Annotated in this window: 54 protein-coding genes (2 of these 54 running past the window's edge); 21 read left to right on the top strand and 33 right to left on the bottom strand. The window is 67.9% G+C overall.

Features of this window, described 5'->3' with window-relative positions:
* On the top strand, positions 1-1,447 hold the 3' portion of the coding sequence (locus BLS50_RS24770) for an SMP-30/gluconolactonase/LRE family protein (RefSeq protein WP_074804786.1). It extends 488 nt beyond the left edge of the window; 1,447 of the gene's 1,935 nt are visible here — the last part of the coding sequence; its start codon lies beyond the left edge, outside the window; it ends in the stop codon at positions 1,445-1,447.
* 283 nt (positions 1,448-1,730) lie between these two features.
* Positions 1,731-2,552: a peptidylprolyl isomerase gene (locus BLS50_RS24765; RefSeq protein WP_074804782.1), complete on the top strand. Its 822-nt coding sequence runs from the start codon at positions 1,731-1,733 to the stop codon at positions 2,550-2,552.
* A gap of 31 nt (positions 2,553-2,583) precedes the next feature.
* Here the strand turns inward: BLS50_RS24765 and BLS50_RS24760 are convergent, their stop codons facing one another.
* Positions 2,584-3,021, bottom strand: coding sequence for a GNAT family N-acetyltransferase (locus tag BLS50_RS24760; protein ID WP_074804779.1), 438 nt, complete (start codon positions 3,019-3,021; stop codon positions 2,584-2,586).
* 42 nt (positions 3,022-3,063) lie between these two features.
* On the bottom strand, positions 3,064-4,020 hold the full coding sequence (locus BLS50_RS24755) for a hypothetical protein (RefSeq protein ID WP_080486922.1): 957 nt from the start codon (positions 4,018-4,020) through the stop codon (positions 3,064-3,066).
* A 305-nt stretch (positions 4,021-4,325) separates the two neighbouring features.
* Here BLS50_RS24755 and BLS50_RS24750 point away from each other — a divergent pair, with 305 nt between their 5' ends.
* The gene (locus BLS50_RS24750; RefSeq protein ID WP_074804775.1) at positions 4,326-5,618 is read left to right on the top strand and encodes an MASE1 domain-containing protein; all 1,293 of its coding nucleotides are present in this window, start codon (positions 4,326-4,328) and stop codon (positions 5,616-5,618) included.
* Between the two features lie 13 nt (positions 5,619-5,631).
* Positions 5,632-6,447 carry an alpha/beta hydrolase gene (locus BLS50_RS24745; protein ID WP_074804773.1) on the top strand — a complete coding sequence of 272 codons (816 nt, stop codon included), beginning with the start codon at positions 5,632-5,634 and terminating at the stop codon, positions 6,445-6,447.
* Between the two features lie 7 nt (positions 6,448-6,454).
* Here BLS50_RS24745 and BLS50_RS24740 read toward each other — a convergent pair whose 3' ends face one another.
* The 14 genes from BLS50_RS24740 to BLS50_RS24675 form a co-directional block, all read right to left on the bottom strand.
* Positions 6,455-7,477 (bottom strand): MerR family transcriptional regulator, encoded by a 1,023-nt coding sequence (locus BLS50_RS24740; protein WP_074804769.1) that lies wholly within the window; start codon positions 7,475-7,477, stop codon positions 6,455-6,457.
* An 88-nt stretch (positions 7,478-7,565) separates the two neighbouring features.
* On the bottom strand, positions 7,566-9,032 hold the full coding sequence (xylB, locus tag BLS50_RS24735) for a xylulokinase (RefSeq protein WP_074804766.1): 1,467 nt from the start codon (positions 9,030-9,032) through the stop codon (positions 7,566-7,568).
* Entirely contained in the window at positions 9,029-9,967 is a 939-nt protein-coding gene (locus BLS50_RS24730) for an AraC family transcriptional regulator (RefSeq protein WP_074804763.1), read from the bottom strand. Before BLS50_RS24730 ends, xylB begins: the two co-directional genes overlap by 4 nt.
* 29 nt (positions 9,968-9,996) lie before the next feature.
* Positions 9,997-11,190 carry an ABC transporter ATP-binding protein gene (locus tag BLS50_RS24725; RefSeq protein WP_074804760.1) on the bottom strand — a complete coding sequence of 398 codons (1,194 nt, stop codon included), beginning with the start codon at positions 11,188-11,190 and terminating at the stop codon, positions 9,997-9,999.
* A gap of 3 nt (positions 11,191-11,193) precedes the next feature.
* Entirely contained in the window at positions 11,194-12,228 is a 1,035-nt protein-coding gene (locus BLS50_RS24720) for an NAD(P)-dependent alcohol dehydrogenase (RefSeq protein WP_006494552.1), read from the bottom strand.
* Positions 12,229-12,238: 10 nt separating this feature from the next.
* Entirely contained in the window at positions 12,239-13,066 is an 828-nt protein-coding gene (locus BLS50_RS24715) for a carbohydrate ABC transporter permease (protein ID WP_074804757.1), read from the bottom strand.
* On the bottom strand, positions 13,054-14,013 hold the full coding sequence (locus BLS50_RS24710) for a carbohydrate ABC transporter permease (protein ID WP_256334141.1): 960 nt from the start codon (positions 14,011-14,013) through the stop codon (positions 13,054-13,056). Before BLS50_RS24710 ends, BLS50_RS24715 begins: the two co-directional genes overlap by 13 nt.
* Positions 13,997-15,262: an ABC transporter substrate-binding protein gene (locus BLS50_RS24705; protein WP_412668073.1), complete on the bottom strand. Its 1,266-nt coding sequence runs from the start codon at positions 15,260-15,262 to the stop codon at positions 13,997-13,999. Before BLS50_RS24705 ends, BLS50_RS24710 begins: the two co-directional genes overlap by 17 nt.
* 209 nt (positions 15,263-15,471) lie before the next feature.
* A complete protein-coding gene (locus tag BLS50_RS24700) occupies positions 15,472-16,431 on the bottom strand; it encodes an amidohydrolase family protein (protein ID WP_074804751.1) in 960 nt (319 codons plus the stop codon).
* Position 16,432: 1 nt separating this feature from the next.
* Complete coding sequence (locus BLS50_RS24695; protein ID WP_027809531.1) at positions 16,433-17,380, bottom strand: YncE family protein; 948 nt, start codon at positions 17,378-17,380, stop codon at positions 16,433-16,435.
* Between the two features lie 41 nt (positions 17,381-17,421).
* Positions 17,422-18,714: an MFS transporter gene (locus BLS50_RS24690; RefSeq protein ID WP_074804748.1), complete on the bottom strand. Its 1,293-nt coding sequence runs from the start codon at positions 18,712-18,714 to the stop codon at positions 17,422-17,424.
* A 100-nt stretch (positions 18,715-18,814) separates the two neighbouring features.
* The gene (locus BLS50_RS24685) at positions 18,815-19,732 is read right to left on the bottom strand and encodes a dihydrodipicolinate synthase family protein (RefSeq protein WP_074804745.1); all 918 of its coding nucleotides are present in this window, start codon (positions 19,730-19,732) and stop codon (positions 18,815-18,817) included.
* Between the two features lie 8 nt (positions 19,733-19,740).
* Complete coding sequence (locus BLS50_RS24680; protein ID WP_006480062.1) at positions 19,741-20,913, bottom strand: L-rhamnonate dehydratase; 1,173 nt, start codon at positions 20,911-20,913, stop codon at positions 19,741-19,743.
* A 49-nt stretch (positions 20,914-20,962) separates the two neighbouring features.
* Positions 20,963-22,018 (bottom strand): 4-hydroxythreonine-4-phosphate dehydrogenase PdxA, encoded by a 1,056-nt coding sequence (locus BLS50_RS24675; protein ID WP_027809528.1) that lies wholly within the window; start codon positions 22,016-22,018, stop codon positions 20,963-20,965.
* Positions 22,019-22,132: 114 nt separating this feature from the next.
* On the opposite strand from BLS50_RS24675, the gene BLS50_RS24670 reads away from it, so the two are divergent.
* Positions 22,133-23,080, top strand: a complete 948-nt coding sequence (locus BLS50_RS24670; protein WP_011548656.1) for a LysR family transcriptional regulator — start codon at positions 22,133-22,135, stop codon at positions 23,078-23,080.
* Positions 23,080-23,331: a hypothetical protein gene (locus tag BLS50_RS36065; RefSeq protein ID WP_256334140.1), complete on the top strand. Its 252-nt coding sequence runs from the start codon at positions 23,080-23,082 to the stop codon at positions 23,329-23,331. Before BLS50_RS24670 ends, BLS50_RS36065 begins: the two co-directional genes overlap by 1 nt.
* Before the next feature lie 50 nt (positions 23,332-23,381).
* Here BLS50_RS36065 and BLS50_RS24665 read toward each other — a convergent pair whose 3' ends face one another.
* On the bottom strand, positions 23,382-24,653 hold the full coding sequence (locus BLS50_RS24665) for an MFS transporter (RefSeq protein WP_069230451.1): 1,272 nt from the start codon (positions 24,651-24,653) through the stop codon (positions 23,382-23,384).
* A gap of 181 nt (positions 24,654-24,834) precedes the next feature.
* Between BLS50_RS24665 and BLS50_RS24660 the strand changes: the two genes are divergently transcribed.
* Positions 24,835-25,521: a hypothetical protein gene (locus BLS50_RS24660; RefSeq protein WP_074804743.1), complete on the top strand. Its 687-nt coding sequence runs from the start codon at positions 24,835-24,837 to the stop codon at positions 25,519-25,521.
* 34 nt (positions 25,522-25,555) lie between these two features.
* Here the strand turns inward: BLS50_RS24660 and BLS50_RS24655 are convergent, their stop codons facing one another.
* The 3 genes from BLS50_RS24655 to hchA all read right to left on the bottom strand — a co-directional run bounded on the left by BLS50_RS24655 (position 25,556) and on the right by hchA (position 28,379).
* Positions 25,556-26,641, bottom strand: coding sequence for an ATP-binding protein (locus BLS50_RS24655; RefSeq protein ID WP_012338978.1), 1,086 nt, complete (start codon positions 26,639-26,641; stop codon positions 25,556-25,558).
* Positions 26,638-27,375, bottom strand: a complete 738-nt coding sequence (locus BLS50_RS24650; RefSeq protein WP_011694919.1) for a response regulator — start codon at positions 27,373-27,375, stop codon at positions 26,638-26,640. Before BLS50_RS24650 ends, BLS50_RS24655 begins: the two co-directional genes overlap by 4 nt.
* Before the next feature lie 122 nt (positions 27,376-27,497).
* Positions 27,498-28,379 carry a glyoxalase III HchA gene (gene hchA / locus BLS50_RS24645; protein ID WP_074804740.1) on the bottom strand — a complete coding sequence of 294 codons (882 nt, stop codon included), beginning with the start codon at positions 28,377-28,379 and terminating at the stop codon, positions 27,498-27,500.
* A gap of 360 nt (positions 28,380-28,739) precedes the next feature.
* Between hchA and BLS50_RS24640 the strand changes: the two genes are divergently transcribed.
* Together BLS50_RS24640 and BLS50_RS24630 are read left to right on the top strand one after the other, a co-directional pair.
* The gene (locus BLS50_RS24640) at positions 28,740-30,407 is read left to right on the top strand and encodes a fatty acid--CoA ligase (protein WP_176934295.1); all 1,668 of its coding nucleotides are present in this window, start codon (positions 28,740-28,742) and stop codon (positions 30,405-30,407) included.
* Between the two features lie 293 nt (positions 30,408-30,700).
* Complete coding sequence (locus BLS50_RS24630; RefSeq protein ID WP_074804734.1) at positions 30,701-33,466, top strand: LuxR C-terminal-related transcriptional regulator; 2,766 nt, start codon at positions 30,701-30,703, stop codon at positions 33,464-33,466.
* Between the two features lie 24 nt (positions 33,467-33,490).
* Here the strand turns inward: BLS50_RS24630 and BLS50_RS24625 are convergent, their stop codons facing one another.
* Positions 33,491-34,363: a LysR family transcriptional regulator gene (locus tag BLS50_RS24625; RefSeq protein ID WP_074806680.1), complete on the bottom strand. Its 873-nt coding sequence runs from the start codon at positions 34,361-34,363 to the stop codon at positions 33,491-33,493.
* 194 nt (positions 34,364-34,557) lie between these two features.
* Between BLS50_RS24625 and BLS50_RS24620 the strand changes: the two genes are divergently transcribed.
* The 3 genes from BLS50_RS24620 to BLS50_RS24610 all read left to right on the top strand — a co-directional run bounded on the left by BLS50_RS24620 (position 34,558) and on the right by BLS50_RS24610 (position 37,151).
* Entirely contained in the window at positions 34,558-35,595 is a 1,038-nt protein-coding gene (locus BLS50_RS24620; protein ID WP_074804731.1) for an NAD(P)H-quinone oxidoreductase, read from the top strand.
* 137 nt (positions 35,596-35,732) lie between these two features.
* A complete protein-coding gene (locus BLS50_RS24615) occupies positions 35,733-36,716 on the top strand; it encodes a LysR family transcriptional regulator (RefSeq protein WP_006480034.1) in 984 nt (327 codons plus the stop codon).
* 57 nt (positions 36,717-36,773) lie between these two features.
* Entirely contained in the window at positions 36,774-37,151 is a 378-nt protein-coding gene (locus BLS50_RS24610; RefSeq protein ID WP_027806714.1) for a BON domain-containing protein, read from the top strand.
* A 125-nt stretch (positions 37,152-37,276) separates the two neighbouring features.
* Here the strand turns inward: BLS50_RS24610 and BLS50_RS24605 are convergent, their stop codons facing one another.
* On the bottom strand, positions 37,277-37,432 hold the full coding sequence (locus BLS50_RS24605) for a DUF3309 family protein (RefSeq protein WP_006483086.1): 156 nt from the start codon (positions 37,430-37,432) through the stop codon (positions 37,277-37,279).
* 120 nt (positions 37,433-37,552) lie between these two features.
* Positions 37,553-37,759, bottom strand: a complete 207-nt coding sequence (locus BLS50_RS24600; protein ID WP_027806715.1) for a DUF1737 domain-containing protein — start codon at positions 37,757-37,759, stop codon at positions 37,553-37,555.
* A 169-nt stretch (positions 37,760-37,928) separates the two neighbouring features.
* Here BLS50_RS24600 and BLS50_RS24595 point away from each other — a divergent pair, with 169 nt between their 5' ends.
* The 6 genes from BLS50_RS24595 to BLS50_RS24570 all read left to right on the top strand — a co-directional run bounded on the left by BLS50_RS24595 (position 37,929) and on the right by BLS50_RS24570 (position 43,533).
* Complete coding sequence (locus BLS50_RS24595) at positions 37,929-38,603, top strand: histidine phosphatase family protein (RefSeq protein WP_074804728.1); 675 nt, start codon at positions 37,929-37,931, stop codon at positions 38,601-38,603.
* A 19-nt stretch (positions 38,604-38,622) separates the two neighbouring features.
* Positions 38,623-39,654 carry a phosphotransferase gene (locus tag BLS50_RS24590; protein WP_053524270.1) on the top strand — a complete coding sequence of 344 codons (1,032 nt, stop codon included), beginning with the start codon at positions 38,623-38,625 and terminating at the stop codon, positions 39,652-39,654.
* 78 nt (positions 39,655-39,732) lie between these two features.
* The gene (locus BLS50_RS24585; RefSeq protein ID WP_012338952.1) at positions 39,733-40,497 is read left to right on the top strand and encodes an SDR family oxidoreductase; all 765 of its coding nucleotides are present in this window, start codon (positions 39,733-39,735) and stop codon (positions 40,495-40,497) included.
* A 7-nt stretch (positions 40,498-40,504) separates the two neighbouring features.
* Positions 40,505-41,263, top strand: a complete 759-nt coding sequence (locus BLS50_RS24580; RefSeq protein WP_074804725.1) for an SDR family NAD(P)-dependent oxidoreductase — start codon at positions 40,505-40,507, stop codon at positions 41,261-41,263.
* Between the two features lie 40 nt (positions 41,264-41,303).
* The gene (locus tag BLS50_RS24575) at positions 41,304-42,548 is read left to right on the top strand and encodes an acyl-CoA dehydrogenase family protein (protein ID WP_006480027.1); all 1,245 of its coding nucleotides are present in this window, start codon (positions 41,304-41,306) and stop codon (positions 42,546-42,548) included.
* A 79-nt stretch (positions 42,549-42,627) separates the two neighbouring features.
* Positions 42,628-43,533, top strand: a complete 906-nt coding sequence (locus BLS50_RS24570) for a LysR family transcriptional regulator (protein WP_034175048.1) — start codon at positions 42,628-42,630, stop codon at positions 43,531-43,533.
* A gap of 45 nt (positions 43,534-43,578) precedes the next feature.
* Here the strand turns inward: BLS50_RS24570 and BLS50_RS24565 are convergent, their stop codons facing one another.
* From BLS50_RS24565 to kdgT, 5 genes are all read right to left on the bottom strand, one after another.
* Positions 43,579-44,706 (bottom strand): J domain-containing protein, encoded by a 1,128-nt coding sequence (locus BLS50_RS24565; protein WP_074804722.1) that lies wholly within the window; start codon positions 44,704-44,706, stop codon positions 43,579-43,581.
* Between the two features lie 108 nt (positions 44,707-44,814).
* Complete coding sequence (locus BLS50_RS24560; RefSeq protein ID WP_074804719.1) at positions 44,815-45,141, bottom strand: DUF4148 domain-containing protein; 327 nt, start codon at positions 45,139-45,141, stop codon at positions 44,815-44,817.
* Positions 45,142-45,652: 511 nt separating this feature from the next.
* Positions 45,653-48,037 carry a DNA polymerase II gene (locus BLS50_RS24555; protein ID WP_074804716.1) on the bottom strand — a complete coding sequence of 795 codons (2,385 nt, stop codon included), beginning with the start codon at positions 48,035-48,037 and terminating at the stop codon, positions 45,653-45,655.
* Between the two features lie 79 nt (positions 48,038-48,116).
* Positions 48,117-48,413 (bottom strand): hypothetical protein, encoded by a 297-nt coding sequence (locus tag BLS50_RS24550; RefSeq protein WP_074804713.1) that lies wholly within the window; start codon positions 48,411-48,413, stop codon positions 48,117-48,119.
* Positions 48,414-48,552: 139 nt separating this feature from the next.
* Complete coding sequence (gene kdgT / locus BLS50_RS24545) at positions 48,553-49,572, bottom strand: 2-keto-3-deoxygluconate transporter (protein ID WP_074804710.1); 1,020 nt, start codon at positions 49,570-49,572, stop codon at positions 48,553-48,555.
* Between the two features lie 226 nt (positions 49,573-49,798).
* On the opposite strand from kdgT, the gene BLS50_RS24540 reads away from it, so the two are divergent.
* Entirely contained in the window at positions 49,799-50,170 is a 372-nt protein-coding gene (locus BLS50_RS24540; protein ID WP_027806825.1) for an SH3 domain-containing protein, read from the top strand.
* 18 nt (positions 50,171-50,188) lie between these two features.
* Here the strand turns inward: BLS50_RS24540 and BLS50_RS24535 are convergent, their stop codons facing one another.
* Positions 50,189-51,793 carry an EAL domain-containing protein gene (locus BLS50_RS24535; RefSeq protein ID WP_074804707.1) on the bottom strand — a complete coding sequence of 535 codons (1,605 nt, stop codon included), beginning with the start codon at positions 51,791-51,793 and terminating at the stop codon, positions 50,189-50,191.
* Positions 51,794-52,199: 406 nt separating this feature from the next.
* On the opposite strand from BLS50_RS24535, the gene BLS50_RS24530 reads away from it, so the two are divergent.
* Positions 52,200-52,493 (top strand): hypothetical protein, encoded by a 294-nt coding sequence (locus BLS50_RS24530; protein WP_074804704.1) that lies wholly within the window; start codon positions 52,200-52,202, stop codon positions 52,491-52,493.
* A gap of 25 nt (positions 52,494-52,518) precedes the next feature.
* Here the strand turns inward: BLS50_RS24530 and BLS50_RS24525 are convergent, their stop codons facing one another.
* A complete protein-coding gene (locus BLS50_RS24525; protein ID WP_074804701.1) occupies positions 52,519-52,827 on the bottom strand; it encodes a hypothetical protein in 309 nt (102 codons plus the stop codon).
* A 305-nt stretch (positions 52,828-53,132) separates the two neighbouring features.
* Here BLS50_RS24525 and BLS50_RS24520 point away from each other — a divergent pair, with 305 nt between their 5' ends.
* Entirely contained in the window at positions 53,133-53,663 is a 531-nt protein-coding gene (locus BLS50_RS24520; RefSeq protein WP_074804698.1) for a YcxB family protein, read from the top strand.
* A gap of 89 nt (positions 53,664-53,752) precedes the next feature.
* Here the strand turns inward: BLS50_RS24520 and BLS50_RS24515 are convergent, their stop codons facing one another.
* The 3 genes from BLS50_RS24515 to BLS50_RS24505 form a co-directional block, all read right to left on the bottom strand.
* The gene (locus BLS50_RS24515; protein ID WP_074806678.1) at positions 53,753-55,390 is read right to left on the bottom strand and encodes a histidine-type phosphatase; all 1,638 of its coding nucleotides are present in this window, start codon (positions 55,388-55,390) and stop codon (positions 53,753-53,755) included.
* A gap of 182 nt (positions 55,391-55,572) precedes the next feature.
* Positions 55,573-56,007 carry an HAD family hydrolase gene (locus tag BLS50_RS24510; RefSeq protein ID WP_027806831.1) on the bottom strand — a complete coding sequence of 145 codons (435 nt, stop codon included), beginning with the start codon at positions 56,005-56,007 and terminating at the stop codon, positions 55,573-55,575.
* A 325-nt stretch (positions 56,008-56,332) separates the two neighbouring features.
* On the bottom strand, positions 56,333-56,822 hold the 3' end of the coding sequence (locus BLS50_RS24505) for an NAD(P)/FAD-dependent oxidoreductase (RefSeq protein WP_074804695.1). The gene runs 869 nt beyond the window's last position; the window shows 490 of its 1,359 coding nt (coding positions 870-1,359); its start codon lies off the right edge, out of view — the gene reads right to left on this strand; it ends in the stop codon at positions 56,333-56,335.

Raw genomic sequence — 56,822 nt, 5'->3', positions numbered from 1 at the left:
CGTACGCGTGTTCACGACCGATGGCGTGTGGCAACGGGATATCGCCGTGTCGGCGCCGGGTGCGCTCGCGGTGGACGGCGCGGGCAACGTGTGGGTCGCGCAGAAAAGCGCCGGCTCGATCGTCGGCTTCAACCCGGCCGGCGCGCTGCTCGATACGATCCGGATGCCGGCCGGCTCGCATCCGTCGGCGCTGTATGTCGATGCGACGGCCGGACAACTGCTGGTGGGCGACGAAGGGCCCGACCAGAACATCAAGCGCTATTCGATCTCGGGCCGGCCGGCACTGGCCGGCACGTTCGGCGTGCGCGGCGGTTATCTCGACACGACGACGGGCATCAAGGGGCAGGTCGGCCCGCAACGCTTCACGCGCATCGTCGGGATCGGCAAGGACACCGGCGGCAACCTCTACGTGCTCAACAACCCGTGGGGCGGCAGCTGGGATCTCGGCCGCAACGGCGCGACCGACGTTCATGCGTACGGCAGCAACGGCAACCTGCGCTGGACGCTGCAGTCGCTGAACTTCGAGGGCATCGCCGCGCCGGACCCGGTCACGGACGGCGCGCTGTTCTACGGCGCCACGCATATCTACAGCGGCAGCGCGGGTGGCAAGTTCGTCGCGAACACCGTCGATCCGTTCACGTATCCGTCGGACCCGCGCATCAACATGAACGATACGCAGCGCGACGAACACTTCGGGCTGCTCACGTCGGTCGGCGCGAACCGGATTCTCGTCGCGGCCGGCCAGAACCCGCCGGTCTTCTACTTCTATCACTTCAACGCGGCGAACGGTTACATCGCGATTCCGGACGGCTCGATTCCCGGCCCCGCCTTCAACACGACGCAGCGCGTGACGGGTGGCTTCAGCCTCGACAGCCAGGGCGGCGTATGGGCCGGGCTCGACAAGACCGGCGCGATCACGCATTACCCGCTGACCGGCTTCGATGCGAACGGCAAGCCGGCGTGGGGGCCGGGTGTCGCGACCCGCATTCCGGCCAGCATCGTGCCGCTGACGCGCATCGTCTATCTCGCGGACAGCGACACGATGGTGCTCGCGCAGGGCGCGGTCGGCAGCAACGACTGGACGTCGATCGGCACGCGCATCGAGGTGTATCACGGCTGGCGCGCGGGCAACACGACGAAGCCGGACCCGGTGATCACGCTGCCGCACAGCGGCGCGAAATCGATCGACGCGGCGGGCAACCATCTGTTCGTCGGCTACTGGTTCAGCAGCAGCGGGCCGCTGTGGCCGAACGTCGACGCGTTCAACCTCACTACCGGCGATCTCGACACGACGCTGGTCAATGCGAGCCCCGCGACGGTCGACACCAGCAGCGCGATCGACGCGATGTACAGCATCCGCGCGTACCGCCGGTCGAACGGCGAGTACGTGGTGATGAAGAACAACGTGAAGGGGAACAGCATCACCGTGTACCGGTGGACGCCCTGACGGGCTGAAGGTGCCGAACGTGCGGCCGCTTCGGGCAGCGGCCGTACTCGCGAAGTCGTGAAGCAATGGTGAGCATTTTCGCGGGATTGTTGCGCAATGCGCATGCAATGAACCGCGGGCACTCTGCGCGCCGCGCCGTGCCGGACCCGCTTCCCGAACCTCCCGACGTGGAAATGCGGTTCCGTGCACAATGGCAGCGGCTCCCGCGGACGTTGTGCGGGCGTGCACGATGAACGAGCGCGGCGGTCCCTGCCGCGTTTCTTATGCTTGAAGCGACCCAACGATGAAGAAGAAAACGATCCCGAATCGCCTGTTGACGATCGTCGCGCTGGCCGGCGCACTGAGCGGCCCTGTCCACGCGGAGACGGTCGCGACCGTCAACGGCACGCCGATCACTCAGGCCGACGTCGATACGCTGCTGCGCGCGTCCGGGCAGCCCGATTCGCCGCAGATCCGCCAGGCGATCAAGAACCAGCTGATCACGCGCGTGCTGGTTCAGCAGGCGGCCGAGAAGGCGAACTACGCGGACAAGCCCGAGGTCAAGGCGGCGATGCAGCAGGCGAAGGTGACGGCCGAGGTGCAACTGTACCTGCGCGACCACGTGAAGCCGGAGCCGGTGACCGACGAGCAGGTCAAGGCGCGCTACGACGAACTGGTCGCCGCGCTCGGCAAGAACGAATACAAGCCGCGCGTGATCGTCGTCAAGGACCCGGTCGCGGCGGCGACCGTGCTGAGCGAGCTGAAGGCGGGCAAGTCGTTCGACGGGCTGGCACGCCAGTACAGCCTGGCGCCGAGCCGCGATACCGGCGGCGAGCTGCCGTGGGTGAGCTTCAATACGCCGGCAGCGGAAGGCAAGACGGCCGGGTTGCCGCTGCCCGTTGCACAGGCGCTCGAGAAGCTGACGGTCGGCGCGACGACGAAGGATTCGATTCCGGTCGATGGCGTGCGGGCGATCGTGAAGCTGGATGCGAAGCGGCCGACGCAGGTGCCGGGTTTCGAAACCGCGAAGCCGACGCTTCAGCAGCAGTTACAGGCGATCGCGGCCGAGAAGGCCAGCGCACAGATGATCGGCAATTTGCTGAAGGACGCGAAGATCACGCAGTAAGGGCCATGCGATGGCGTCGACATGACGCGCGTCACGCGTGCCAGACCATGCTCGCGCTCGTGTCGGTTTCCGACGCGACGCGAAAGCCGAGCCGTTCGTAGAGCCGCCGCGCCGGGTTGCCGTGCAGCACGCTGAGCGATACCGGCACGCGCGCGTGTGCCGCGTCGGTCAGCAATGCGTGCAGCACGGCTTCGCCGATTCCCTGGCCCTGGCGCGCGGGGAGAATCTGGATCTGATGGATGTGCCATTCGCTGGCTGCGCGCGTCACCTTCAGCAGGCCGATGGCATCGGCGCCTTCACAGACGATCATCGCGTCGTCGAAGTTCGCGCGGATGCGGCGGTCGTGCGCGTCATCGTCGGTCGGCGCGCCGACGCGCTGCAGATGCTCGGTCATCGTGAGTCGACGGAGCGTCAGCAGGAACGGGAGATCTTCCTGGGAGGCAGCACGCAGATGGATCGCGGGTTTCATCAGTGATGAGAGGTTGCGTCGGGCGCGACGCTTCGGTGCGGATCACATGCCCGGCAACCGAATTTGCAGGCCGGCCGGGCGATGTTCGAGGACATCCGTGACCTCGTATTCGGTTTTTGCCCCGTCCGAAGTTTGCCACTGCTGCATACGGACATTGCACAAGAGCACGTCTCCCTTGCTGAAACTGATCTGGCTGTTGTTCACGCGCGACAGGAAGCCGGCATCGGTGATCGTCGCGTGAATCGTCGACGTGCCGTCGTACAGGCGCCACTTGTTGTCGTCCTTGAACGCGAGCGACACGATCGAGAACGCCATCTTGCGATGCTCGTCGAGCAGGAGCGCATCGGTTGGCTCCGGCGCGTGAAACCATGCGATCTCGTTGTGGGCGACCGTCTCGTATACCTCGGTATCGGTGCCGGCAGCGAAAATCTCGATGCCTTCGCGAGCGAGCGGCGCAAGCACTTGCGCGATGGCTTGGCGAACGCGGACGTCACTCAGCAGCGTGAGAACGGGCAGGTCGATTTCCAGTTCGTCGCCGTCGACGTCCAGCACCGCGGTGTTGTTCTGCATCCGCACGTGCGTGATCTCGCGCCCACGCAGCCATTTGAGGACGGCGAAAAGCCCCTTCCTCGCCCTGGGCGCGGCGATGCCGAGCGCGGTCAGGATCGTCACCGCATTGGCGAGCGCCGTGCCTTCGTTGCCGCTCAGCATGTCGCGCATGCGGCCGAGCAGCGAGGTCGCGAGCGTGAAGTCGATGCTGAAGCTGCCCGTCTTGAAGCTGCCGCGCACGTTGACCTGCGGCCGGACCTGAGCACCGCACAGTGCGCGCGTCGACGCATCGAGCAAATCGCCGAAGGCCAGCAGCGCGGGCGCGAGTTCGCGTACGTCCATCTCGGACGAATCGAGCGTGGGCCCGTCGTACGTGATGCGAAATCGGCTCATCGCGTCGAAGGGGCCGATATCGGCCGGGCCGGTACTGTTTTCATCGTGTGCGGTCATGTCGAGTGCTGGCAAGAGAGCTGGACGATACCCGAAACGAACGCTTTCGGATGCCTTTCATCGTAGGGCCGAATGACCGGCCGCGGCCGATTTTGGCCATCAGGACAAGACGGCTTGCAGACATGTCCCGATAGCGCCCGGCGAGCAACGAACTTTTCCGATACTTTCCCGGTCACACTCGCCAGCTTGCGGGGGCGCGCCGGTGCCCCGAACGTGCTGCCGCCTTCCGGTATTCCGTCGTTCCACCCGCCCGCCTATCATGCGCACATCGCTCGCACGCACGGCGCAATACACAGGGATTCTCGATGGACACCAAACGATCGCGGCCGGGGCTCGTCGCCGCGCTGCTCTGGGCGGCGCTGTATCTCGCGACCGGCTACATCTCGCACGAATTCAACGGCCCCGTCCGGCTGACGGGCTACATCTGGCTGCCGGCCGGTGTGACGGTCGGCGCATTCATGCTGCGACCGATGCGCGAATGGCTGACGCTGGCCGGCGCATTCCTGGCCGGGCAGCTCGCGCTGTCCGCGATCGAGCACGGCAGCCTCGTCAACGCGGTGCTGTTCACGGTCGACGAGGTCGGCGCGGCCGCACTCGCGGTCTGGCTCGTGCAGCGCGTGCGCTTCTCGCTCGAAGGGCTGTATTTCCTGCGCTCCGTGATCCTTGCCGGCTTGATCGCGGGCGTCGTCGGCGCGATCGGCGGCGCGGCGTGGTACACGACGCTCAAGGGTGCGCCGTTCTTCGACGTGTGGTCGGTGTGGGCCGCGTCCGATTTCGTCGGCGTGCTGCTGGTCACGCCGGTGCTCGCGTCGTGGTCGCGCTTTCGCGCGCACCGCTCGGGCGACCACGAGCGCTTCGACCTGGTGCTCGGCATCGTCGCGTTCGCGTTGCTCGCGGTCGTCGCGCTCGTGATCTTCGACGGCGATACGTCGCGGAAATTCGGCACGGGCGCCGGCTTCGCGCTCACGTATGTGCCGCTGTTCCTGACGGTCGCGGTGACGCTGCTGCTCGGCGGCCGTGCGGGCTCGTCGTCGGTGCTGGTGCTCGCGCTGATCGTGATCGAGCAGACCGCGCAGGGCGACGGCCCGTTCGCGTCGCTCCACGAGCATTACGGCAGTGCGCTGCTCGAAGCGCAGCTCTATCTGGCGGTCGCGTCGCTGCTGGTGCTGACGGTCAGCACGCTGAAGACGACGCGCGAGCGCGTGCACGAGCATGCGGCGGTGCTGCAGAACAACATGGAGCTCGCGCTCGCGAGCGCTGGCCAGATCGCGTACGTGCTCGATCCCGAGTCGGGCCGGATCGAATGGAGCGGCGACGTCGAGCGCGTGTTCGGCGTCGGCGTCGACGCCGCGCAGATCGCGAGCGTGCCGCTCGTGCTCGAACGCGTGCAGCCGGGCGACCGCGACGCGTTGCGCGACTACTGGAATGCGGAGATCGCGGGCGAGGACCGCGCGTCGCTGTCGCTGCGCATCGTGCTGCGCGACGGCGGCACGCGGACGATCACCGACCACGGCGCGCCGTTGCTCGATTCGAACGTCGACGTGACGGTGGTGGCGGGCGTGTGGCAGCTCGAACGCGTGTGGCCGGCGGACGAATGAGCGGGCACGCGTCATGACGGGCCGCACGGCCGTGCTGCTGATCCACGGGCTCGGCGGCACGCAATACGATCTCGGTTCGCTGCACAAGGCGATGCGGCGCGCGGGCGCCGACGCGCACATGATCACGCTGCCGGGGCACGGCACGCGCCCGGAGGATCTGGTCGGCGTGCGCGCGGAGGCGTGGCTCGACGCGGTGACCGAGCAGTACCGCGCGCTGGAACGCGAGTACGACACGCTGCACGTCGCGGGGATGTGCATGGGCGCGCTCGTCGCGCTGCTGCTGTGTCATCGTGTGCAGCATGCGCGCGGCCGGCTCGCGCTGCTGGCCGCGCCGGTATTCATCGATGGTTGGTCGACGCCGTGGTACCGGTCGCTGCGGCACGTGCTGTATCGCGTGCCGGGTGTGGCCGAGCGAATGCGCGTGGAAGAAGGCGATCCGTTCGGCATCAAGAACGCGACGATCCGCGCGATCGTGAAGAAGAAGTTCGAGCGGCAGGACAGTTTCCACTATGCGTGGGTGCCGCTCGCGTGCGTGCGGCAGGTGGACCGGATGCGCGACTGGGTACGCGATGCCGCGCCCGGCACGCCGTGCCCGACGCTCGTGCTGCATGCGCGCGAGGACGAACTGACGAGCCTGCGCTCGGCCGATTTCCTGCTGGAGAAGCTGCCCGACGCGCGCGGGATCGTGCTGGAGAACAGCTATCACATGATCTGCGCGGACAACGATCGCGATGACGTCGCGCGGCACGTGCTCGAGTTCTTCGGCTTCGATCCCGTGCATGCGGTGAGCCCGGCGATGGCGCGCAGGATGGGGCGGCTGGGATCGTGACGGTGGCTCACGCCGTCATCGGCCGCCGCGCAATCCGCTCCCGGACCTCCGGCGCCGCCAGGCACGTGGCCACGGCTTCATACCCCGGCGCGCCGGGGTAAGGCGCCACGCGCGCAGGCGGGCTGTGATTGGCCGGGCACAGCAGGATGGTTTCGTCGGGGCCGACCGCCGCGAGATCGAGGATGGCCGACGAGCGCGTCAGCAGGAACAGCGGCCGCATGCCGGCGGCCGCGCCTTCGCGCAGATGCGCGATCAATGCCAACTGCGTGGCCCGGTCGAGACCCTGTTCGATCATGTCGACGATCCGCACGCGCGGGCCTCGCGCTTCGAGGCTGACGAGGAGTGCCGTCAGCGCTGGTGACGGCGTCGCGCCTTTGGCGGCGAGCAACGCCGACACGCGATCGACGCGCGACTTCAATTCCGGATCGGCGCGCACTGCATCGAATGCCGCGGCACAATCGTCGTCCAGCCGATCGAGGCCGACGAACACCGCGCCGGGCAACGCATCGGCCAGCCGAAGCGCGAGCCGCGTCTTGCCGCTCCCCAGCGAACCGATGATGTAGTTCAACGGCCGGATATCGCGACACTCGAACCATTCGCCACCCCACGGCCACGGCAGGCTGAACGCGACGCCGGCGCTGCCTGGGTCGACGAGCCGCGCGAGTTCTCCGTTCGTCGGCATCCGCCCCCGTGCCAGGTCGGCGCGCATCGCGCGCACGCTGTCGAGCTTGGCGACGAGATCCTGAATCCCGCGATCGAGCGCCGCTTCGTGAGCGGCCAGCGCGGCATCGAGACCGCGCGCATCGCCGTCGAGCACGCTCGCGACCTGCGCGAGACCGAGGCCGAGCTTGCGCAGCGCCGCGATGTCGGCGGCGCGGGCGAGGTCGACCGGGCCGTACGCGCGGTATCCGGCCGGCGTGCGTTCGGGCGTGACGAGGCCGTGCCGCTCGTACAGCCGCAGCGCCTTGATCGAGACGCCGAGCCGCGCGGCGGCGGCCGATGCGTTCAAACGGGGCGTGTCGGTACCCATCCGTCACCTCTTTGCTGTCGATTCGTTGCGGTCGGCATAAAGGCGATCCCAAGGGCCGGGTCAAGCGCGATCGCGCGGCCGTTCCCGTTCAATCGGCGGCCGCGAACTCGTCCCGCAGCGCGCGATACAACCGCCGGTAGCGCGCGAGCCGCCCCGCCAGCAGATCGACCGACGCGGCATCGGGCGCGACCGTCTCCGTGACGGGCGGCGCGACGCAGACTTCTTCCAGCGTATCGTCCGTCGCCGCCAGCCGTGCGAGCCGCGCCGCGCCGAGTGCCGCACCGACCGCGCCGTCTGCATGGCGCTGCATCGAGAGGCCGGTCGCATTCGCGCATAGCCCTGCCCAGAACGCGCTCTTCGAGCCGCCGCCGATGAACGACACCGCGTCGAGCGTCGTGCCGGCCGCGCGCAGCGCGTCGTAGCCGTCGGCCATCGCGAACGCGACGCCTTCCATCACCGCATACGCGAGATCGTCGGCGCCGTGTTCGTTCGACAACCCGAAGAACACGCCGCGCGCATGCGCGTCGTTGTGCGGCGTGCGCTCGCCGCCGAGATACGGCAGGAACAGCGGCGCGCGGGCCGGATCGGCGTGTTCGGCGCGCGCCGCCAGCACAGCGGGCGTCGTGCCGTGCGCACGCGCGAGCCAGTCGAGGCTCGCCGCGGCCGACAGGATCACGCTCATCTGGTGCCAGCGCCCTTCGACGCAGTGACAGAACGCGTGCACGGCGGCGTCCGGGTTCGGCGCGAAGCGGTCGTTGCCGGCGAACAGCACGCCCGACGTGCCGAGCGACAGGAAGCCGCTGCCGGCACCCGTGACGCCCATGCCGATCGCGGATGCCGCGTTGTCGCCGGCGCCGCCGGCGATCGTCACGGGCCCGTCGATGCCCCATTCGCGCCGCAACGCGTCGCGCAACTGCGCGGCGGGCGCGTTGCCTTCGACGAGCCGCGGCATCTGCGCGCGCGACAGCTCGGTCGCGGCGAGCATCCGGTCGGACCAGTCGCGGCGCGCGCAGTCGAGCCACAGCGTGCCCGACGCGTCGGACATGTCGGACACGAATTCGCCGGACAGGCGCCAGATCAGGTAGTCCTTCGGCAGCAGCACCTTGTGCACCGCGCGAAACACGGCCGGCTCGTATTTCGCGAGCCACAGCAGCTTCGGTGCGGTGAAGCCGGGCATCGCCATGTTGCCGGTGATCGCGCGCGATTCCGGCACCAGCGCTTCCAGCTCGACGCATTCGGTGCCGGCGCGCGTGTCGTTCCACAGGATCGCGGGGCGCAGCACCTGATCCGCGCGGTCGATCAGCGTCGCGCCGTGCATCTGGCCGGACAGCGCGATGCCGCGCAGCGCGGCGAAGCCGGCCGGATGCGCGGCGCGCACCGACGCGATCGCGTCGAGCATCGCGTGCCACCACGCCTGCGGGCTTTGTTCGGACCAGTGCGGATGCGGCCGGCTGATCGACAGCGTGGCCGCGCCGGTGGCGAGGGGGACCGATCGGGAATCGGTGAGCAGAACCTTGACCTCGGACGTGCCGAGATCGATGCCGAGGAATGTCACGTGTGAAGCGTCCTGTCTGGGGTGCGCGGCGGCGGCGCGCGTCGCGGGGGCGGTGCGTCGTCGCGGCCGTGCGGTTCGTTGAGCCGGTGCAGCGCGCGGAATTTCGACGGCGGCACCTGCTTCATCGCGAGAAACTGACGGTTGAAGTTCGACAGGTTGTTGAAGCCAACCCGGTAGCAGATGTCGGTCACCGTCAGGTCGGAAAACATCAGCAACTCGCACGCCTCGTTGATGCGCAGCCGGTTCAGGTAGCGCACGAACGACGAGCCGGTGTGACGCCGGAAAAACCGCGTGAAGGTGCTGACGCTCATGCCGGCGAACGCGGCGACGTCGGTTTCGCGCAGCATGCCGGGCAGGTTCTGCTGGAGATACGACAGCACCTGGTTGATGGTCGACGACATGTAGTGCTGCGCGTCGCTGCGGTAGCCGGGCCCCGCGAGCACGCGCCGCTCGCGGCACGACGACAGCCGGTCGAACAGCGACATCAGGATCTCGACGCGGCGGCAGCCGTGCGCGTTCGCGAGTTCGAGCATCAGCGGCGCGACCTCGACGCCCACGCGGTCGGGAAACTGCACGCCGCGCGCCGCGTCGTCGATCAGGTCGATCACCGGCTGCAGCTCGCTGAACGCGCCGACCATCTTCTCGATCGCATCGCGCGAGAACTGCAACACGACGTCGCGCGACGGCACGCGTTCGCCGTCGGCGAGCTCGCTGACCCAGTTGTGCGGCAGGTTCGGCCCGGTGACGATCAGGTTGCCCGGGCCGAAATCGCCGATGTGATCGCCGACGAACACCTTGCCGCGCGACGCCTGGATCAGGTGAATCTCGTACTCCGGATGGAAGTGCCACTTCGCGACCGAATGCGGATAGTCGTGGACCCACGCGCGAAACGATTCGTCGCGGTGGGTGGGAACGATCTCGAGATCCGGGTTCATCGTGTGCTCCGTCGGGGCGTGCCGGCGTGCTACGGACGGGACATCGACCAGCCCGTCGCGGCGGGCGGCGTGGCGCGCGTCGCGGCCGTCGGCGGCACCGCGTGCGCGATCGGGTTCGCATCCGGCAGCGTGACGTTGCGCTCGGTGCCGGCGTCGAACAGATGCAGGGCTTCTTCGTCGAAGCGAAACGCTACCACGGCGCCGGGCGCCGGGGCCATCGGGGCCGGCACGAGGGCCGCGCACGGCTGGCCGCGCCAGTCCAGCGTGACGAGGGCCTCGGCGCCGAGCAGCTCGACGAGCTCGACCGTGCCGGTCAGCGCGAGCGTACCCGGGGTCGGATCGCCTTCGGCGACGAGCCGCAGGTGGTTCGGCCGGATCGCGGCCTTCACCTGTTGACCGTCGTGCAACTGCGCGAAGCGCGGTGACGCGAGCGGCCAGCGCGCGCCGTTGCAGTCGACCCACACGTTCGCGCCGACGCGCTCGATCGTCCCGTCCGCGAAGTTCATCGCGGGCGTGCCGACGAACCCGGCCGCGAATACCGTGTGCGGCTGGCCGTACAGCTCGGCGGGCGTGCCGATCTGCTCGATGTGGCCGCCGCGCATCAGCACGACGCGGTCGGCGAGCGTCATCGCTTCGAGCTGATCGTGCGTGACGTACAGCGTGGTGGTCTTCAGTTGCCGGTGCAGCCGCTTGATGTCGGCGCGCAACTGCGTGCGCAGCTTCGCGTCGAGGTTCGACAGCGGCTCGTCGAACAGGAACACGGCCGGCGTCTTGATCATCGCCCGCGCGATCGCCGCGCGCTGCTGCTGGCCGCCCGACATCGCGCGCGGGCGGCGGTCGAGCAGCGCGTCGAGGCTCAGGATGCGCGCGACGTCGCGCACGCGGCGGTCGATCTCGTCGGCCGGCACCTTCAGCCGCCGCAGGCCGAACGCGATGTTGTCGTACACCGTCATGTGCGGGTACAACGCGTAGTTCTGGAACACCATCGCGACATTGCGCTCGCGCGACGGCAGGTCGTTGACGACCGCGTCGCCGATCACGAGCTCGCCGCCGGTGATCGCCTCGAGGCCCGCGATCATCCGCAGCATCGTCGACTTGCCGCAGCCGGACGGGCCGAGCAGCACGATGAATTCGCCGTCGGCGATCTCGAGGTCGAGCGGATGCAGCACGGCGGGGCCGCCGTCGTAGTGTTTCGACAATGCGTGGCAGACGATTCGGGCCATGGCTCAATCCATTTCGATCTGAATCTTGACGTCGCGCGGATGCCCGCTCGCCGCTTCCTCGAACGCGCGCACGCCTTCGGAAAACGGAAACGTGCGCGAGATGAACGGCTTCACGTCGATCGCGCCGGACGCGATCAGCGCGAGCGCGCGCGGAAAGATGTTCGCGTAGCGGAACACCGATTCGATGCGGCCTTCCTTCGCCTGCAGCGCGACGACGTCGAGCGGCACCGGCGCGACCGGCATCCCGATCAGCACCGCGCAGCCGCCCGGGCACATCAGGTCGACGAGGCCCGCATACGCGTTCGCGCTGCCGCTCGCCTCGAACACGACGTCCGCGCCCCAGCCGCCGGACGCCTCGGCCACCGCGTCGGCCAGCGGCCGCGTACGCACGTCGACGGTCGTGACGGCCGGGTTGCCGGCGAACAGCGCGAGCTTGTCCGGCACGACGTCGGCGAGGATCACGCGCGCGGCGCCGCCGGCGAGTGCGGCCAGCGCCGTCATCGCGCCGATCGTGCCGGCGCCGATCACGACGGCAAGGTCGCCCGGCTTCATCGCCGCCTTCTTCGCGGCTTGCAGGCCGATCGACAGCGGCTCGACGATCGCGCCTTCGGCGAACGACACGTTGTCGGGCAGCCGGTACGTGAACGCGGCCGGATGCACGACGAACGGCGTCAGGCAGCCGTGGATCGGCGGCGTCGCCCAGAAGCGCACGTCGGGATCGAGGTTGTAGAGGCCGCGCAGCGTCGCGGGCGAATCGAGGCGCGGCACGCCGGGCTCCATGCATACGCGGTCGCCGACGCGCAGGTGCGTGACGTCGGCGCCGGTCTCGACGACGGTGCCGGACGCTTCATGGCCGAGCACCATCGGCGCGTCGACGCGGAACGGGCCGATGCCGCCGTGAACGTAGTAATGCACGTCGCTGCCGCAGACGCCGACCGTATGCACCTTGATCCGGACGTCGCCGGGGCCGACCGCTTGAGGCAGGTCGATGTCGCGCAGCGCGAGCTCGCGCGTGCGTTCGAGTACGAGCGCTTTCAACGTGTTCTCCTTATTTTCCCTTGACCATCGAATTGAGCAGCCGGCTCAGCATGCCGACGAAGACGAGCGGCGGCAGCGCGAGCAGCACCGTCGACGCGTTGATCACGCCCCACGGCACTTCCTGGCCGAGCGACGTGAACGCGGACGCGACCACCGGCAGCGTCGCGCTGCGCGACGACGTGAGCGCGAGCGCGATCATCAGTTCGTTCCACACCAGCACGAAGCTGAACACGATGCCGCCGAGCAGGGTGCTCGCGCACACCGGCAGCGCGATATGCCAGAACACCGCGTACGGGCCGTAGCCGTCGAGCGCGGCGGCTTCCTCGATCTCGCGCGGCAGCCGGCGAAACACCGGGATCGACAGCCACGTGATGGTCGACAGCGTGACGAGCAGATACGTGACGATCATCGACAGCTTCGTGTCGTACAGCCCGAGATCGACCCAGATCGTGATCAGCGGCAGCGCGACCGCGACGGGCGGCAGGAAGCGCAGCGACAGCAGGAAGAACTGGATGTCGCGCTTGCCGCGTATCGGGTAGCGCGCGATCGCATACGCGGCCGGCACGCCGAGCACGGCGCCGATCAGCACCGCCGCGCCGACGATCGCGATGCTGTTGCCGAGCCCGATCAGTACTTCGGGGCTCGACAGCACCTGTTCGTAGTTCGCGAGCGTCGGCGTGAAGAAGAAGCGCGGCGTCGGCGTGACGATGTCGAGCAGGTGCTTGAGCGAATTGAGCACGGCCCAGAACAGCGGGAACGCGGCGACGAGCAGGATCGCGCCGGCGATCGCGACGGTCGAAACGTTGGCGGCACCGCGGCGGGCCATCAGTCGTCCCATTTGTTGACCCTCTTCCAGATGAGCGTGAAGACGAGCGTGGTCGCGACCATCATCAGCACGGCCATGCCCGACGCATACGACACCTTGCCGGCGAGGCCGATGCCCTGCTGGTACGCGTAGAGATCGAGCGTCTCGGTCGCGATGCCGGGGCCGCCCTTCGTCATCACATAGATCAGGTCGAACGAGCGCAGCGACTCGACCATCTTGATGAACACGAGGCTCACGAGCGGCGCCTTCAGCATCGGCAGCGCGATGTACGCATGCACCTGCCACGTCGTCGCGTAGTCGAGCCGCGCGGCTTCGAGCGGCTCGGGCGGCAGCGTTTCCAGCAGCTTCAGGATCACGACCGCGAAGAACAGCCCCCACTGCCACACGTCGACGAGCGCGACCGCGTACAGCGCGAGATGCGGATCGGCGAGAAACGCGGTGTGCTCGATGCCGAGCGCGCCGAGCAGCCAGCTCAGGATGCCGGTGAGCGGCGCGTACATGAACTTCCAGATGAACGCGGCCGACACGCGCGGCAGCAGCACCGGCATGATCAGCACCAGCGACGCGAAGCGGCGCCAGCGGCCGTGCACGCGCTCGAACAGGAACACCGCGAGCGCGATCCCGACCAGTACCGCGCCCGCGACCGTGACGACCTCCCACAGCACCGATACTTCGATCGCGTTGAGGAAGCGCCGGTCCGAGGCGAGTCGCACGAAGTTGCGCAGGCCGACGTATTCGCTGTCCGGGTAGCGCAGCACGCGGTTGCGCAGCGCGAGGTTGATCGCGGCGATCGTCGGGACGAGGCTCAGGACCGCGAGCAGCGCGAGCGTCGGCGCGAGGAACACCCACGGCAGGCTCGTGCGATCGCGGCGTGCGCGGCCGCGCGGGGCCGACGTTGCGGAAGGGGCCGGGCGGACGCCGAGCGCGCGTCCGCCCGTGCCGTCATTTGCGAGCGCCATGTTCGAGCGCGTCCTTCGCGTACTGGTCCGCTTCGTCGAGCGTGCCGCGGATGTCCGTCTGCGTGCCGGTGAACACCTGTTCGAGCGCGATACCGAGGTTGTCGCCGATATCCGGCCACTGCGGCGTGCGCCAGATCGTCACCTGCGTGACGGGGTTCGTGTCGTTCAGCCCGGCCTGGATCTGCGGCGCGACGTGCTGCTTGAAGTACGGGCTGGCGATCGTGCTCGAGCGGTTGTAGTCGCTGAACACGCCGTTGCGCAGCCGTGCCTGCTCCTGGTCCTTGCTGGTCGCCCACGCGATGAAGCGGCCGGCTGCCATCCGCGTGCAGTCGTCCTTCGCGCCGACCGCCGAGATCGCGAAGCCGTGGCCGTACGCGGCCGACGGCAGCGGTGCGGGCGGCCGCGTGTAGCCGACCTTGCCGGCCACGCTCGACTTGCTCGCGTCTTCCATCCAGTCCGCGAACGGTGTCGATTCGATCATGAACGCGACCTTGCCCGAGCGGAACGCTTCGAGCGCGTTGCTCCAGTCGTAGGTCGCCGAGCCCGGCGGCGCGTACTTGAACAGGTCGCTGTAGAGCTGCGTGGCCTTCACCGCGGCCGCCGAGTCGAACGCGGGCTGGCCGCCCTTGTCGGTCCACGCGCCGCCCATGCCGAGCATGAACGGCGACCAGCGCCACACGTTCATCCCCGAGCCGCGCTGGCCGCGCGCGACCCAGCCGTACAGCTTCGGCGGCGCGTTGAGCTTCTTGATCGCGGCGACGAGCTGGTCGAGCGTCTTCGGCACCGGGATGTGCGCGGCGTCGAGCAGGTCGCGGCGGTAGAACAGGAAGTCGCCGCCGCCGATCAGCGGCGCGAAGTACGCGACGCCGTTGTAGCTCGCGACCGCGCGGCGACCGGGCAGGAAGTCGTCGTAGTCGTAGTCCTTCGGGTAGTACTTGAGGAGCGGCACGATCCAGTTGGCCGACGCGAATTCGGCGACGTTCGCCTCGTCGACGTAGTAGATCTGGTAGGAACCGGCGCCGGTCGACGCGTCGAGCCGCGATTTCGCGCGGCGGTCGTTCTCGCCGAAGTAGCTGATCTCGACCTTCGTGCCGTTCTTCTTCTCGTAGTCGGCCAGCGATTTCTCCATCACCGACAGGCCGAGGCTCTTCTGCGCGAGCACGCGGAGGGTCGGCACCTTGCAGGTTTGCGCGGCCGCGACGCCCGGCAGACAGGCGCCGAGCAGCACGCCGGCTGCGACGATTCGCATCTTGTTCACCCGTGTCTCCTTGATTCTGCTTGTTCGAATGCCGCCGATGACGGCAGGGACAATGGTGTGACGCGGGCGATGCGATCACCACATCAAAAGAGTTCGTGAGCCGATACTTTTTGCTCACGGTGGGTCGTGCGATGCACAAAATGTGGTGGTCGGGGTGTGCGTGGTGCGGCCAGGCGGGGAGGAATGGCTGGAAGGCGGCGTTACCCGAGCGCCGGTTGATGCGGCGCGTCGAGCGCGATCCGGTACACCCGCAGTGCGTTGTCATGCCAGATCGCACGGCGCGCAGGGCCATCGAGATGCGCGATCGCACCGGCGAACGTGCGCAGCAGCGCGGGATACGACACGCGCAGCCCGGCCACCGGGAAATTGCTGGCGAACAGGCAGCGCTGCGAGCCGAAGATCGCGATCGTGTCGCGGATGATCCTTGCGTTGTCCGCGTCGTTCCATACCGCATCGCGCAGGCCGAGTTCGGAGATTTTCACGCTCACGCGCGGCAACGCGGCGAGCGCCGCCATGCCGCTGCGCCAGCGCGCGAGCCCGGCTTCGGAACGGTCCCACGGCAGCCCCGCGTGTTCGAGCACGACGTCGACCGCGGGCGCGTCGGCGAGCATCGCGGCCGCGTCGCCGAGATGCCAGAACGGCACGCGCAGATCCCAATTCAGGCCGTGCGCGGCGAGGTGTTCGAGCGCGGCCGGCCAGCGTCGATCATGCAGTGCGCCCGGCCCGTCGATCAACGCATCCGGCGCGGCCGCGGTGCGCGGCTTGAACCGCACGCCGCGCACGCGAGGCCACGCGGCCTGTTCGGCGAGCCGTTCGTCCGCATCGCCGGCCAGCAGGTCGACCCACGCGACGATCGCCGACGGTAGCGCGTGCGCGGCGGCAACTTCATGCAGCCAGCGCGTTTCCGCGAGTGCCTCGTCACGCGCGCGTTCGGCTTCGACGTGCACGCTGGCGACGAGCGGCGCGCATTGCGCCGCGCGCCGGAAAGCGTCGACGTCGAAGTCGCGGCACAGCGCCGCATAGTCGCCGAACATGAAGCGTGCCGGGTCGTAGTGCGTCTGCAGCCACGGGTAGTGCGCGCCCGCATCGAGTCGCCACAGATGGTGATGCGCATCGACGAGCGCATCGGGCATGCCGTCGGGCGGCGCTGCGTCGCGCATGTCAGAGGGCGCCGGCGAGCACGTACGACGCATCGGGCTCGCGCAGCGTCGCCAGCGCACCGACGAAACGCCACGCATCGAGGTCGAGTTCGCGCACATGATCGTCCTGGAACGACACGTACGCGACGCGTCGCGACGGATGGAACGACAGCGCGGTCGGGTTCGCGGGCAGCGCGATGCGCTCGATCTCCTCGAGCTGCCGCGCATCGAACACCGAGATCGACCGCTCGCCCGAGTTGGTCAACAGCAGCAGGTCGTGACCATCGGGCGCGCTCGTCCGGTAGATGCGGTTCGGGTCGCTGCGCGTTTTCACGCGGCGGCCGCAGGTCATCGTCGCCGTGTCGATCTCGACCAGCGTGTCGTCGCCGCGATTCGCGACGAACAGCGTGCGCTCGTCGCTCGACAGCGCATTGCCTTCGGGGCGCGGGCCGGGCATCACCGCGCGCGGCGCGACGGTCGCGTCGCGCGGATGGAATTGCGTGACCGTATTCGACAGCAGATGCACGCCGTATGCGCGGCTTGCGTCGCGCGTGAGCGTCACGAGATGCGTCTTCACGCCGCCGGACGGCACCGCCATGTTCGGGACCTGCTGCCGGGTCGGCTCATCGAAGACGAGCAGCATGTCGTGCGCTTCGCTCATCGCATAGAGCCGCCCGTCGCCGTCGCTCGCCATCCCGTGCGGCCGGTAGTACGGCCACAGGTCGAGCATGCGCGTGTGGGTGCGCTCGGCGAGATCGATCTCGGCGATCCGGTGATCGCCTTCATGGCCGCGCGACCACGCGGTCTCGATCCCGAAGATGCCGACGTACGCGTAGCGGTTGTTCACGTCGACGGTGAACTCGTGCGGGAAGTTCGGCAGCACGATGTGCTTGAGCGGCGCTTTCGTGTCGAGGTCGTAGAAGCTGAAGGTATGGGCGCATTTCTGCACCAGCAGCAGGATGTCGTTCATGGTGGGTCTCCGGTGTGTCGTTCCGTCCCGTGCAGGCGTCGTCAGCCCTCGCAGCGCTTCGGCAGCGTCAGCGCGAGCAGGCCGGCCACCGCGAGCGTGACCGCGAGGCTGTACACGCCGGCCGCCGAGCTCACGTGCTGCGTCAGCACGCCGACCGCATACGGCCCGCAGAAGCCGCCGAGATTGCCGAGCGCGTTGATCAGGCCGCGTGCGCTGCCGGCCGCCTCGACGCTGCAGAGCTTCGGCGGAATCGCCCAGAACACGCCGGCCGCCGCCTGCAGGAAGAAGCCGCAGCCGATCAGGAACGCGAACGATACGGCCATCGACGCATGCGTGAGCACCGACAGCGCGAGGCACGCGGCGAACCCGACGAGCGGCAGCAGCACGAACAGACGCCGCTTGCCGGTCCGGTCGGACCAATACGACGTGACGAGCATCCCGATCACCATCGCGACGTACGGCAGCATCGCGAGCAGGCCGATTCTGCCCATCCCGCTGTGCGTGAGGTTTTTCAGCAGGGTCGGCAACCACATCGTATAGCCGTAGATGCCGGCCTGATAGCAGAAGTTGATCGCGATGAGCAGCCAGATCGTCGGGTGGCGCAGCAGTTCGCCGAACGATGCCGCCGCCGGCGTGCCGGCCGCGCGCTTGCGTTCCTGCTCGTCGCGCAGCGCATCGAGGATGTAGGCCTTCTCGCACGGCGATACCCAGCGCGCGGTCTCCGGGCCGTCGTCCGCGAACAGCATCCACACCACCAGGCACAGCAGCGACAGTGCGCCCGCGCAGAAGAACAGGTGATGCCAGTCGTACGCGGCGAGGATGAAGCCGGACAGCGGCGCGGTGATCATGCCGGCGAGCGGCACGAACAGGATGACCATCGCATTCGCGCGGCCGCGTTCGCGATCGGGAAACCAGTGGCTGACCATCGTGAGCACGACGGGCAGCATCCCGCCTTCGGCCACGCCGAGCAAGAAGCGCAGCGCCAGCAACTGCCACGTGTGCGTGACGAGCCCGGTCAGCACCGACAGCACGGCCCAGCTCACGAGCGACCACGCGATGAACGCCTTGCCGCTGCCGAGTGCCGCGCGCCGGCCGCCGGGAATCTGCAGGAACAGGTAGCCGAAGAAGAAGATGCCGCCGGCGAGGCCGGCCATCGTCGCGTCCATGCCGAGATCGGCATTCATCCCGCCAGGCGTCGCGAACGCGATGTTCACGCGGTCCATGTAGGAAATGATGCAGGCGAGCAGCAGCGGTGGAATCACGCGGAGCCAGCGGCGGCGCGGGATGACTTCGCCGGCGTCGTATGCCGGGGTCGCGGGGTTCAGCAGGTTCATGGTGTCTCCGTCCATCTGATGAGCGGCGGCGGCCTTCTGTCGGGCCGCCGTCACGCCGATGCGCAACGCACGCGCGTTGCGGGTGCAAGCCAATGTCGGGTCAGCGCCCCCAGCGCAGCACGAGCGGGTCGAGCCGCCGCGCCGTGTCGAGCAGGCCGGCACGCACCTGCGGAGGCAACTCCGGCCACGGCGCGCGCGGCCGGTCGCACGCGATCACGCCGCCTTCCTTCATCAGCGCCTTCGCGGTGAGGAAGCCCGACTGGCGGTTCTCGTAGTTGATCAGCGGCAGCCAGCGCGCGTACGCGTCGCATGCATCGTCGCGGCGCCCGGCGAAATACGCGTCGGTGATCCGGCGAATGCCGTCCGGATAGCCGCCGCCCGTCATCGCGCCGGTCGCGCCGGCGTCGAGATCGGCGAGCAGCGTGATGCCTTCCTCGCCGTCCCACGGCCCCTCGATCGCATCGCCGCCGAGCGCGATCAGCTCGCGCAGCTTCGACGCGGCGCCGGCCGTCTCGATCTTGAAGTACGACACCGCGTCGATCTCGCGTGCGAGCGTCGCGAGCAGCGACGCCGGTAGCGTCACGCCGCTCGCCGGCGCGTCCTGGATCATCAGCGGAATGTCGAGGCCGTCGGCGACTTCGCGGAAGTACGCGCGCACCTGGGCTTCGGGCACGCGGAACGTCGCGCCGTGGTACGGCGGCATCACCATCACCATCGCCGCGCCGAGCGCCTGGGCCTGCCGGTTGCGCGCCGCGCAGATCCGCGCGCTGAAGTGCGACGTCGTGACGATTACCGGCACGCGGCCGGCGACGTGCTCGAGCGTCGTGCGTGTGACGAGATCGCGTTCGTCGTCGCCGAGCGCGAACTGCTCGGAATAGTTCGCGTGGATACAGAGCCCGTGCGAACCGGCATCGATCATGAAATCGACGCAGCGGCGCTGGCCGTCGAGATCGAGCGCGCCGTGCGCGTCGAAGATCGTCGGCACGACGGGAAAGACGCCCTGGTAGCGTGCGTTCATGGTCGGCCTCACTCGACGATGTCGAACTGGTCGAGGAATTCGGTCTTCAGCGTGAGGCCGAGGCCCGGCACGTCGTCGCGCAGTTGCAGGAAGCCGTTCTCGGCCACCGGCTCGCCGTCGAAGATGTAATAGAACAGCTCGTTGCCGACCTCGACGTCGAACATCGGGAAGTACTCGCTCATCGGCGACGCGAGCGTGCTCATCGTCAGGTGGTAGTTGTGCATCTGGCCCGCATGCGGAATCACCGGCACGCTGTACGCCTCGCACAGCGCGTTGATCTTGTGCGCCATCGTGATCCCGCCGACGCGGTTCGTGTCGTACTGGACGACCGACACGGCCTTGCGGTCGAGCAGCTGCTTGAAGCCGTACAGCGAGAATTCGTGCTCGCCGCCGGAGATCGGGATGCGCGTCAGCCGGTTCAGCTCCGCGTAGCCGTCGAGGTCGTCGGCGATCACCGGTTCTTCCAGCCAGCGCGGCTGATACTTCTCCAGCTTCGGCAGGATGCGCTTCGCATACTCGAGGTTCCAGCCCATGTAGCACTCGAGCATCAGGTCGTTGTCGTAGCCGATCACCTCGCGGATCGCCGCGACCGATTTCAGGTTCTCGACCACGCCCTGCTGCCCGTGCGCGGGCCCGTAGCCGAAGCGCATCTTGAACGCGCGGAAACCTTCCTTCAGGTACTGCTGCGCTTCCTCCTGCATCGCCTTCAGGTCGGTGCGGTACAGCTTCGAGTAGTAGCAGGGAATCCTTTCCTTGGTACGGCCGCCGAGCAGCTTGAAGACCGGCTTGCCGACGCTCTTGCCGAGGATGTCCCAGATCGCGATGTCGACGGCCGAGATCGCCGCCATGCCGATGCCCTTGCGGCCCCATGCGTGGGTCGCGCGGTACATCCGCTGGTTCAGGTACTCGTAGTCCCACGGGTCCTGGCCGATCACGAGCGGCGCGAGGTACTGGTCGATGATGACCTTCGCGACGTGCGGCGCGAGCGCGACGTTACCGAGGCCGACGATGCCGTCGTCGGTTTCGACTTCGACGACCGTCCACGCATGGAAGCGGAACGTGCTCATCGTTTCCTGCGGCGCGTACAGCAGGTCCATCGCATTCGAACAGAAGTTGCCCTGCGGCGGGACGGTCTTGCCTTTCCACTGGAATACGCGGGCGCGCACGGAACGGATCTTCATGAGGGTGTCTCCGGAATCGATGTTGTCGGGGGTAGAAGGCGTGCGAGCGTCACGCTGAAACGATGGGCGAGCGCCGCGCGGCGCCCATTCGGCACGCAATCTGCAGCGCCTGCCAGGTCGCGCCGACGTCGGCCGTGCCGCGGCCCGCGATGTCGTATGCGGTGCCGTGCGCGGGCGTCGTGATCGGTACGGGCAGCCCGCCCTGCACGGTCACGCCGCGCGAGAAGCCGAGCAGCTTGATCGCGATCTGCCCCTGGTCGTGATACATCGTGACGATCGCCTGGTAATCGCCGGCCTGCGCCTTCAGGAAGATCGTGTCGGCCGGGAACGGGCCGTGGAACGGCGCGTCGGTCGGCCAGTCGCGCGCCTGCAAGCGGCGCACGGCCGGCTCGATGATGTCGACTTCCTCGCGGCCGCAACTGCCGCCGTCGCCGCCGTGCGGGTTGAACGCGGCGATCGCCACCTTCGGCGCGGCGACGCCGTTCGCGAGCAGCGACCGGTAGATCAGCTCGGACGCCTGCTCGATCCGCTCGATGCTCAACTGGGCCGCCGCATCCTTCAGTGGAATATGCGACGAGATCCGCGCGGTCCACAGCTCGCCGAGCGTGTTGAATTCGCAGAAATAGCCGGTCACGCCGAGCGCCTCGGCGAAGTGGTGCAGCTCGTCGTCGTGGCGCAGCCCGCCGAGTTTCATCGCGTACTTGTTCAGCGGCGCGAAGCAGATCGCGTCGATGTCGCCGGCCAGTGCGGCGTCGAGGCAGCGGTCGAGCACGGCGAGCGTCGAGCGGCCGCCGGCGGCGCTCGCCTGGCCGACCGTGACCTGCGCGGGATCGACCGTGTCGACGGCGACGAACGCGGCGCGCGCGGCCGACGGCCGGTCGCGCACGGCGGCCAGCGACGCGACGGGTTCGACGTCGACCTTGACGCCGGCGACACGCTGGCCGGCTTCCCACAGCCAGCGATCGCCGATCAGCACGAGGTTCGCGCGGGCGGTGGCGTCGGGGCGGGCGAGCAGTTTCGCGATCAGTTCGGCGCCGATACCGGCGGGGTCGCCGAGCGTCAGCGCGACGACGGGCAGGGCGGCGGCGGTCGAGGGGGTGGGCATGCGGTGTCTCCGGTGCGGCGCGTGGCCGTTGGTCTATGGGGTTGATGCTAGGTAGACGGAATGAGTCGGTAAATTGAAAACTCTTGATGAATCGATAACCTGGAGTAATCAAAAATGGGCTCGATCGACCGACGAGACTCGACCCCGCAACTGCTGAACCGGCTGCGCATGCGGCAGATCGCGCTGCTGCTGGCTGTGGACGAATGCTCGACGCTGCGCGCCGCGGCCGAGCAGATGGGCCTCACGCAACCCGCCGCGACGAAGATGCTGGCCGAACTGGAGAGCGCGCTCGGCCAGCGGCTGTTCGATCGCATCGGGCGCGGGCTCGTGCTGAATCCGGCCGGCGAGCGCGTGCTCGGCTATTTCCGCGGCATCCGCGGCAGCATGGAGGCACTGAACCGCGAGCTCGGCGAACTGCAGCTCGGCAGCGCGGGGCGGCTCGCGATCGGCAGCATCATGGCGGCGTCGCCGGGGCGGCTGACCGAGGCGCTGGTGCAGTTGAAGGCGCGCTATCCGCTGCTCGCGATCGACATCGCGGTGGATACGAGCGACCGGCTGATGCCGCAGCTTCGCGAAGGCGTGCTCGAAGTGGTGATCGGGCGCCACGTCGGGACCGACTGCGACTTCCGCGTGGTCGACGACGAGGCGCTCGCGATCATCGCGGGCCGCGACCATCCGCTCGCGGGCGCGGGGCCGGTCGAATTCGATGCGCTGCTCGATTACGCGTGGATCCTGCAGCCGGCCGGCAGCCCGGCGCGCGAGGTCGTCGAGCGCGAATTCCGCATGCGTCACCAGCCGATGCCGCGCGGGCTCGTCGAAACGGGCTCGATCCTGACGACGATGAACCTCGTCGACCGTTCGCACATGCTCGGCGTGATTCCGCTGACGGTCGCGCGGCGCAATGCCGAACACGGGCTCGTCGCGATCATCGATTTCGCGCTCGAACAGAAGCTGCCGTCGTACGGCAGCCTCGTGCGGCGCGATCGGCCGTTGAGCATTCCCGCGCAGCAGTTTCTCGCGCTGTTTCACCGGGACGGCGCGGGGGATGACGGCGATGCGTAATGGCGCGGTTTGCCAGCCGCGGCGGCCGAGCCAGCCGCGCCAGCCGATTAGACCGATCAAGCCGATCAAGCCGATCAAGCCGAACCAGCCGCACCAACCGCACCAACCGCACCAACCGCACCAACCGCACCAACCGCACCAACCGCACCAACCGCACCAACCGCACCAACCGCACCAACCGCACCAACCGCACCAGCCGAACAACCCTGGCAAGCCAAGCCACCACCACAGCGGAACGCGGTGAAGCGTGATCGCGACGCCGGCGAGGTGGCCGAGGCAGGCGAACCCGAAGTGAACCGCTTCAGCGCACCGACGGCGCAGCAGGCGCGTCGACGAGCGCCGGCATCGATTCGGACAGCGCGCGGTCCGGGCGAATCCGCAGCGCGGCGACGATGCCGATCAACAGCATCGCGACCGAGCCGACGAACGGCACCGTCCAGCTGCCGGTGCGATCGACGAGATAGCCGAACAGGATCGGCGACAGGATTCCCGAGATCGCGGAACCGGCGTTCATCATCCCGCTCGCGATGCCGGCATGGGTCGGCGCGATGTCGCTCGGCACGGCCCAGATCGGCCCGATCGTCAGTTCGAGGCACAGGAACGATCCCGACAGGCACAGCGCGACGCCGGCCGTCGAGTGCACGAACGCGAGCGGCAGCAGGCAGACGAGCGCGCCGACGAAGCTCGTGACGATCACGCTCTGGCGTGACAGCGCGAGGTTGCCGGTCTTCCGGTAGATCCGGTCGCAGAGCCAGCCGCCGAGCGTATCGCCGACCACGCCCGCGAAGAACACGCCGGACGCGAACAACGCGGTCGATTTCAGGTTCAGGCCCTGGCCGTTCAGGAAGAAGGTCGGCAACCACGTGAAGAACAGCCACGCGGTCCAGCCGTAGCAGAAGTAGACGAAGATGGTCGGCGCCATGCGTCGGAACAGCGGCCCCCACGGCGCCGGGCCGGACGGTGGGGCAGGGCGCGCGGTGCGCGTGCGGCCGTCGTCGTCGCCCGCCGGATGCTCGCGGAAGCCGACGATCCACCACGCGAGCCACGCCAGCGTGACCGCGCCGATCACGAAGAACGCCGCGCGCCACGACAGCCACGTCATCAGTGCGGCGACGATCGGTGGCGTGACCGCGTTGCCGAGCCGGGAGAACGAATGGGTGAAGCCCTGCACGACGCCGCGCCGCTCGCGCGGGAACCAGTGCGTGACCGCCCGGGCCTGGGCCGGCAGCGTCGCGCCTTCGCCGATGCCGAGCAGCAGTCGCGCGGCGAACAGCAGCGTGAGGCTGTGCACGAGCCCGGTCGTGAACGTGGCGACGACCCAGATCAGCCCGCAGCCGATCAACGTGATGCGCGCGCCGAACCGGTCGGCGATCCAGCCGCCGCCGATCTGGCAGATTGCATACGAATACGCGAACGCGGAGAATGCGACGCCGAGCTCGGTATTCGACAGCCCGAGTTCGGCCTTGATCGCGCCGGCGGCGGTCGCGAGATTGACGCGATCGACGTAGAGGATGAACGAAAGCGCGCACAGCAGCCACAATGTGTGGCGCCGTTGACGATGGTCGTTGGGCATCTGCCTCACTCCATGTTCGTGCGCGGCGTTGCGACGACGCTGCGTTCACGGGCGGGCCCAGCATCGCGCGGCGGCGAAGACACTGTCCAATGAATCTTTGGGATCAATCGATAACCCCAGGTGTTCATTCCGCTTTCAGCCGCACCGGGCGCATGGATGCAACGGACCCACAGGTGAAGCATTGACCGACGACGACGAACTTTCGCTCCGCCCGGAGAGCCGCTTCTGGCAGCTCGCGCCGGTGAAATGGTGGGTCCGCGGACACGGCCGCGACGGCTATTCGTTCCGTCTGCTGCTGTGCCCGCTCGCGATCGTGTTCGTGCTCGAATTCGTCTGCGTGATGGCCGGTGCGCTGTACACCAGCATCGCGGTCAGCGCGGCCGCGACGCTGTTTCTCGGTATCGCCGGGTTTTACGGTGCGCAGCGCGAATGGCTGATGACGTCCGAAACCGCCCGCGCGCTCGTGAAGGCCCGCATGAAGAAGGCGGCCGAGCGGCTCGCGTCGCTCGGCGTCGGTGCGACCGTGCTCGCGATCTTCGTCGCGGCGACCTCGCTGTCGCTCGTGATGTCGGGCCGGCCGGTGCTGGACAGCGTGTCGAAGGAAGCGGTGTCGATCTTCATCGCGCTGGCGTTCCTGCCCGTGTACGTGTCCGGCGCGGTACGCAAGCTGGCGATCGCGCGGATCGAGGAACTGGAGGCGTTGCGTAACGCGACCGTCGGCACGCGGCTGAAATTCGACCGCGCTGGCGCGGTGCGCGCGGTGGTCGTGCAGGGCGCGGCCGGGAAAGGGACGGTATCGGTGATGGAATACACGGTGCTCGGGTTCAGCCCGCCGCTCGACCAGGTCGGGCGCGAACCGCGCGCGTGAGGGTGTCGCGGCGTAACGGCGTAACGGCGGCGGGTTACGCCGGGAACCGCTCGCTTTCGGGCGCCGGCACGAGATCGTCGGGCCACTGCACCTCGAACCGCGTGCCGCCGGCGCCGGTCGGCACGCACAGCGCTTCGCCGCGATGCGCATGCGCGATCGCCGCGACGACGGCGAGCCCGAGGCCCGTGCCGCCGGGTTGCGACTCGTCGACGCGCCGGAACGCCTGGAACACGTGCGGCGCGAACTCGGCCGGGATACCGGGGCCGTCGTCCTCGACGCGCAGCCGGCACATGCCGTCTTCGATGCGGGTCTGGATTCGAATCGCGCCCGGCACCGCGTGGCGGCGTGCGTTTTCCAGCAACGCGAGCAACGCCTGGCGGATGCGCACCGGGTCGCAGCACATGCGCCGCGGGTCGAGATCGAGCACCGGATGCTGGCCGGCGGCCTGCAGCGCGTGCGCGAACACGTCGACCACGGCGCGCACCTCGGCGGCCAGGTCGGTGTCGCGGATCTCGATGCTCAGATGGCCGCTGTCGGCGAGGCTGACCACGCGCAGATCCTCGATCAGCCGCGTCAGCCCTTCGACCTGCACGAGCAGGCTGCGGTACAGCGCATCGCTCGGCGTGAACACACCTTCGGCGAGCCCCTGCAAGCGCCCGCGCAGCACGGTCACGGGCGTGCGCAGCTCGTGCGCGATCGCCGCGTTCCAGAAGGTTTGCTCGTCCGTCACGCGCTGCAGCTCGCTTGCGAGCGCGTTGAAGTTGTCGGCGAGCAGCGCCGCTTCCTTCAACGAACGATCGCCGGCGACCGCGCGCGCCCCGAGATCGCCCCGCGCGACGCGGCGGATGCTGTCCGTCACCGAATTCAGCGGCACGAGGATGCGGCGCGACAGGTTGATCGCAACGATGACCGCGATCAACAGGCCGACCAGCGTGGTCGAGATGATCCACACCCATTCCGGCCCGCTCGGGAGCCAGCTCACCGCCTGGAAAGATTGCGGCGAGTACTGGTACAGCAGGTAGTAGAACGCATAGGCCGTCACGACGATCAGCACCGTGATGCCGAAGGCGATCGCACCCATCGTCAGCGCGATCTGGCGGCTCAGGCCATCGAGTCTCACTCGCCGCTCCACAGTTTGTAGCCGACGCCGCGCACGCTGGCCGGCACGCCCGCAACGCCGAGATCGTCGAGTTTCTTGCGCAGCTTGCTGACGTGGCTGTCGACCGTGCGTTCCAGCGCGTCGCCTTCCGGCAGGCAGGTCGCCATCAGCTCGGCGCGGCTGAACACGCGGCGCGGTGCGCGCGCGAGCTGCGCGAGCAGCTTGAATTCGGTGAGCGTGAGCACGAGCGTGTGGCGCGCGCCGTCGACTTCGACCGTCGCTTCGTGGTGCTCGAGATCGATCTCGAACGGCGCGGCGCGCAGCACGCGCTGCTCTTCCTGGCGCGAGCCGGCCATCGACCGGCGCAGCACGGCCTGCGCTCGCGCGACGACTTCGGCCGGGTTGAACGGCTTGACCACGTAGTCGTCGGCGCCGATGCGCAGCCCGGTCAGCTTGTCGATGTCCTGGTCGAGCGCGGTCAGCATGATGACCGGCGTGTCGCCGCGATGGCGAATCTCGGCGAGCACCTTCCAGCCGTCGACGTGCGGCATCTGCACGTCGAGCAGCACGAGGTCGGGCTTCAGCGACAGGTGGAGTTCGAGCGCGCGGCGGCCGTCGGCGGCGTGCACGGTGCGCAGGCCGTTGCGCGCGAAATAGGCGGTCAGGATCTCGGCGATCTCGGGTTCGTCCTCGGCGATGAGGACGAGCGCTTGCGCGCCTTGGCCGGCGCCGGGAGATGAAGAAAATTCGGGCATGGCCACTCGTTCGGATTCAGCGGGGTTCCATCGAATCGCCATACTACCGTACGGCTCTGGCGGTCGAGTGGAGACGGGCGGCCACGCCCCGGCAAGACGCCGCGCCAGGGCGGCGCGTACCGTCAGTGCCCGACTTCCTTCAGCAGCGCGGCGGCCGCGAGCTTGCCGATGCCGTTCGACGCGAGCGGACTGTCGCCCGTGATCAGTTTGCGGTCCTGATGGCAGCGCCCGGTCATGTCCTTGTTCAGCACGCGCGCGCCGAGCTTTTCGAGGCTCTGCGCGACGAGCCACGGCAGCGGGCCCGGCATGTAGCCGATGTCGAGGTTCGGCCCCGTGTCGAGTGCATCCGGAAACACGCAGAGCTCGTAGTCCTTGAACGGATAGTCCTCGGGATCTTCGTCGACGGCGGCCGACAGCAGGCATGCGGGCCCGTGACACAGCGTGATGATGTGCCGGTCCTGGTCGAGCGCCCAGCGCAGCGTGCGCTTGACGTCCTTGCTGTGCGGAATGCCGGCGAGCACGCCGTGGCCGCCGGGAATGAACACCGCGATATACGGCGAATCGGCGCCGGGATGCTGGTCGAGCACGTCGGACAGCTTGAGCGGCGTCTTCAGCTTCGGCAGGTACTTGCGGTAGGTGCTCTGCACGGCCTCGTCATCGCTCGGCATCGCCCAGAGTTCGAGCTTGGCCGGATTGCCCGACAGCGTCGCGATGTCGATCTCGAAGCCGGCCTTGTCCATGTGGTGCATCGGCAGCAGCATCTCGACCGGATGGTTGCCGGTCGAGAACATCTTGCCGTTCGTCATCAGGATGTAGCGCTCGTCGGTCGCGATCATCAGGACCTTCCACTTGCCGCCGGTGTACGGATTCGGGTAATCGGAGCCGTCGAAGTCGGTCTTCGACGACGTGTACTGCGACAGCGAATACGGCGACGGGAAATACGCGTTGTTCTCCGCCGGGTCGGCGGCGGGCGTGCGGTCCGTCTGCGTCGTGTCGGAAGTCATGGCTGCTCCTTGCTCGGGGGATGGGTTCGGATGGGGCGGGCGTGGCCGGTGGGCGCCTGCGTGAGTCGTCGCGGCGATTCCGCGGCGGCGACCTGGCGTTCCGGTCATGTCCCGGTCGTGCGGACGGGTATCTCGCAGGGACGATACGTGCTGCGATGAATCCTACAACGCCGTTCCGCGGCGAACGCCTCCCCGAACGGGTGGGTATCCCGTATCCGTCGCCGTGATACGCGTCTGGACGGCTCGTCGCCGGTTTCGACGAGGGCTCGCTCCCCCCGGACAGGGGGGATGCGAAAGCCGGCCGGTCCGGTATCGTGGCCGCACGCTCGACGACCGGACCGGTCGCCCATGGAGACCTTCATGCATTCGTCATACCCGTACCCGCAAGACGAACCGGCACCGTCCGGCCATGCGTATCCGCTGCTGATCAAGCAGTTGCTTCATGCGCCGCTGGCGACGCGGCCCGAGCAGGAAATCGTGTACGGCGACCGGGTTCGGCACGATTACTGGACGTTCCGGCATCGCATCGGGCAACTCGCGAGCGGACTGTCGTCGATCGGCGTCGGCGCGGGCGACGTCGTCGCCGTGCTGGACTGGGACAGCCATCGCTACCTGGAGTGCTACCACGCGATTCCGATGATGGGCGCGGTGCTGATGACGGCCAATGTCCGGCTGTCGCCCGACCAGTTGCTGTATACGCTCGACCATTCGGGCGCGCGCGTCGTGCTGGTGCACCGCGATTTCCTGCCGTTGTGGGCGGGCATGCGCGACCGGCTCGACACGGTGCGGCACGTCGTGCTGATCGCCGACGGCGACGAAACCGGGTTGCCGGACGGTTTCACCGACGAATACGAGGCGCTCGTCGCGGCCGGTTCGCCCGATTTCGCGTTCCCCGATTTCGACGAGCAGACCCGCGCGACGACGTTCTACACGACCGGCACCACCGGCCTGCCGAAGGCGGTGGCGTTCACCCATCGGCAGCTCGTGCTGCACACGCTCGCGGGCATGGCGGCGTTGTCGAGCGCGCGCGATCGCGGCCGCGTGCATCGCGACGACGTCTACATGCCGATCACGCCGATGTTCCATGTGCACGCCTGGGGAATGCCGTACATCGCGACCGCGCTCGGGCTCAAGCAGGTCTATCCGGGCCGTTATTCGCCGGACGGATTGGTCGCGCTGATCGCGCGCGAAGCGGTGACGTTCTCGCATTGCGTGCCGACGCTGCTCGCGATGATTCTCGACAGCCCGGCGTCGGCGGCGGCCGACCTGTCGGCGTGGAAGGTGATCGTCGGCGGCTCGCCGCTGTCCGACGGGCTGGCGCGGGCGGCGCTCGCGCGCGGGATCGAGGTCTACACCGGGTACGGGATGTCGGAAACCTGCCCGCTGATGACGATCGCGCAGATCGACCCGCCGCGCGCGGCCGGCGGCGCGGCGGCCGATGACGACATCGCGCGCCGGACGAAGGCGGGGCTGCCGTTGCCGCTCGTCGACCTGCGCATCGTCGATGCGCAGTTTCGCGACGTGCCGCACGACGGCCGCTCGGCGGGCGAGGTCGTCGTACGGATGCCGTGGGCGACGCAAGGCTATCTGGGCGATGCGCCGGCGTCGGCCGCGCTGTGGGCCGGCGGCTATCTGCATACGAACGACATCGGCGTGATCGATCCCGACGGCCGGCTGCAGATCACCGACCGCATCAAGGACGTGATCAAGACGGGCGGCGAATGGGTCTCGTCGCTCGAACTCGAGAGCATCCTGTCGCGTCATCCGGCCGTGCGCGAATCGGCGGTGATCGGCGTGAAGGATGCGCGCTGGGGTGAGCGTCCGCTCGCGCTGGTCGTGCTGACCGACGAGCAGGTCGGTCGCGTCGAGCCGGAGGAATTGAAAGCGCATGTGAAGCAGGTGGCCGACCGCGGGCTGATCTCGCGCTATGCGGTGCCGGAGCGGCTGCTGATCGTCGACGCGATCGAGAAGACGAGCGTCGGGAAGATCAACAAGCGCGCGTTGCGCGAGCGCTACCAGCCCGACTGAGCGGCGCGCTCGGCCGTCGAAGACGCCGGCGGTCGGGACGAGGCGACTTCCCCGCCCGGGGTAACCCCCCGAATGGGGGGCTGAACATCGCGCGCCGGTTCGAGAACAATGCGGGTCCCGTGTCGCGGCCGATACGCGCAGCGCGCACCCACGCCGGTACGGACATCACCTACCTTTGACGGCCGGCGTCGAATCGTTATGCTGTTTTCGGCGCACGGCGAGACCGGCCCGGTCGGCGGCTTCGCTTGCCGTGCCGGCGGACACGCGATCACCGCGAGGAGAACAGGAACAGCATGGCGCCGACGGACAGCAGACAACCGGCTCGCCCGCCGGACACCGATGCGATCGAAGTGCTGGTGCGCACCAAGCTGGCGCCGGCGTCGGCGCGCGGGATCGTGGCGCGCATCGCGCGGCTCGGGCGGCTCAGGCGCGGCCTCGACCGCCGGCTGACGCTCGTGAGCGCGCCGGCCGGTTACGGCAAGACCACGCTGCTGGCCGAGTGGCGCCACGCGCTGGTGGCGTCGGGCGTGAAAGTCGCGTGGGTGAGTCTCGACCAGGACGACGACAACGCGTCGATCTTCGCGTCATACGTGGTCGCCGCGATCGTCGACACGACCGGCGGGGTCGGCGCCCGCGCGCAGCAGTTGTTGCGCGATCGCGCGCTGATTCCGCTGAAGACCGTATTCGACGAACTGCTCAACGAACTGGACAGCGCGGGCGTCGAGCTGTTCCTGATGCTCGACGACTTCGATCGCCTCGCGTCGCCGGTCATCCACGACGCGATGTTCGACCTGCTGCGCTATGCGCCGTCGAACCTGCATGTCGTGCTGTCGTGCCGCTCGGCGCCCGCGTTGCCGCTCAGCTATTTCGAATCGCGCGACGAACTCGTGCGGGTGGACGAGAACGACCTGCGTTTCGACGACGCGGAGACGCGCGCGTTCTTCGAGCGGGTGGCCGGCAAGCCGCTCAATGCGGACAACGTCGGGCGCCTGCGCGCGGCGACCGAAGGCTGGGTGTCGGGCCTGCAACTGGCGGCCCTGGCGCTGCACGACGACAGCGACGCGGCGCGCGTGGCCGAGCAGGTCAGCCACGCGCGTGCCGGCATCGCCGCGTACCTGAACGAGAACGTGATGACGCAGGTGCCGGACGCGATCCGCCACTTCCTGCTGCATACGGCGGTGCTCGACCGGATGACGCCGGCGCTGTGCGATGCGCTGACCGGCCGCGACGATGCGCTCGACTGCCTCGAATGGCTAACCGCGCACAACCTCTTCATCCGGTCGATCGACGGCGACCGCCGGCGCTACCGCTATCACGCGCTGTTCCTGCAATACCTGCGGGAGGAGCTGGCGCTGCGCGAGCCCGGCGCGGTGGCCACGCTGCATCGCCGCGCGAGCGCGTGGTACGCGGCCGAGCGGCAATGGCCGGACGCCGTCAGGCACGCGCTCGCGGCCGGCGACTTCGATGCGGCCGCCGGGTGGGTCGAGGCGTGCGCGATGAAGCTCATCGCGTCGAGCGACGTGCGTACCGTGCTCGACTGGGTGTCGCGCCTGCCCGCGCAAGCGCTGACGGGCCGCCTGCGGTTGCGGATCGCGCATACGTGGGCGCTCGCGCTGTCGATGCAGATCGTCGATGCGCGCCGTGCGCTGGAAGCGCTGGAAGCCGACATCGCGGCCGGGCGGCTCGATACCGACGCCGTCACGGCGACCGAACTGCTGGCCGTGCGCTCGCTGATCGCCGGGCTGTCGGATCGCAGCATCGAATCGCTGCAGCTCGGCGAGCGCGTGCTGGCGGCCGCCCCGCCGGCCGGTTCGTGGGTCGAGCAGATCGGGCAGACGACGCTGATCTTCGGGCTCGGCTACGCGGGCCGCCTCGGCGACGTGCGGGATCTCGGCGCGCGCGCGGAACACGCGGCGTCGGGGCACGAGCCGCTGTACGCGAACGTGTACCGCCAGAACATGTCGGGCCTGGCCGAGTTCGTCGCCGGGCGGCTGCACGACGCGTCGAAGACGTTCGAGACGGCGTTGCGTGCCGCCGAACGCTCGGCGGGTCGCCTGTCGGCGGCGACGGCGCTGTCGGCCGGCTATCTGTCGGCGATCTACTACGAATGGAACGACTGGGCGAAGGTGCGCGACGCGCAGGCCGACCGCTTCGACATCGCGATGCAGGCCTGTTCGCTCGGGCCGTTGCTGAGGTTCATGCAGACCGCCGCCTTGCTGCAATTCCGGTCGGGGAACGACGCGCGGGCGCACGACATGCTCGACGAAGCCGATCGCATCGCGTGCAGCCGGCAATGGCTGCGGCTGCGCGTCGCGTGCATGGCGACCGGTATCCGGCTGCATCTGGACGCCGGCCAGCCGACGCAAGCCCACCGTGTGGGGCGCGCGCTGGCGTCGCTGGTGTCGCCCGTGTCGCCGGACGAAGCGTCGAGCCACGTCGAGACGTGGCAGATGGCGCAATCCGCGCAGGCAAGGCTGCTGCTCGCCGATGCACGCGCGAACGAAGCCGCGCAGCGCATGGCGACCGTGCACGCGGTGCTGGCCGCGCGCGGGTTCGACTGGTTCGCGGCGCAGGCCGCCGTGTTGCATGCGATCGCGCTCGACCACGCGGGCGACGAGAGCGCGGCGCTCGCGGCGTTCGCGCGTGCGCTCGAATACGGCCAGGGCAACGGACTCGTCCGTACCTTCGTCGACGAAGGCGCGGCGGCCGAGCGCCTGCTGGCGCGCATGCAGAAGCGTGCCGACCGCTTTCCGGCAGTCGGCGCGTGGTATCTGCGCGACCTGGCCCGTGCGTTCGACGCGCAGCGGGCGTCGGGCGGGGCACCGGCCACGCGGCCGGGTGCGACCGGCAACCTCAGCGCGCGGGAGCTCGAGATCCTCGACTACGTCGCGTGTGGCCTGTCGAACAAGGAAATCGCCCGCGCGCTGCGGGTCGCGCCGGAGACGATCAAGTGGCACCTGAAGAACATCTTCGAGAAGCTCAACGTGACGTCGCGCATCCAGGCGGTGCGCAGCGGGCTGGCGCTCGATCCGTCACGCGTGCGGCGCGACGACGAATGACCGGCTGACGCGCTGTCGCCCGCGTTAGCGGTGCGCGGCGAACGCGGCCACGATCTCGTCGATCGCCGTACGGATGCGCGCGGTGTGGCGCAGGTCGCGGTGCGTGACGAGCCAGACCTCGTACGGCGACGCCCGCGTGCGATCCGGCCAGATCCGCGCGAGCCCGTCGCGCTCGCCCATATGGACGGGAATCTCGCCGACGCCGAGGCCCGCACGCAGCGCCGCACGCAGCATCAGGTTCGAGTTGGTGCGCGTGACGATGCGGCCGCCGTCGATCGGTTCGCCGGCGAGGGTCGGCTTGCGGCTGGCGTCGATGTACGGCTGGTAGACGGCGAGGTCGTGGCCCGCGAACGCGCGGCCGCGCTCGGGCTCGCCGTGCCGGTGCAGATAGTCGGGCGACGCGAACAGGCCCATGTCCCAGCACGCCAGTCGGCGCGCGACCAGATCGGGGTTCTCGGGGCGCACGGTGCGGATGGCGATATCGGCTTCGCGTTTCGCGAGATTCAGGATGTGGGTCGACGTGTTCAGCGCGACGGAGACGTCGGGATGTTTCGCGTGCAGCCGCGCGATCGACGGCATCACGAACTCGATCGCGAGCGCGTCGGTCGTCGTGATCTTCACCTCTCCGGCGAGCCGCCGGTCGACCCCCTGCGTCAGTCGCACCAGCTCGTGCGCGTGCTGCTCCATCGCCTCGGCGGCGCGCAGCGCCAGTTCGCCGACCGGCGTGGGCAGATAGCCTTTCGACGAACGCAGGAACAGCGTCGCGCCGAGCATGTGCTCGAGCGTCGCGAGCCGCCGCCCGACCGTCGCCTGATCGACGCCGAGCGTCTGCGCGGCGCGGCGCAGCGTGCGCTCGCGATGGATCGCGAGAAAGACGCGCGCGTCGTCCCAGTTCATCGTGTGTCCCGACTGATGCATTTTTGCATTCCCCGACCGGTAATTCGCTGCGTGCCCGCGCGCGGCATCGCCCATAGACTGGCTTCACCTACATGGCGATGCCGCGATTCGGGGATGGCCCGCGAATCGGCCGCGCATCGACGAACGTTGAGGATCATATCGTGATTGATGACGCGAACCCCCTGCCCACCCACATGACCGCGATCGAAATCGTGCGGCCCGGCGGCCCCGACGTGCTCGTGCCGGCGACCCGCGCCGTACCGGTGCCGGGCCCCGGCGACGTGCTGATCCGGATTCACGCGGCCGGCGTCAACGGCCCGGACGTATTCCAGCGCAAGGGGCTGTACGATCCGCCGCCCGGCGCGTCCGACATTCCCGGCCTCGAGATCGCCGGCGAGGTTGTCGCGGTCGGGCGTGACGTCACGCGGTTCGTCGTCGGCGATCGCGTCTGCGCGCTGATTCCCGGCGGCGGCTACGCGGAATACGCGGTGGCGAACGAGAGCAACACGCTCGCGATTCCCGACGGCCTCGGGATGGCCGAGGCAGCGGCGCTGCCGGAGACCTTCATGACGGTCTGGCTGAACCTGTTCCAGCGCGGTCGGTTTTCCCCCGGTGAAAGCGTGCTGATCCACGGTGGCGCGTCGGGCATCGGTACGACGGCGACGATGCTCGCGAAGGCGTTCGGCGCGGCGACGATCATCACCACCGTCGGGTCGGACGCGCAGCGCGACGCGAGCATGCGGCTCGGCGCGGATCTCGCGATCGACTATCGCAGCGAGGATTTCGTCGAGGCGGTCGCGCGCCTCACGGGCGGCAAGGGCGTCGACGTGATCGTCGACATCATCGCGGGCGACTACGTCGCGCGCAATTTCGCGGCGGCCGCGATGAACGGGCGCATCGTGCAGATCGGCGTGATCAATGGCCCCGCGAAGGAGCTCGACCTGTTTCCGATGCTGACGAAGCGGCTCACGCACATCGGCTCGACGCTGCGCTCGCGCACTTACGCGGAGAAGGCGCAGATCATTCGCGAGCTCGAGGAGGCTGTATGGCCGCTGATCCGGCAAGGCACGGTCAAGCCGCAGGTCTATCGGCTGTTCGATTTGCGCGACGCGCGCGCGGCGCACGAGCTGATGGATTCGGGACGGCATATCGGCAAGATCGTGCTGGCGACGCCGGCCGCGGATCATGCGCTTCGGGCTGCCATCGACGCAAACGCCAAGCATTCCACATGATCGGCAGACGCTTCAGCCCCCCGGTCGGGGGGCTGAAGCCGCGGCGGGGATGGCCCGACAATCGGGGCACCGAATGCGTCGCCGCGCCCCGCCGGCGCGTCGCGTGGATGCAGCACCGCACTGGACGATGAGTCGAAATGGACATGCTCGAGAACATGCGGACGTTCGTTCGCGTCGTGCAGGCCGGCAGCTTCTCCGCCGTGGCGAAGCAGACCGATGTCGCGACCGCGCAGGTGTCGCGGGCCGTCGCGAGCCTGGAGGCGTATGCGCAGATTCGTCTGTTGAACCGGACCACCCGGAAAATCGCACTGACCGACAGCGGGCGCCGCTATTTCGAGCGCCTGCAATCGATTCTCGGCGATGTCGACCAGGCGAATGCCGAGGCCCGGAACGCGCTGGTCCGCCCGTACGGACGCTTGCGCGTGCATACGATGCCGGGGCTCGGGCAGAGCCATGTGACCGCGTTGGCCGTCGCCTATCGGGCGCGCTTTCCCGAAGTCGCCATCGAGATGACCTATTCGCAACGGATGCCCAATCTCGTCGAGGAAGGCTACGACGTATCGGTCGTCACGGCCGCGAGCCTGCCTGATTCCGCCTGCATCGCGCATTCATGCGGCACGTCGTTCAGCGTGCTGGTCGCGTCGCCGGCCTACCTGGCCCGCCACGGCGTGCCATCCGCGCCCGCCGACCTGGCACGCCATACCTGCCTGCGCCTCGATACGCCGGCCGAAGCGAACGACGAATGGCTGCTGCACGGCCCCGGCGGCCAGACCGCATCGCATGCGGTCACGGCCGCGCCGTTCCACGCGAATGCGCCGGAGGCGCTGTCGATCGCGCTGCGCGCGGGGCTGGGCATCGGCTCGCTGGCGATCTATTCGGCGATCGACGACCTGCGCAGCGGGCGGCTCGTGCGCGTGCTGCCGGACTACCGGTTGACGATGCTCGACGTGTACGCGATGTATGCGTCGCGTCGCTTCCTGGACGCGAAGGTCCGCACCTTCGTCGAGCATCTGCGCTTGGGGTTGTCGCCCGCGCTGAAAGCCGACGCCCGCGCGCTCGACGCGCTCGCGGCGCCGCGCGGCCGCGAGCGTGCCCGTGCGGTGGCCGGTGTCACGGCCTGACGGCTGGCCCATCCGTCGTACCCGTTGTACCTGTTCGTTTCTGTCGAGGAGAATCCGATGAAGTCCCGTTTTGCAATCGTCGTTGCAGGTTTCGTTGCGTTGTCGCCGCTGGCCGGTCACGCGCAGTCCGCCGTACCCACCGCGCCCGCCGAGCAGGCGGCGTCGGCGGCCGCGTCGCCGCGAGCGGCGAAGAAGGCCGAACGCGCGGCCGACCGCGCATTCGCGAAGAAGGTTCGGCAGGCCATCGTGAGGGCGCCCGGCGTGGGCAATGCGCAGGTCACCGTGTTCGCGAAGGCGAAGACGGGCGACGTGACGCTGGCCGGGCAGATCGCCGACGAGTCCCAGGACCGGGCCGCGGTGGACGCGGCCCGCCAGGTACCGGGCGTGACGTCGGTGAAGAGCAAGCTCCAGTTACGCCTGGAGGGTGGCCAGTAACGGAAAGGGTTGACGGCATCGGGTGCATGTCTTTGCGGGTCTCGTCGTGTAAAGAATCCACGGCGAAGGCTCGGGAAGGCACACACCCGTGCCGGCTGCGACGCGTCCCGCCGGTGGCGGGGGCGTCAGATGCGACCGAGCAGCACCAGTATCACGACAATGACGACGATCAGCCCGACGGTGCCCGATGGCCAGTAGCCCCAGCTTCGGCTATGCGGCCATGCAGGAAATGCTCCGATGAGCAGCAGAATCAGAACAATGATGAGGATCGTACCGAGCATCGCATCCCTCCTGGATTTATTCGACACGGTGTCGGCTGTCGCAATTCGCGTGCCGCGAGGCGACGATCGTTCCGGAGGGCGCCGCTGCCGCATCGGACAGTGCGCGGCGGGCGACCGGGATTACGCGCCGGCCTCCGTGCCGGCGGTGTCCGGCCAGAGCAGGGCCTGGGCGACGACGACGTGATCGCCGTTGAAGGTGGCGGCGGGCGAACCGTACAGGCGATAGCCAAGCGCCAGCGCATCCGACACGCGGTGGCAAAACGTGGCGTCGTCCTTGCCCGTCAGCAAACGATAGCGGGGCAGGTCGTTGGGCGGGGAATGCGACATGGGCGGGACTCCTGTGAAGGGGGCGGATCGGGCAGTATAAGTCGGACAAAGCCACGCTATTTGCGAAGGCACGGGCATTTCCACCATGAATGCCTGTTCATTCAACAAATAAATTTTAAAAATGGCCGCCCGCTCGCTATGCTGAATCCTTCACTCAGGCGGGCATGCAATGGCTGAACTCTTTCTGGTACGGCACGGGCAGGCGTCATTCGGCACTGACGACTACGACCGGCTTTCCGCGGCGGGCGACCAGCAGGGCGTCTGGCTCGGCGAATATTTCGCGCGGCAGGGCCTGACGTTCGACCGCGTGATCTGCGGCACGATGAACCGCCATGCGCAGACGGTTGCCGCGATCGTGCGCGGGATGGGCCGCGAAGGCGTCGCGGTGGACCGCCATCCCGGCCTGAACGAATACGATTTCCACGGGCTGTTCGCGGCCGCCGCCAGCGACTACCCCGAGATCGCGCGGCTCGCGGCCGGCTCGATGAAGGAGCATTTCCGCGCGCTCCGGCAGGTGCTGCAGCTGTGGACCGAGGACAAGCTCGGCGATGCGGCTCCCGAAACCTGGGCCCATTTCCAGCAGCGCGTGGCCGACGCGCGTGCGGCGATCCGCGCAGGCGGCGGCCAGCGCGTGCTCGCGGTGAGCTCCGGCGGCCCGATCGCGGTCACCGTGCAGCAGGTGCTCGCGGCCCCGCCGTCGAGCGCGATCGCGCTGAACCTGCAGATCCGCAACAGCAGTCTTTCGCAGTTTTTCTTCAACGCCGAGGCGTTCCACCTCGCGTCGTTCAACGGCATCCCGCATCTGGAGGACCCCGAACGACACGCGCTGCGCACCTACGGCTGACCCACGAACGATCGCGACGATGACGAACCCTTCCCAGCAACTCGACGTAGCCCGCCTCACGCGCTATCTGGAAACCCACGTGCCGGGCTTCGAAGGCCCGGTCGACACGGAGAAGTTTGCCGGCGGCCAGTCGAATCCGACCTTCCTGCTGAATGCGAAGAGCGGCCGCTACGTGCTGCGCCGCCAGCCGCCGGGCGAACTGCTGAAATCCGCGCACGCGGTCGACCGCGAATTCCGCGTGCTCACCGCGCTGTCGGGCACCGCGGTGCCGGTCGCGCACCCGTATCACCTCTGCGAAGACCGCGACGTGATCGGCAGCCTGTTCTACGTGATGAGTTTCGAGGATGGCCGGATCTTCTGGGACCCCGCGCTGCCGGAACTGCCGAAGGCCGAACGAGCGACCTGCTACGACGCGCTGCTGCGGACGATGGCCGCACTGCACGACGTCGATGTCGACGCGGTGGGCCTTGCCGACTACGGCCGGCCGGGCAACTACTTCGAGCGGCAGATCGGCGTGTGGACGAAGCAGTATCGCGCGGCCGAAACCGGGCGCCTCGATGCGATGGAGACGCTGATCGAGTGGCTGCCGAAGGCGTGTCCCGAGGATACGGGCCGGCCCGCACTCGTGCACGGCGACTTCCGGATCGACAACCTGATGTTCGCGCGCGACGGCTATCGCGTGCAGGCCGTGCTCGACTGGGAATTGTCGACGCTCGGCAACCCGCTCGCCGATCTCGCGTACTTCTGCATGTGCCTGCGGCTGCCGTCCGGCGGCCAGGTGCGCGGGCTCGCGGGCCAGGATCGCGCGGCGCTCGGGATTCCCGACGAAGCGGCGATCGTCGCGCGCTACTGCGAACTGCGCGGCATCGCGCCGATCCGCGACTGGCATTTCTACCTCGCCTTCAGTTTCTTCCGGCTCGCGGCGATCGCGCAGGGCGTGAAGGCGCGCGCGTTGCAGGGCAACGCATCGAGCGAGCAGGCGCTGCGCGTCGGCGAAATGGCCGGCCGGCTGGCCGAACTGGCCGTCGGCGTGATCGACGCGCATCGCTGATATCGCCGCGAAGGGTCACGATCGTCACGATCGCCGCGCGGCAATACGACAACTCAATCAATGGAGGAGCACAGCAACATGGCAACGAATCTGTTCGACCTGACGGGCAAGATCGCACTGGTGACGGGCGCGAGCCGCGGCATCGGCGAGGAAATCGCCAAGCTGCTCGCGGAGCAGGGCGCGTACGTGATCGTGTCGAGCCGCAAGCTCGACGACTGCCAGGCGGTTGCGGACGCAATCGTCGCGGCGGGCGGTCGCGCCGAAGCGCTGGCATGCCACGTCGGGCGGCTGGAGGACATCGCCGCGACGTTCGAGCACATCCGCGGCAAGCACGGCCGCCTCGACATCCTCGTGAACAATGCTGCCGCGAACCCGTATTTCGGGCACATCCTCGATACCGATCTCGCCGCGTACGAGAAGACCGTCGACGTGAACATCCGCGGCTACTTCTTCATGTCGGTCGAAGCCGGCAAGCTGATGAAGACGCACGGCGGTGGCGCGATCGTCAACACGGCATCGGTGAATGCGTTGCAGCCGGGCGACCGGCAGGGCATCTATTCGATCACGAAGGCGGCCGTCGTCAACATGACGAAGGCGTTCGCGAAGGAATGCGGGCCGCTCGGCATCCGCGTGAACGCGCTGCTGCCGGGGCTCACGAAGACGAAGTTCGCGGGCGCGCTGTTCGCGGACAAGGACATCTACGAAACCTGGATGACGAAGATTCCGCTGCGCCGCCACGCGGAGCCGCGCGAGATGGCCGGCACCGTGCTGTATCTCGTGTCGGATGCGGCGAGCTACACGAACGGCGAATGCATCGTCGTCGACGGCGGCCTGACGATCTGAGCGCGCGATGAAACTGGACAGCTACGCCGGCCAGGCCGTGATGATCACCGGCGCCGCGAGCGGCTTCGGCGCGCTGCTCGCGAGCGAACTCGCCGCGATGGGCGCGCGGCTCGCGCTCGGCGACCTGAACGGCGATGCGCTCGAACGCGTGGCCGCGCCGCTGCGCGCGGCCGGCGCCGACGTGATCGCGCAGCGCTGCGACGTGCGCGTCGAAACGGAGGTCGCCGCGCTGGTGCAGGAAGCCGTCGCGCGCTTCGGGCGGCTCGACGTCGGCATCAACAACGCGGGCATCGCGCCGCCGATGAAGGCACTGATCGACACCGACGAAGCCGATCTCGACCTGAACTTCGCGGTGAACGCCAAGGGCGTGTTCTTCGGGATGAAGCACCAGATCCGCCAGATGCTCGCGCAGCGCGAAGGCGTGATCCTGAACGTCGCGTCGATGGCCGGGCTCGGCGGCGCGCCGAAGCTGGCCGCGTATGCGGCGTCGAAGCATGCGGTGGTCGGGCTCACGAAGACGGCCGCGCTCGAATACGCGCGCCACGGCATCCGCGTGAATGCGGTGTGCCCGTTCTACAGCACGACGCCGATGGTCACCGACAGCGAGATCGGCGGGCGCCAGGATTTTCTGGCGCAGGGCTCGCCGATGAAGCGGCTCGGCCGGCCCGACGAAATCGTCGCGACGATGCTGATGCTGTGCGCGAAGGACAACACGTATCTGACCGGGCAGGCCGTCGCCGTCGACGGCGGCGTCTCGGCCTTCTGAACCGAACGAACGGAAACACGGAAATCTCGAGGAGTCGATCATGGACTTTGGCTACACCCCGAAAGTGGAAGCACTGCGCGAACGCGTGAGCGCATTCATGGATGCGCACATCGTGCCGCGCATCCGCCAGTGGAACGACGAAGTGCACGCGGGCCAGTATCCGGTGTCGTTCATGGAGGAACTGAAGGAACGCGCGAAGGCGGAAGGGCTGTGGAACCTGTTCCTGCCGCACCTGAAGGACGACGAGCCGGGGATGGGCCTGACGAACCTCGAATACGCGCCGCTCGCGGAGATCATGGGGCGCGTGAGCTGGGCGTCGGAAGTGTTCAACTGCAATGCGCCGGACACCGGCAACATGGAGCTGCTGCACATGTTCGCGACGCCCGAGCAGCGCGAACAGTGGCTGCTGCCGCTCTTGCGCGGCGAAATCCGCTCGGCGTTCGCGATGACGGAGCCCGATGTCGCGTCGTCGGATGCGACCAACATCACGACACGCATCGAGCGCGTGGGCGACGAGTACGTGATCAACGGCCGCAAGTGGTTCATCACGAACGCCGCGCATCCGAACTGCAAGATCTTCATCGTGATGGGCAAGACCGATCCCGAGGCCGAGTCGCACCAGCAGCAGAGCATGATCCTCGTGCCGCGCGACACGCCGGGCGTGACGGTCGTGCGCAACATCACGGTGGTCAATCACCACGCGCCGGAAGGGCACTGCGAGATCACGTTCGACAACGTGCGCGTGCCGGCGCGCAACCTGCTCGGCGAGGAAGGCAGCGGCTTCGCGCTCGCGCAGGCGCGCCTCGGGCCGGGCCGTATTCACCACTGCATGCGCTCGATCGGCGCGGCCGAGCTGGCGCTGGAGCTGATGGTCGACCGCGCGCAGTCGCGCGTCGCGTTCGGCAAGCCGCTGAACCGGCACGGCACGGTCGGCGAATGGATCGCGCGCTCGCGTATCGAGATCGACCAGGCACGCCTCTTGGTGCTGAAGGCTGCGTGGATGATCGACAAGGTCGGCGCGAAGGCGGCGCGCAAGGAAATCTCGATGATCAAGGCGCTCGTGCCGACCGTCTATACGGACGTATGCGACCGCGCGATGCAGGTATTCGGCGCAGCGGGCTTGAGCCCCGATACGCCGCTGGCCGACCTGTGGACCTGGGGCCGCGCGCTGCGCTTCGCCGACGGCCCGGACGAGGTGCACCTGCAGGCCATCGCGCGGATGGAGATCAAGGACGGCGAACCCGGCGCGACGGCGCCGTACCTGACGCCGCCGCCGCGCGGCTGAGCGCCGCGCCGCACGGGAGCGCGACGTGGGTGAACGGGAGGCGCACGCCGTATTAAGATGCCGGCAAGGAGATCCGGCGATGCGCCTTTCGAAGATTGATCTGAACCTGTTCGTCGTATTCGAGGCGATCTACAACAAGCGCAACCTGACGCGCGCGGCCGAGGTGCTGAACCTCACGCAGCCGGCCGTCAGCAACGCGCTGGCGCGGCTGCGCAAGACGCTGAACGATCCGCTGTTCGTCAGCACGCCGGCCGGGATGATGCCGACGCCGATGGCCGAGAACATCGTCGGCCGCGTGCGCGAGGCGCTGCAACTGCTGGATTCGAGCGCGCACGAAGGCGACGTGTTCGATCCGGCTTCGTCGGAGCGCGTGTTCCGGCTCAGCATGAGCGACCTGACGGAAGCGCTGTTGCTGCCCGCGCTCGGCGAATTGCTGCAGACGCATGCGCCCGGCATGCACGTGCGCAGCTACACGATGGACCGGCGCGAAGTCGCGACCGCGCTCGCGAACGGCTCGGTCGACATCGCGATCGACGCGCCGCTGATCGGCGATCCGCATCTGCACCAGGCGCTGCTCGTGCAGGACCGCTACGCGTGCATGATCCGCGACGATCACCCGTTCAAGGGCGACACGCTGACCATGGACGACTACCTGTCGATGGGCCACATTCACGTATCGAGCCGCCGCAAGGGCAGCGGGCACGTCGACGCGGAACTGACGCGGCTCGGGCTGCGCCGCAACATCCAGATGCGCGTGCAGCACTACATGGTCGCGCCGCTGATCGCGATGCGCAGCGATCTCGTGCTGACGGCGCCGCTGCGGCTGCTGCAGCGCTATCCGGCGCGGATTCTCGAACTGCCGTTCGAGATGCCGGGGCTCGACTACTTCTGCTACTGGCATCGCAGTGCCGATCAGGATCAGGGCAGCCAGTGGCTGCGCGAGCAGTTGATGGCGTTGATGGGCGGGATGGGGGCGGTGTGGTGATGGGCGGGGCGTGCGCGTCGCGCGTTACCCCTGGCGCTTGCCGACTCAATACGAATCGTCGTCGAAGCGGGACGATGCCGGCCGGCGCTTCATGTCCTTCAGCCAGTTCCTGACCTGATCCGGGTCCTCGAACTCGCGCAGCGCGACGGTCAGATCCTGGTTGCTCCGCTGCGTGCCGGCAATGTCGCGTGCCAGCATGCGCAGCACGGTATCGGGCGCAACCTTGGTGGACGACGCGATCCCGTACGTGCGCCGGAAATCATTCTCGACGTGCACGATCTCCTGATCGAGTTCGCGCAGCTGTTCCTCGAGGATGCCGTTGTAGCGCGTGAGCCGCGCTTCGCTGAGGCCGTCGATCGCACGCCGGTCGATCTGTTCGATCTCCAGCTGCAGTTCGAGCAGTTGCAGCAGGTTGCCCTTCTCGTAGGCACGGTTGACCCGCTGCATCAGCACGGTCTTGCGTTGCTGCTCCTGCGGATCGGGTTCGCGATCGGGATGCAGCGCGCTGGCCAGCTTGCGATAGATCTCGCGGATGGATTTGCTCGATTCGGCCTGCTCGGCTTCGATCCGGGCCTGCGCGGCCGATTGCTTCGGTGCCTTCTTGCGCTTCGCGCGCTGCGCCTCGCGGGCCGCGTGGGCGGCCATGTCGCGCTCGAACTGGGCGTCGAGTTCGGCCTGCATGCGTGCCGCGAGTTCGTCGGGCGACAGCGTGTCGAGATCTTCTGGCGATTGCGGTTCGGGTTCCTGTTCCCGTCCCGGTTTGGCGGGCTCGGGAGCGGCCGCTGCGTGGGCAGTGTGCGCGGGTCCTGCATGCCGGTTGTAGACGATCTTCAACGTCGCGTCGTCGCTGACGTCGAGCAAATCGCGCGCCATGTCGACGATCAGGTCGGACAGCGTGCGCTGCTCGGCCTTGCTCAGGCCCTTCTGCAGGAACGCATCGTCGAGCAGATGGATCAGCCGGATGCGCAGCGCCGTCGCTTCCTGTTCGAGCGGCAACAACCCATCGACGAACTTCTTCTGGAACGCCGGCATCACGGCTTCCCACGCGCCGAGCCGCTCGCGCCGCTTTTCGATCTGCTTGACGAGCGTATTGAACGTTTGCTGGGCTTTCGACAGGCTGGCTGTCTCGTGGCCGGGCGCGATGGCGACGGCGGCACCGCGACGTGCGGTCATGATGAGTGTCCTCCGGCCGCGGCGGGACGCGCGGCAGGCCGGTATTTTAGCTGCATGCCCGCGGGGCGGTGCGGAGTGGGGGGCTTCCTCCCGGCGACCGGCGGCGCGTCAATGCGTCACGGCCGCCGCTGCCGGCGCGCCGGAATCCGAACCCGGTGCGCCGTTCGGGCCGTAGGCCGCTTCGGCATGCTTGTGTTCGGCGAGGCGCTTCGCGACCAGGCGTTCCTGCGCGGCGACGATGTCGTCCGGATAGCTGTCGCCGTCGCCGATCGTCGGGTTGTAGCCGACCGATTCGAGGTCGAGCAACTCCTGGCGCACTTGCGCGCGGGTGAGCGTCGAGTGCGACGACGATTGTGCGTACGACATGGTCGGTGCGGCGAGCAGCGCGATGGCTGTAGTGGCGACGGCGGTGATGGTAACGATGAGCGATTTCACGATTTCCTCAGACAGTTTCGTTTGCGGTTCGGCGCACTGGGGCGGTCGAACCGATGGAGCAAGTTTAGGAACCCGGAACGGCCGGATAAACGGCGATTCCTGGCGAGCTGTGTTCCAGAATGCGCGAGAGTGCGCAACGTGCATGCCGTGGCGATCACGCATCGGCGATTGCTGCGGCGGTGCTTGTCGCATCGACCGATCCCGACGCGCGCGGCGTGGCGACCGCGATCGCATCGATGGTGCCGCTTGGGCCTGCCCAGCTCAGCGGTAGGTGCGTGCATCGGTCGTGCGGCCAATGATCCGATACGTGGCCAGATCGACCGGCCGGCCCAGCGTCCAGGCTGGACTCCTGATCGAGGCAATCGGTTTTACTTGTCGTGCGGCAGGTGGGTGCGCGCGAATGCCGGTCGATGCGGCTGCGGATCGATCGGTAGACCCATGGTCGACGCACGAGGAACTGCCTGAAAGAATGGGTTGCGTGCGCAGTCGGCGCGGGCTGGAGGGTGGCCCTTCAATCGCCGAACAACTGCCCCTGCCCGGAGATCACGCGTTCGAAATCGTCGCGCAGGAACGGCAGGATCGCATCGGCGACGGGCTGAAGCTGGCGGCTCAGATAGAACGCATAGTCGATCGGCGAACGCATCGTTTCGAGCGGCTCGGGGCCGGCCGTCGTCATCACGTAGCTGATCCAGCCGCCGCGCTGATACTGCAGCGGCCGGCCCTGCGCGTGATTGAACTCGTCGGCGATGCGTGCCGCGCGCACGTGCGGCGGCACGTTGCGCTCGTATTCGCGCAGCGGCCGGCGCACCCGCTTGCGGTAGACGAGCTGGTCGTCGAATTCGCCGGCCAGCGCGCGCTGCACGTAGTCGCGAATGAAATCCTGGTACGGTTCGCGCCTGAACACGCGCCGGTACAACTCGCGCTGGAATTGCTGCGCGAGCGGCGTCCAGTCGGTGCGCACCGTTTCGAGCCCCTTGAACACGAGATCCTCGCCGCCGTCGGCCGTTGCCGCGAGGCCCGCATAACGCTTCTTGCTGCCTTCTTCCGCGCCGCGCACGGTCGGCATCAGGAAGCGGCGGTAATGCCGCTCGTATTGCAGCTCCAATGCGCTGTCGAGCCCGAACTGTTCGCGCAGGTGGGTATGCCACCAGCGATTCACGTGCTCGACGAGTGCGCGGCCCTTGGCGCCGGCTTCGTCGTCGTCATGTGCGCGGCCGAGCCACACGAACGTCGAATCGGTATCGCCGTAAATCACTTCGTAACCCTGAGCTTCGATCAGTGTGCGCGTGCGGTGCATGATCTCGTGGCCGCGCATCGTGATCGACGATGCGAGGCGCGGATCGAAGAAGCGGCAGCCCGTCGAGCCGAGCACGCCGTAGAACGAATTCATGATGATCTTCAGCGCCTGCGACAGCGGCGCGTTGCGCTGCCGCTTCGCGTCGTCGCGACCCTCCCACACGCGACGCACGATGTCGGGCAGGCAGTGCGCGGTGCGCGAGAAGCGCGCGCCGAGAAAACCGGGCACCGATGCGTCGTCGCCAGGATTCGCGAGCCCCTCGATGAGGCCGACCGGGTCGATCAGGAACGTGCGGATGATCGACGGATAGAGGCTCTTGTAGTCGAATACGAGCACCGAGTCGTACAGCCCGGGCCGCGAATCCATCACGAAGCCGCCGGGGCTGTTCTGCCCCGTCACGTCGCCGAGGTTCGGCGCGACATAGCCGAGCCGGTGCATGCGCGGCAGGTACAGGTGCGTGAACGCCGCGACCGAGCCGCCGGTGCGATCGGCCGCGAGGCCCGTGACGCTCGCGCGTTCCAGCGCGAAGGACAGCAGGTCGGCCTTGTCGAAGATGCGCGTGACGAGCTCGCAGTCCTTCAGGTTGTAGCGCGCGAGCGCGGGCTTGTCGTGCTCGAAGCGGCGCTGGATCTCGTCCATCCGCTGGTACGGGTTGTCGATCGACTTGCCTTCGCCGAGCAGCGACTGCGACACGTATTCGAGGCTGAACGACGGGAAGGTCCACGTCGCGGATTTCAGCATGTCGATGCCATCGAGGATCAGCCGGCCGGCCGCGCCCGCGAAGAAGTGGTCGGGCTGCTGGCCGTGCGCGCGCCAGTCGAGCACGCTGCCGCCGCGCCCGAGCTTCAGCGGGATGCCGTATTGCTCCGCGTGCGCATGCAGGATGCGCAGGTCGAACTGCACGAGATTCCAGCCGATCACCGCATCGGGGTCGTGCCGGTCGAACCAGTCGTTGAGCCGCGCGAGCATCGCGGGGCGGCTGTCGCAGTAGTCGAGGTCGAAGTCCAGGGCGCCTGCGCTGCCGCTTGCGTCGCCGTTCGGCGGCCCGAGCATGTAGACCTGGCGCTGTCCGCAGCCTTCGAGCGCGATCGAGTACAACTCGCCGTGGACGCTGGTTTCGATGTCGAGCGACACGCAGCGTAGCGCAGGGCGGTAGCCGGTTGCGGGCTTCAGTTCGCCGCCGGTGAGCGAGCCGTCGCGGCCGGGCTGGCCGCGAAACTCCACGCATGCGGTGATGAAGCGCTCCATCGCGTAGCGGTCGGGCGGCTGCACGTCGGCTTCGTAGACGTCGACGCCGGCGGCGGCGAGCCGCTTCTGGAGCCCGGACAGATGCCGGTAGCGCTTGCAATAGAGGCCGACGACCGGGCGCTGCCGGAAGTCGCGCAGCGCGAGCGGGCGCAATTCGGCTTCGCGCTCGCCGGCCAGTGCGCGTTCGGCGAGTGCCTGCTGTTCGGCCGGGATGAACGCGACGGCTTCCTGCGGGCGCAACCGCACGCGGCGCGGACCGTGTTCGGTTGCCAGCCAGAACTCGATCTCGATGCCGGATGCGGTGTCCCGCCAGTGGCGGGTAAGGATGAAGCCCTGCTCGAACGCCGTCAAAACGCTTGCTCGTCGTGGATGCCCAGGCGGCGGATTTTAGCGCCTGGAAGCGGTTCGCGCCGATAGCGGCGCGATGGCATCAGGTGGCAGGAAGCCGGCGCGTGATGCGCCATCCCGTGCGGGCCGCATCGACCGGCCGCAGCAACCAGCGGCGCGCGACGATCGCGTGGCGCTTCTGCGTGACGTATTCGTCTACGGCAAGTTCGAGGGTATCGTCACCGACGCGGGACAGTGTCGCGGTGGCGCCGGAGCCGTCTGCGAATTCGATGACGGCGGGGTGTGGTTTGGCGGTGCGCGGCGCATCGTGGTCGAGCGTCACGATGCTGCCCGGATAGAGGTGCGAATGGCGGGTACGCAGCAGGACGGCGGTGGGCATGGAAGGCGCTCCGGAAAACGCCGGCTTGGGCAACGTGAGCCGGATTCCGGAGCCTACCTGAAGGTGAGCGTTCGCGGGGTTATGGCGAGCGGCCGCCAGGATGGTCGGTGCCTGAGGCCGGACCCGAACCGGCACCCCCTCAAACATGCCCCTCGTGCTCGATCGCCCCACCATGCGCCGCCCGCGTCACGACCCGCACCGGCACCCCTGACGCCCTGGCCGCCCGCTTCGCCCACATCGCCGTCAGAATCGGCACGAGAATCGCCGTCACGAGGCACGCGGTCGCGACGATCGCCGTCGCCGCCGGCACCATCGGTTTGAACTTCGGAATCATCTCGCCGATGATCGCCGGGTTCGCGACCGCGGCGCCGGCCGTCGACGACGCGGCCAGCCCCGCCGTCCCGTTGCCGCCGCCCAGGAACTTGTCCGCGAGAATCAACGGCACGCCCGTCACGACGATCACCGCGAGCCCGAGCGCGATGCCCGGTAGCCCGCTTTTCGCGATCACGTTGAGATCGATGCCGTTACCGAGCGCGAAGCCGAAGAACGGAATCAGCGGATGCACGCAGCGGCCGAACAGCTCGCGCAACTCCACGTCGAGATTGCCGAGCACGAAACCGATCAGAAACGGCAGCACCGCGCCGACGAAAAGCCGCGTCTCGAACACCGCCACGCCGGCCGCGCCGAGAATCAGCATGCTGACGAGCGGCCCCGATTCGATCGACATCAGCACGAACGCGCCGGCCTCTTCCTTGGTACCGTATTGCTGCATCACGGCCGCATAGAGGCCGCCGTTGGTCATGTCCATCGACGTCGTGATCGCGAGCAGCGACAGGCCCGCGAACAAGCCCGTGCGGATGCCGTCGTCGGGGATGAACCGCGCGGCGATCACCGTCGCGAGCCACGCGACCACGATCTTCGTCGCGAGCAGCGTGCCCGACTTGCGTAGCACGACACCCGTCGCGCGCACGTCGATCGTCGCGCCCATGCAGAAGAACCAGACGGCGAGGATCGGCACGGTACCCGCGATCAGGCCGTTGGTGAACGAGCCGAAGTACTTGCCGGCATTCGGTGCGAACGTGTGCACGCACGCGCCCAGCAGCATCGGCACCAGCATGAGGCCGCCCGGAATGCGGTCGATGGCCTGTTTCAGCTTCACGTCTCCTCCGTGGACGTCGATGCGCCCCGTTGTCGAATGATGTCTGCTGACTGACTATAGGACATGATTCGCAACGGTGGTCCGTTTTCGTGAATTTCGATGGTAGTCGTATCATCCGGACGCGGCCGGCGCCGAGGTGACGACTGTGACGACCGTCGCGCAGGATCGAGCGTCTGCCGGCCGCGAACCGGCAAACCGAAAAAAACTACGGCGTGGAGGGCGAATGATGAAAATGACGATGCACATGGGCATCGCGTTGCTGGTGCTCGGCGCGAGCCTGGGCGCGAACGGCGCGCAAGCGAAGAGCACGGTCGATTGCGGGAAGCTCGATGCGGCCACGAGCGGCCCCGACGACAACTTCCGGCCGCCGGCGTCCGGCACGGTCATCGGCACGGGCCGCGCGTATTTTTACTCGGCGCCCGACGCGCAATGCATCACGAAGCGGACCTTCATCGTCCCCGGCGATTCGGTGACCGTCTACAAGTCGCACGGGCGCTGGTACGACATCATGTACGTGAACGGCAAGACCGGCGACGACTTCGAAGGATGGGTCGAGCAGGGCCGCGTGCGCCTCGGCGGCCAATACGGCGCGCAGTAGTCGCCGTCGGCGGCGCCGCTACACCGTCGCCCCGGCGAAATCGCGCTGCAGGTTCTCCGCGCGCAACGGCCGCTGGTACAGGTAGCCCTGCGCGTAGTGGATTCCGACCGCATGCAGCGCGCGATGCTGCGCTTCGGTTTCCACGCCTTCCGCGATGATCTTCAGGCCGTAGTGATGCGCGACGGCTGCGATTCCCTCGATCAGCCTCGAGCTGCCGCTGTCCAGTTGCGACACGAACTGTCGATCGATCTTCACGTAGTCGAACGGAAAGCGCGACAGCATGTCGAGATTGCTGTGATGCGTGCCGAAATCGTCGATCGCGAATTTCGCGCCTTTCGATCGCAATGCATGGAAGATCTCGGTGGTGCGCGCGTTTTTCTCGAGCAGGATGCGCTCGGTGACTTCGAGCACCAGCGTGAAGCCCGGCGGCAGCGCACGGATCGCTGCCTCGACGTCGGCTACGAACTGCCCGCGCTCGAGATCCTGCGGCGCGATGTTCACGGCAATGCGCAGCGGCGCGGACGGCGTCAGCGCGGTCAGCTCGGCGACCGCCGTGCGCAGCACGAATTCGGTGACCTTCGGCAGCACGGTGCTCGATTCCACCTGCGGGATGAACACGGCCGGGCTGATGGCCCCCCACTTCGGATGGTGCCAGCGCAGCAGCGCCTCGACGCCGACCGTCCTGCGCGTCTGCACGTCGACGATCGGCTGATACACCACATGGAACTCGTCGCGCCTGAGCGCGTGGCGCACGGCTTTCAGCAACAGCCGCCGTGGTGCCATCGCGAGCAGGTAGGCGGCCATCACGAGGCTGTCGGCGAGCAGCACGATCGTCGCGCAGATCAGCCGGTAATGGCGCTGGACCTGTGACGCGTAGCGCGCCGATGCGATGACCGACACCGTGAACGGCCAGCGCTGCGAAGCTATCGTGCTGCCGCCCGCGGGGGCCGCCTCCGTTTCCGGCGAGAACTTCCCGTGCTGATCGAGACGGCCTGCACCCGCGATCGACAGCGTGGCCGTTTCCGCTCCGTTGCCGGTGCCGTGGGCGAGCGCGTCGGCCACGTAGTCGCCCTCGATCACATACAGGACGCCCGCGCCGCGCGCGGTGGATCGGAATACGGACAGCACCGGAATGCCATGCTGGAACGGCGTCTGGCGTAGCAGCGTGACGGCCATCGAGCCCGGTTCCGGCTCGCGCGCATACGCGGTGAGCGGCAGGTCGATCGAACCGAGCGCCGACGAGCACATGAGGCGGCCGTCGCTCACCAGCCCGACCGCACGCAGATAGCGCAGGCGAGTGCCCACTTCGGCGAGTGTCCGGAACACCGTCGCGCATGGCCGCCCGACGAGCGCGCTCAGCTCGTCCGCGTGTCGGAGGCGCACGCCGTCCAGGATGCGGTCCACGGAAGCCACGATGTCGTTTGCCACGACGCGCTCATTCGTGGTGACGGCATCGCGTGCGTAGCGGTCGGCCAGTACGATCGCGAACGCGGGCACGAGCACGCAAATGATCACGGCGGCGAGAAACATGACGCGCGGCCACGCGCCGCTGCGGTGGAAAAGGAGTGTCGAGCCGGGCGTGAGCGCCCGCAGCCCCGCGATTGCCTTTGGTGTTATACGCATGACGTGGCAAGTCGAACCGGTCGATACACCAGCGGCACGCACTTCGCATGCCCGAGTCGGGCCATGCGGCTCGCGCGCCGGTTTCGGATGCCTATCGATTCGGCCGTCGCTTGTCGCGATCGTCCATCGATCTGGCGGTATCCCTCAATAACATGCGTACATTAAGCATGTATATAGGCGCAGCGTATCGAAAAAAGCCCCGGCCGCACAGTGTGTGCAGCCGGGACGAAAGACACCGTCTCTTGGCACGAGGATGGTGCGCGGCAAGTATATGATGCGGCGCGCTATTACGAAATATTGTTGTCTAAAAATTGGTGCCGTTTTGTGATTGTGTCTCAAAAAGAAACATTTCCGCGTGGCCCGCTTTCGGCGGTCGGCCGCGAGGGTGTCGAGCAGGAGCTTTGCGATGGAAGAAAATACTGCGCCTACGGTCATCGTGACCGACGGCGCCGCCCTGGCGGACGGCGGTTCGCTGTGGATCAGGATTTCGGTGGACGGGCAGGCCCAAGACTATTCGCTCGATCGCGCACTCGCGTCGCGCGGTACGCCGAGCTACGACAGTATCCGTGGTGTGCACGGCGTACTGTCGAACGAAGAGCGACGGGAGTTGCGGGTGCTGCTGGAGCGCATCGCCGATCCCGCGATGTGGGCCGGCATCGTCGACACGTTCATCCAGGTGCTGAAGCGCTCCGACGCGTGATGAATGATGGCATGCCGGGCGAGATTCAGAAATCGTTGCGCATCTTGTGGAGCAGGCCGCTGGGTGATTGATGCGTGTCCACGGCAGTGAGGACATCGGTCAGGAACCACGGCAGGTTCAGCTGCGTGTTGGAATCGCCGACGCAGACGCGGATCGGCGGCGCGCTGGAGGGGGCGCGGGTGCCTTGTGTGGCGTCCCGCGACGGCACGCAATTTTTCGCGTATGCCTGAGCCGGCACCGGCGGCGCGACGGCACCCGAGGGCGCACCGGCAGTGGCCGGTAGGCTGATGGCGGCAAATAGGGTCAGGGCAGCGGCAAGGGCGACGCGTTTCATGAGGGTTCTCCGACGATGCTCGTTCGACCATGCGGGCCGGTGCGAGTTCGTCGGCGCAAGATACGAATCACCTGCCAGAACAGACTGCTCAGCCGCGCGCAATGCCGGTCGTCCGCGTCGGTCGCTCGCCGCACGGGTGTCGTTCCACGCATGTATATTGTCGCCATGCATCGATCGGCCGGCGATATCGCGCCGCTTCGTTTGCACGTCTCCGTGCGCGCGCACTGCCAACCCGCCCGAGCGCGGTGCTCGCGGCGAAGCATCCAGAGCAATTACAAGAACCAGAGAGCGTTCCGAGCCCACCCATGAGCGATACCGAAGTCGTTTTTCAAATAACCGCGGACGCTCTCGTCCACGCATACCGCCTGCATCTTTGGCGCAGGTACAACTGGAAATACCTGCTCAAGTCATTTGCGATCGGTGCGATCGTGTACATCGCCCTGCTGGTCGGCGGCGTCCGGATAGCAAGCGGACGTTTTCCGGAATGGCGCTATGTCTGGATGGCCGCGGGAATCGCGGCTGTCGTCGCGATCGGCGTGCCCATCCTGAATCATCTGATACTGCCGCGCGCAGGTCGCAAGATCCACGACCAGCAAAGGACGCTTCATCAGATTCACACGGTCATTTTCCAAGGCGACCGGTTCATTGTCGAAACACCGACTTCGCGCGACGAAATTCACTATGTGGATCTCATTCACTGGAGCGAGGATCGTCAAATGATCCTGCTTTATCAGTCGTCGGTGATGTTCCGCGTGGTACCGAAGCGCGTGCTGAACGACGGGCACGTGGCGTTCCTGCATCGAGCGCTGCTTCAGAACGGCGTGCGCAAAGTCTAGCGTGCCGCGGAGCGCATGACGAAGTCCGAACGGTTTGCGCCGTCCGGGTTTCAACGTGCGCTTGCGGCCAGAAGGCCCCGCGCATCACATCACTGATACCCGTAACACTGCTTCAACCCAGCGTAGTCGTAGAAATGGCTGCCCGGCGCGAGCTTCGCGCCGTCGCACGCGGCCTGGAAATCCGTCTCGCGCTCGTTGTACAGCATCTTCACGATGAGCCGCGACCCGTTGCGATAGACATCCCACTGCATGTTCGCGGCCATCGGCGAGACCTGGTCGCCGCGCCACGGGTTGTTCGCATACGTGTACGTCTGCGCCTGCGGCGTCGGCACGAACACGTTCTTCAGGTTCATGATCGACGCGAACGGAATCACGATCTCCGCATGCGTGAAGCGCAGCTTCGCGGCGTGCGTCAGGTCGCCGCGCGCGATCGCGTCGACTTCGCCGAAGAAATCGTCCTGCAGCACCTTCGCCATCCGGTACGTCACCGGGTTCGCTTCCTGGATGCCGGGCCCCTTCTGGTAGTAGTCCTCGGCATCCTGGAGGTACGCGAGATACTGCGCCTGCTCCGCACCGATGTACTTCTCCATCGTGACGCCGCCGGTTTCCGCGGTCATGGCCGGCGCGACCTGCAGCAGGTTGTACAGCACGTTCACCGCATCGACGGCCGTCGCGATCTTCGTCTTGCCGTCGCCCTTCAGCGTGTTGGTGAACTTGCCGTCCGTCGACGTGAACGCATAGGTGCCGGTGTTCGCGAACGTGTAGCCGTCGGAGCCGAGCTTCGCGATGAAGGCCGGCGACACGAGCGCGGCCAGCACCGTTTGCGCGACGTCGGCCGCCTGCGGCGCGGCCTTGATCGCCTTCAGCTTCGCGGCCACCGTCGCGTCGTTTGCATAGGTCTGGTACGCCTGGCTCGCCTGATAGGTCGCGTAGTACGGATCGCTCGTGTCGGTCACGAGATCGGTGGCCGGCTTCAGCGAGTGGAAATACAGCAGGAAGCGGTTGGTGCCGGCCGGCTGTGCAACCGGTGCGCTCGCCGGATAGCCGGCCAGCGCGGCCGGCAGCGTGATGGCCGGCGCCAGTGCCGGCTGCGCGGCAACGAGCGCCGCCGAGAAATACGTCGAACTGTCGACCGCGCGATCCTGGCCCGAGTTGACGACGACCACCTGCCGGTTGCCCGTCGCAAACAGCGCGGGCAGCCGCTGCGCGAGACGCGCGGCGAGTTGCTGATGTTCGCGGATGCCGGTTTGCGTGAGGTTGCCGTACCCGGGTGTCGAGATGCCCTGCACGTCATAACCGAGCAGCGCATTGGCCTTCATCATCGCGTACGTGTCGGCCTTGAGTTGCGCGCCGAGCGGGGTCAATGCGCCGTCGGCCTCGGCCTTGACCAGCATCGCGTAGATCGCGCCGTCGTACTTGAAGCCCGACAGCCCGCGCGAGCCGTGACGGGCGACGAGTTCGGTATAGACCGGCGCGTAGCCGGCCGGCGGCGCTTCGTACGTCGCGGCGTCCTGCTGCGGGCGGTACGGCGTCTTCGTCTGGTAGTAGGTCGCGGGTGTCGGAGTCGGCGTGGGCTGAGGTTGCGGCTGCGGCTGCGGTTGCGGCGCGGGCGCCGTGCCGTTGTTGTCGGCCGACGTGGCGGGCGGCGTCGAGTCATCCCCGCCGCAAGCGGCGAGCAACAGGCAGGCAATCGTGAGGGCGGCGGCGGTGCGGGTCGGGCGTGTCATCGTGGCGAGCAACGGACGGGACGATGCGCATGCGCGCCGTCCCGTCTCCGGGGGAATGTGGTCGAGCCCCGAAGTGTTGCAAGCGACTTTGACAGCAGAATGTCAGGATGCGGTCGGACAATCGTCGGATGGCCGCCGAGTCGACGATGACGGCCGGCCGCTGCCAGCCCGTGTGCTGGCGTTCAGTGCAGCCCGGCCGATGCGATCGAGCGCACCGTATCGGTGATGTTCACGCAGCGCGACAGGCCGAAATGCTCGGCTTCGCGGCGTTCCGGTTCGCTGCTCGCGATCCCGACCGCGCGCTCCGGCGGCACGCCGAGCGCTTGCAGCGCGACATCGAACGGATGCTGATTCGATCCGGAGTCCTGTTGATTGGAATCCGTGACGACGACCGAGAAGCGGTCGAGGTTCGCGCGGCCGAACTGGCCTTCGAACATGTCGCTGAGCCGAGCGGCCGGCAGCGTCGTGACGAGACCGAGCCGATACCCTTCTTCCGATGCCCGGTCCAGCCACTGGATGATCGCGTCGCGTTGATGGCGCGATTCGCGCGAATCCGGTGTGGCTTCGATCTGCGCGAATGCTGCGTCGAGACGGGTGACGATGGCTTCGATGACCACGGGGATTCCTTTTCAGAAACGTGATGATCCGTTCGCCGACGGGAATGCCACACACCTTAGCGTCGATCCGGAAAATGCGACCAATTAATATTTTTCGCCGACTCATACGATTCGGCTAATGAATGGGCGGCAAGCCAGCGGGGGCGCGGGATGTGTGTCGCGCGGCATGTGCCGCATGAATTGCCTCGTATCGGTCGCGTTCAACGTGATGCACCAGCGTGGCGCACATTGTGAATGCGTCGAGTATATGCATATGGAAAAACGGCATATCGAGCGATGCCCGCCCGATATGCCGCGTCGTGATGCTGCGCGCGAACAGCTGCGATCAATGCAGCTTGATCGACGGCTGGTGACGGCTTTGCAGCCAGTGGCTCAGCGACTGGAACAGCGCGCGCTTCATGCCGACCACGCTGAACAGGTGCTTGCGATACAGGAACTTGTACAGCCCGATTGCCGCCAGCCCGTCGACGATCAGCGAGCGCGAGCGCCCGCCGATGTCCGCCTGATACACGGCGCCCGCATGCCCGAGCGACACGACGGTGCCCGCATCGCGGAACGTGAAGCCGGCCACCGGCTTGCCGGCGACGCGACGCGCGAATGCGTTGACCAGATACACCGCCTGCTGATGAGCGACCTGCGCGCGCGGCGGCAGGAACCCGCCTGCACCGGTCGACGGGCACGCGGCGCAGTCGCCGAACGCATACACGTGCGGATCGTCGGGGGTCTGCAGCGTGTCGGTCACGATCACCTGGTTCGAGCGGTTCAGCGCGATGTCGCCGATGTCCCGCAGCATCGCGGGGCCCGCGACGCCGGCC

It is taken from the genome of Burkholderia orbicola (assembly GCF_900100915.1).
In the GTDB taxonomy this organism is placed as follows: Bacteria; Pseudomonadota; Gammaproteobacteria; order Burkholderiales; family Burkholderiaceae; genus Burkholderia; species Burkholderia orbicola.
Note: the sequence above shows the minus strand (reverse complement) of the source record. Positions and strands in the feature narration are given on the sequence as shown.

Coding starts and splice junctions, on each gene's coding strand:
- BLS50_RS24515 (WP_074806678.1), bottom strand. CDS start 55,390: ATGACACGCCCGACCCGCACCGCCGCCGCCCTCACGATTGCCTGCCTG.
- BLS50_RS24640 (WP_176934295.1), top strand. CDS start 28,740: ATGCATTCGTCATACCCGTACCCGCAAGACGAACCGGCACCGTCCGGC.
- BLS50_RS24630 (WP_074804734.1), top strand. CDS start 30,701: ATGGCGCCGACGGACAGCAGACAACCGGCTCGCCCGCCGGACACCGAT.
- BLS50_RS24680 (WP_006480062.1), bottom strand. CDS start 20,913: ATGAAGATCCGTTCCGTGCGCGCCCGCGTATTCCAGTGGAAAGGCAAG.
- BLS50_RS24520 (WP_074804698.1), top strand. CDS start 53,133: ATGAGCGATACCGAAGTCGTTTTTCAAATAACCGCGGACGCTCTCGTC.
- BLS50_RS24620 (WP_074804731.1), top strand. CDS start 34,558: ATGACCGCGATCGAAATCGTGCGGCCCGGCGGCCCCGACGTGCTCGTG.
- BLS50_RS24725 (WP_074804760.1), bottom strand. CDS start 11,190: ATGGCCCGAATCGTCTGCCACGCATTGTCGAAACACTACGACGGCGGC.
- BLS50_RS24600 (WP_027806715.1), bottom strand. CDS start 37,759: ATGTCGCATTCCCCGCCCAACGACCTGCCCCGCTATCGTTTGCTGACG.
- BLS50_RS24765 (WP_074804782.1), top strand. CDS start 1,731: ATGAAGAAGAAAACGATCCCGAATCGCCTGTTGACGATCGTCGCGCTG.
- BLS50_RS24705 (WP_412668073.1), bottom strand. CDS start 15,262: ATGCGAATCGTCGCAGCCGGCGTGCTGCTCGGCGCCTGTCTGCCGGGC.
- BLS50_RS24675 (WP_027809528.1), bottom strand. CDS start 22,018: ATGCCCACCCCCTCGACCGCCGCCGCCCTGCCCGTCGTCGCGCTGACG.
- BLS50_RS24525 (WP_074804701.1), bottom strand. CDS start 52,827: ATGAAACGCGTCGCCCTTGCCGCTGCCCTGACCCTATTTGCCGCCATC.
- BLS50_RS24730 (WP_074804763.1), bottom strand. CDS start 9,967: ATGAACCCGGATCTCGAGATCGTTCCCACCCACCGCGACGAATCGTTT.
- BLS50_RS24755 (WP_080486922.1), bottom strand. CDS start 4,020: ATGACCGCACACGATGAAAACAGTACCGGCCCGGCCGATATCGGCCCC.
- BLS50_RS24710 (WP_256334141.1), bottom strand. CDS start 14,013: ATGGCGCTCGCAAATGACGGCACGGGCGGACGCGCGCTCGGCGTCCGC.
- BLS50_RS24605 (WP_006483086.1), bottom strand. CDS start 37,432: ATGCTCGGTACGATCCTCATCATTGTTCTGATTCTGCTGCTCATCGGA.
- BLS50_RS24565 (WP_074804722.1), bottom strand. CDS start 44,706: ATGACCGCACGTCGCGGTGCCGCCGTCGCCATCGCGCCCGGCCACGAG.
- BLS50_RS24590 (WP_053524270.1), top strand. CDS start 38,623: ATGACGAACCCTTCCCAGCAACTCGACGTAGCCCGCCTCACGCGCTAT.
- BLS50_RS24625 (WP_074806680.1), bottom strand. CDS start 34,363: ATGAACTGGGACGACGCGCGCGTCTTTCTCGCGATCCATCGCGAGCGC.
- hchA (WP_074804740.1), bottom strand. CDS start 28,379: ATGACTTCCGACACGACGCAGACGGACCGCACGCCCGCCGCCGACCCG.
- BLS50_RS24740 (WP_074804769.1), bottom strand. CDS start 7,477: ATGGGTACCGACACGCCCCGTTTGAACGCATCGGCCGCCGCCGCGCGG.
- BLS50_RS24540 (WP_027806825.1), top strand. CDS start 49,799: ATGAAAATGACGATGCACATGGGCATCGCGTTGCTGGTGCTCGGCGCG.
- BLS50_RS24715 (WP_074804757.1), bottom strand. CDS start 13,066: ATGGGACGACTGATGGCCCGCCGCGGTGCCGCCAACGTTTCGACCGTC.
- BLS50_RS24760 (WP_074804779.1), bottom strand. CDS start 3,021: ATGAAACCCGCGATCCATCTGCGTGCTGCCTCCCAGGAAGATCTCCCG.
- BLS50_RS24575 (WP_006480027.1), top strand. CDS start 41,304: ATGGACTTTGGCTACACCCCGAAAGTGGAAGCACTGCGCGAACGCGTG.
- BLS50_RS24695 (WP_027809531.1), bottom strand. CDS start 17,380: ATGAACGACATCCTGCTGCTGGTGCAGAAATGCGCCCATACCTTCAGC.
- BLS50_RS24530 (WP_074804704.1), top strand. CDS start 52,200: ATGGAAGAAAATACTGCGCCTACGGTCATCGTGACCGACGGCGCCGCC.
- BLS50_RS24690 (WP_074804748.1), bottom strand. CDS start 18,714: ATGAACCTGCTGAACCCCGCGACCCCGGCATACGACGCCGGCGAAGTC.
- BLS50_RS24670 (WP_011548656.1), top strand. CDS start 22,133: ATGGGCTCGATCGACCGACGAGACTCGACCCCGCAACTGCTGAACCGG.
- BLS50_RS24585 (WP_012338952.1), top strand. CDS start 39,733: ATGGCAACGAATCTGTTCGACCTGACGGGCAAGATCGCACTGGTGACG.
- BLS50_RS24685 (WP_074804745.1), bottom strand. CDS start 19,732: ATGAACGCACGCTACCAGGGCGTCTTTCCCGTCGTGCCGACGATCTTC.
- BLS50_RS36065 (WP_256334140.1), top strand. CDS start 23,080: ATGGCGCGGTTTGCCAGCCGCGGCGGCCGAGCCAGCCGCGCCAGCCGA.
- BLS50_RS24580 (WP_074804725.1), top strand. CDS start 40,505: ATGAAACTGGACAGCTACGCCGGCCAGGCCGTGATGATCACCGGCGCC.
- BLS50_RS24615 (WP_006480034.1), top strand. CDS start 35,733: ATGGACATGCTCGAGAACATGCGGACGTTCGTTCGCGTCGTGCAGGCC.
- BLS50_RS24700 (WP_074804751.1), bottom strand. CDS start 16,431: ATGCGCGACGCAGCGCCGCCCGACGGCATGCCCGATGCGCTCGTCGAT.
- BLS50_RS24570 (WP_034175048.1), top strand. CDS start 42,628: ATGCGCCTTTCGAAGATTGATCTGAACCTGTTCGTCGTATTCGAGGCG.
- BLS50_RS24745 (WP_074804773.1), top strand. CDS start 5,632: ATGACGGGCCGCACGGCCGTGCTGCTGATCCACGGGCTCGGCGGCACG.
- BLS50_RS24595 (WP_074804728.1), top strand. CDS start 37,929: ATGGCTGAACTCTTTCTGGTACGGCACGGGCAGGCGTCATTCGGCACT.
- BLS50_RS24535 (WP_074804707.1), bottom strand. CDS start 51,793: ATGCGTATAACACCAAAGGCAATCGCGGGGCTGCGGGCGCTCACGCCC.
- BLS50_RS24610 (WP_027806714.1), top strand. CDS start 36,774: ATGAAGTCCCGTTTTGCAATCGTCGTTGCAGGTTTCGTTGCGTTGTCG.
- BLS50_RS24665 (WP_069230451.1), bottom strand. CDS start 24,653: ATGCCCAACGACCATCGTCAACGGCGCCACACATTGTGGCTGCTGTGC.
- BLS50_RS24650 (WP_011694919.1), bottom strand. CDS start 27,375: ATGCCCGAATTTTCTTCATCTCCCGGCGCCGGCCAAGGCGCGCAAGCG.
- BLS50_RS24750 (WP_074804775.1), top strand. CDS start 4,326: ATGGACACCAAACGATCGCGGCCGGGGCTCGTCGCCGCGCTGCTCTGG.
- BLS50_RS24550 (WP_074804713.1), bottom strand. CDS start 48,413: ATGCCCACCGCCGTCCTGCTGCGTACCCGCCATTCGCACCTCTATCCG.